This is a genomic window from Nostoc sp. CmiVER01, from assembly GCF_034531135.2.
Lineage (GTDB): Bacteria > Cyanobacteriota > Cyanobacteriia > Cyanobacteriales > Nostocaceae > Nostoc.
In genome coordinates, this window is sequence record NZ_JAVRBU020000029.1 from 1 (window position 1) to 57,671 (window position 57,671).

General features: G+C 40.2%; 40 protein-coding genes and 1 pseudogene (1 of these 41 running past the window's edge). 25 read left to right on the top strand and 16 right to left on the bottom strand.

The window, feature by feature from the left end:
* Nucleotides 1–271: 271 nt before the first annotated feature.
* Together RMZ43_RS33175 and RMZ43_RS33180 are read right to left on the bottom strand one after the other, a co-directional pair.
* Nucleotides 272–1,267, bottom strand: coding sequence for a glycoside hydrolase family 43 protein (locus RMZ43_RS33175; protein ID WP_322653993.1), 996 nt, complete (start codon nucleotides 1,265–1,267; stop codon nucleotides 272–274).
* 369 nt (nucleotides 1,268–1,636) lie between these two features.
* Entirely contained in the window at nucleotides 1,637–2,446 is an 810-nt protein-coding gene (locus tag RMZ43_RS33180) for a phytanoyl-CoA dioxygenase family protein (RefSeq protein WP_322653994.1), read from the bottom strand.
* 931 nt (nucleotides 2,447–3,377) lie between these two features.
* Between RMZ43_RS33180 and RMZ43_RS33185 the strand changes: the two genes are divergently transcribed.
* The 4 genes from RMZ43_RS33185 to galK all read left to right on the top strand — a co-directional run bounded on the left by RMZ43_RS33185 (nucleotide 3,378) and on the right by galK (nucleotide 9,099).
* The gene (locus tag RMZ43_RS33185; RefSeq protein ID WP_322653995.1) at nucleotides 3,378–5,237 is read left to right on the top strand and encodes a glycoside hydrolase family 2 protein; all 1,860 of its coding nucleotides are present in this window, start codon (nucleotides 3,378–3,380) and stop codon (nucleotides 5,235–5,237) included.
* Entirely contained in the window at nucleotides 5,216–6,316 is a 1,101-nt protein-coding gene (gene galT, locus RMZ43_RS33190) for a galactose-1-phosphate uridylyltransferase (RefSeq protein ID WP_322653996.1), read from the top strand. Before RMZ43_RS33185 ends, galT begins: the two co-directional genes overlap by 22 nt.
* A 606-nt stretch (nucleotides 6,317–6,922) precedes the next feature.
* Nucleotides 6,923–8,011, top strand: a complete 1,089-nt coding sequence (locus tag RMZ43_RS33195) for a M24 family metallopeptidase (RefSeq protein WP_322653997.1) — start codon at nucleotides 6,923–6,925, stop codon at nucleotides 8,009–8,011.
* Nucleotides 8,012–8,016: 5 nt separating this feature from the next.
* A complete protein-coding gene (galK, locus tag RMZ43_RS33200; RefSeq protein ID WP_322653998.1) occupies nucleotides 8,017–9,099 on the top strand; it encodes a galactokinase in 1,083 nt (360 codons plus the stop codon).
* On the opposite strand, the gene RMZ43_RS33205 is transcribed toward galK, so the two are convergent.
* The 6 genes from RMZ43_RS33205 to RMZ43_RS33230 form a co-directional block, all read right to left on the bottom strand.
* The gene (locus RMZ43_RS33205; RefSeq protein ID WP_322653999.1) at nucleotides 9,096–9,590 is read right to left on the bottom strand and encodes an ureidoglycolate lyase; all 495 of its coding nucleotides are present in this window, start codon (nucleotides 9,588–9,590) and stop codon (nucleotides 9,096–9,098) included. The two genes, galK and RMZ43_RS33205, sit on opposite strands and share 4 nt — an antisense overlap.
* A gap of 112 nt (nucleotides 9,591–9,702) precedes the next feature.
* Nucleotides 9,703–10,722: an RpoD/SigA family RNA polymerase sigma factor gene (locus RMZ43_RS33210; protein ID WP_322650852.1), complete on the bottom strand. Its 1,020-nt coding sequence runs from the start codon at nucleotides 10,720–10,722 to the stop codon at nucleotides 9,703–9,705.
* 735 nt (nucleotides 10,723–11,457) lie between these two features.
* Nucleotides 11,458–11,676 carry a hypothetical protein gene (locus RMZ43_RS33215; RefSeq protein WP_322654000.1) on the bottom strand — a complete coding sequence of 73 codons (219 nt, stop codon included), beginning with the start codon at nucleotides 11,674–11,676 and terminating at the stop codon, nucleotides 11,458–11,460.
* Between the two features lie 79 nt (nucleotides 11,677–11,755).
* Nucleotides 11,756–11,896, bottom strand: coding sequence for a DUF3172 domain-containing protein (locus RMZ43_RS33220; protein ID WP_416212114.1), 141 nt, complete (start codon nucleotides 11,894–11,896; stop codon nucleotides 11,756–11,758).
* A gap of 128 nt (nucleotides 11,897–12,024) precedes the next feature.
* A complete protein-coding gene (locus RMZ43_RS33225; protein ID WP_322650854.1) occupies nucleotides 12,025–12,453 on the bottom strand; it encodes a bifunctional diaminohydroxyphosphoribosylaminopyrimidine deaminase/5-amino-6-(5-phosphoribosylamino)uracil reductase RibD in 429 nt (142 codons plus the stop codon).
* Nucleotides 12,454–12,524: 71 nt separating this feature from the next.
* Nucleotides 12,525–12,908, bottom strand: coding sequence for a hypothetical protein (locus tag RMZ43_RS33230; protein WP_322650855.1), 384 nt, complete (start codon nucleotides 12,906–12,908; stop codon nucleotides 12,525–12,527).
* Nucleotides 12,909–14,360: 1,452 nt separating this feature from the next.
* Here RMZ43_RS33230 and RMZ43_RS33235 point away from each other — a divergent pair.
* From RMZ43_RS33235 to RMZ43_RS33280, 10 genes are all read left to right on the top strand, one after another.
* On the top strand, nucleotides 14,361–16,565 hold the full coding sequence (locus RMZ43_RS33235) for a GumC family protein (protein WP_322654001.1): 2,205 nt from the start codon (nucleotides 14,361–14,363) through the stop codon (nucleotides 16,563–16,565).
* 76 nt (nucleotides 16,566–16,641) lie between these two features.
* Nucleotides 16,642–17,592 (top strand): glycosyltransferase family 2 protein, encoded by a 951-nt coding sequence (locus RMZ43_RS33240; RefSeq protein ID WP_322654002.1) that lies wholly within the window; start codon nucleotides 16,642–16,644, stop codon nucleotides 17,590–17,592.
* Nucleotides 17,593–17,704: 112 nt separating this feature from the next.
* The gene (locus RMZ43_RS33245; RefSeq protein WP_322650858.1) at nucleotides 17,705–19,027 is read left to right on the top strand and encodes a flippase; all 1,323 of its coding nucleotides are present in this window, start codon (nucleotides 17,705–17,707) and stop codon (nucleotides 19,025–19,027) included.
* A 52-nt stretch (nucleotides 19,028–19,079) separates the two neighbouring features.
* A complete protein-coding gene (locus RMZ43_RS33250) occupies nucleotides 19,080–20,006 on the top strand; it encodes a glycosyltransferase family 2 protein (protein ID WP_322654003.1) in 927 nt (308 codons plus the stop codon).
* 32 nt (nucleotides 20,007–20,038) lie between these two features.
* Nucleotides 20,039–21,298 (top strand): O-antigen ligase family protein, encoded by a 1,260-nt coding sequence (locus RMZ43_RS33255; RefSeq protein ID WP_322654004.1) that lies wholly within the window; start codon nucleotides 20,039–20,041, stop codon nucleotides 21,296–21,298.
* 26 nt (nucleotides 21,299–21,324) lie between these two features.
* Nucleotides 21,325–22,596 (top strand): glycosyltransferase family 4 protein, encoded by a 1,272-nt coding sequence (locus tag RMZ43_RS33260; RefSeq protein ID WP_322654005.1) that lies wholly within the window; start codon nucleotides 21,325–21,327, stop codon nucleotides 22,594–22,596.
* Between the two features lie 24 nt (nucleotides 22,597–22,620).
* Nucleotides 22,621–23,637 (top strand): hypothetical protein, encoded by a 1,017-nt coding sequence (locus RMZ43_RS33265; RefSeq protein ID WP_322654006.1) that lies wholly within the window; start codon nucleotides 22,621–22,623, stop codon nucleotides 23,635–23,637.
* Nucleotides 23,638–23,759: 122 nt separating this feature from the next.
* Complete coding sequence (locus RMZ43_RS33270) at nucleotides 23,760–24,647, top strand: glycosyltransferase family 2 protein (RefSeq protein ID WP_322650863.1); 888 nt, start codon at nucleotides 23,760–23,762, stop codon at nucleotides 24,645–24,647.
* Between the two features lie 284 nt (nucleotides 24,648–24,931).
* Complete coding sequence (locus RMZ43_RS33275) at nucleotides 24,932–26,083, top strand: glycosyltransferase (protein ID WP_322650864.1); 1,152 nt, start codon at nucleotides 24,932–24,934, stop codon at nucleotides 26,081–26,083.
* A 130-nt stretch (nucleotides 26,084–26,213) separates the two neighbouring features.
* On the top strand, nucleotides 26,214–27,038 hold the full coding sequence (locus RMZ43_RS33280) for a WecB/TagA/CpsF family glycosyltransferase (RefSeq protein WP_322654007.1): 825 nt from the start codon (nucleotides 26,214–26,216) through the stop codon (nucleotides 27,036–27,038).
* 344 nt (nucleotides 27,039–27,382) lie between these two features.
* On the opposite strand, the gene RMZ43_RS33285 is transcribed toward RMZ43_RS33280, so the two are convergent.
* Nucleotides 27,383–28,471 carry an endo-1,4-beta-xylanase gene (locus tag RMZ43_RS33285; protein ID WP_322654008.1) on the bottom strand — a complete coding sequence of 363 codons (1,089 nt, stop codon included), beginning with the start codon at nucleotides 28,469–28,471 and terminating at the stop codon, nucleotides 27,383–27,385.
* Between the two features lie 245 nt (nucleotides 28,472–28,716).
* Here RMZ43_RS33285 and RMZ43_RS33290 point away from each other — a divergent pair, with 245 nt between their 5' ends.
* From RMZ43_RS33290 to RMZ43_RS33330, 9 genes and pseudogenes are all read left to right on the top strand, one after another.
* Nucleotides 28,717–29,304, top strand: coding sequence for a TetR/AcrR family transcriptional regulator (locus RMZ43_RS33290; protein ID WP_322650867.1), 588 nt, complete (start codon nucleotides 28,717–28,719; stop codon nucleotides 29,302–29,304).
* A gap of 148 nt (nucleotides 29,305–29,452) precedes the next feature.
* Nucleotides 29,453–30,742 (top strand): ABC exporter membrane fusion protein, encoded by a 1,290-nt coding sequence (locus tag RMZ43_RS33295; protein ID WP_322654009.1) that lies wholly within the window; start codon nucleotides 29,453–29,455, stop codon nucleotides 30,740–30,742.
* A 55-nt stretch (nucleotides 30,743–30,797) separates the two neighbouring features.
* A pseudogene (locus RMZ43_RS33300) lies at nucleotides 30,798–31,133 on the top strand (DUF2834 domain-containing protein).
* A 14-nt stretch (nucleotides 31,134–31,147) separates the two neighbouring features.
* Entirely contained in the window at nucleotides 31,148–32,314 is a 1,167-nt protein-coding gene (gene devC / locus RMZ43_RS33305; RefSeq protein WP_322654010.1) for an ABC transporter permease DevC, read from the top strand.
* A gap of 61 nt (nucleotides 32,315–32,375) precedes the next feature.
* The gene (locus tag RMZ43_RS33310) at nucleotides 32,376–33,128 is read left to right on the top strand and encodes a DevA family ABC transporter ATP-binding protein (RefSeq protein WP_322654011.1); all 753 of its coding nucleotides are present in this window, start codon (nucleotides 32,376–32,378) and stop codon (nucleotides 33,126–33,128) included.
* A gap of 26 nt (nucleotides 33,129–33,154) precedes the next feature.
* Entirely contained in the window at nucleotides 33,155–34,012 is an 858-nt protein-coding gene (locus tag RMZ43_RS33315; protein WP_322650872.1) for a nucleotidyltransferase domain-containing protein, read from the top strand.
* Between the two features lie 316 nt (nucleotides 34,013–34,328).
* Nucleotides 34,329–38,030 (top strand): pyruvate:ferredoxin (flavodoxin) oxidoreductase, encoded by a 3,702-nt coding sequence (gene nifJ, locus RMZ43_RS33320; protein ID WP_322654012.1) that lies wholly within the window; start codon nucleotides 34,329–34,331, stop codon nucleotides 38,028–38,030.
* Between the two features lie 756 nt (nucleotides 38,031–38,786).
* On the top strand, nucleotides 38,787–41,321 hold the full coding sequence (locus RMZ43_RS33325) for a beta strand repeat-containing protein (RefSeq protein WP_322654013.1): 2,535 nt from the start codon (nucleotides 38,787–38,789) through the stop codon (nucleotides 41,319–41,321).
* 383 nt (nucleotides 41,322–41,704) lie between these two features.
* On the top strand, nucleotides 41,705–44,263 hold the full coding sequence (locus RMZ43_RS33330; RefSeq protein WP_428850964.1) for a beta strand repeat-containing protein: 2,559 nt from the start codon (nucleotides 41,705–41,707) through the stop codon (nucleotides 44,261–44,263).
* Between the two features lie 111 nt (nucleotides 44,264–44,374).
* On the opposite strand, the gene RMZ43_RS33335 is transcribed toward RMZ43_RS33330, so the two are convergent.
* From RMZ43_RS33335 to RMZ43_RS33355, 5 genes are all read right to left on the bottom strand, one after another.
* On the bottom strand, nucleotides 44,375–45,601 hold the full coding sequence (locus RMZ43_RS33335; protein WP_322654015.1) for a M20 family metallopeptidase: 1,227 nt from the start codon (nucleotides 45,599–45,601) through the stop codon (nucleotides 44,375–44,377).
* Between the two features lie 270 nt (nucleotides 45,602–45,871).
* Nucleotides 45,872–46,564 (bottom strand): DUF4337 domain-containing protein, encoded by a 693-nt coding sequence (locus tag RMZ43_RS33340; protein ID WP_322654016.1) that lies wholly within the window; start codon nucleotides 46,562–46,564, stop codon nucleotides 45,872–45,874.
* A gap of 90 nt (nucleotides 46,565–46,654) precedes the next feature.
* Nucleotides 46,655–47,557, bottom strand: coding sequence for an undecaprenyl-diphosphate phosphatase (locus RMZ43_RS33345; protein ID WP_322654017.1), 903 nt, complete (start codon nucleotides 47,555–47,557; stop codon nucleotides 46,655–46,657).
* A gap of 97 nt (nucleotides 47,558–47,654) precedes the next feature.
* Nucleotides 47,655–48,335, bottom strand: a complete 681-nt coding sequence (gene bioD, locus RMZ43_RS33350; protein ID WP_322654018.1) for a dethiobiotin synthase — start codon at nucleotides 48,333–48,335, stop codon at nucleotides 47,655–47,657.
* A complete protein-coding gene (locus RMZ43_RS33355; RefSeq protein ID WP_322654019.1) occupies nucleotides 48,335–50,092 on the bottom strand; it encodes a serine/threonine-protein kinase in 1,758 nt (585 codons plus the stop codon). Before RMZ43_RS33355 ends, bioD begins: the two co-directional genes overlap by 1 nt.
* 846 nt (nucleotides 50,093–50,938) lie before the next feature.
* On the opposite strand from RMZ43_RS33355, the gene RMZ43_RS33360 reads away from it, so the two are divergent.
* Both RMZ43_RS33360 and RMZ43_RS33365 read left to right on the top strand, forming a co-directional pair.
* A complete protein-coding gene (locus RMZ43_RS33360) occupies nucleotides 50,939–51,955 on the top strand; it encodes a ribose-phosphate pyrophosphokinase (protein WP_322652047.1) in 1,017 nt (338 codons plus the stop codon).
* 233 nt (nucleotides 51,956–52,188) lie between these two features.
* Nucleotides 52,189–52,884 carry a Uma2 family endonuclease gene (locus RMZ43_RS33365; protein ID WP_322654020.1) on the top strand — a complete coding sequence of 232 codons (696 nt, stop codon included), beginning with the start codon at nucleotides 52,189–52,191 and terminating at the stop codon, nucleotides 52,882–52,884.
* Nucleotides 52,885–53,222: 338 nt separating this feature from the next.
* Here the strand turns inward: RMZ43_RS33365 and RMZ43_RS33370 are convergent, their stop codons facing one another.
* Together RMZ43_RS33370 and RMZ43_RS33375 are read right to left on the bottom strand one after the other, a co-directional pair.
* Nucleotides 53,223–56,867, bottom strand: coding sequence for a response regulator (locus RMZ43_RS33370; protein WP_322654021.1), 3,645 nt, complete (start codon nucleotides 56,865–56,867; stop codon nucleotides 53,223–53,225).
* Between the two features lie 633 nt (nucleotides 56,868–57,500).
* Nucleotides 57,501–57,671: the 3' end of a hypothetical protein gene (locus RMZ43_RS33375; protein ID WP_322654022.1), read on the bottom strand. The gene runs 756 nt beyond the window's last position; the window shows 171 of its 927 coding nt (coding positions 757–927); the start codon falls outside the window, past its right edge; the stop codon is at nucleotides 57,501–57,503.

The following is a 57,671-nucleotide window of genomic DNA, read 5'->3' on the forward strand; positions in this document are numbered from 1 at the left end:
GTTTACTCCTTTAACCTTTAACCTTTCCCCAATTCCTGCGCCCTCACAAGCGCATTTTTGGGTTGGCAGACTACTAGCCATATCCCGCAAGGAACTTTAGTTCCTTGCTAATAGCGAAAGTCATCCAAAGATGACTAAATAATTTGAAGAATCTTTAGTCTATTTAAGTAGACTTTAGCTAAAAGCCAAAGAACTTTAGTTCCAGGCGGGTGAGCCAGCCAACAGTGAAGCTATTTCAAGGTTTTTGTGAATTGGTATTAATCCTTGGAAATCAAATTGATTTGGAGGCGATCGCCTGTGGTGTCCAGGTGGGGCCTTCGCAATATGGCCCATCTGCCGACCAAATAAGTTTATCCAAGCACATTCGCCGCGCATCCATGTTTACATCCCAAGCATGGTAGACAATGTAATCAGTCTGACCGTCAGGGCTTACAACGATTGAGTTATGTCCAGGCCCTTTCACACGATCAGGAAGCGAACGTAGCACCCGTGGCCCCATTTCGTTACCCACATCAGAGTAAGGCCCCATCACACTATCGGCAACACCATAATCTACGCCGTAGTCCTCTGTTTCCCAGCGCCCACCACTATAAAAGCAATAATATCGGCCTCCATGTTTACGGACACAGGGGCCTTCTAAGGTATGCCAATCAAAATGTTCACCATACATCAATCGGTTGGCTAAAAATCGTTGCCAATTGGAACGCGCCCGTAAGACGACTTTACCGACACCACAAAGTTTCGTCATATCTTGGAGCCGATCTACAAAAAGGGCAGTACCAGCCCGCACGCCGCCCTGAGTGTCTAAAAAATCACGAGCATAAAATAAATACCACTGCCCATCGTTATCACGGAATGCGTGAGGGTCGATGGCGAAGGAGCAAAAATTTGGATCTACAAGTGGCTCACCAACATCTTTATAGGGGCCTAGAGGATTATCGCTCGTGGCAACACGCAACTGATGATTTTTATCCTCGTGTCCTACAGAGTAGTAGAGGTAAAATTTGCCATTGCAATAAGCAACTTCGGGGGCCCAAAAATTATCGCCAAGGGAGGGGTCTGGCCGCAACAGTGCGTTATCTACAAAATCCCAATTCACGAAATCAAAGGAGCGTAAAAGAGGGAAGACACGTAGTTTTGCGATTTCATCTACCATTCCTTCCGCTTCGGCTGCACCAGTACCGATCGCATAGTATACACCCTCAAATTCCCAAACGAAAGGATCGGCAAAATAGCCTTTGTAAACTGGATTGGTATAAGTTAACATCTCGGCACTCGCTATAGCGTGTTAACTCAATTCTTGAGGAAGTGCGATCGCAAAAACAACTATCTTTATGCTGGTTCGCACCCTTGAATTGTCCGACATTGCTGAATTTGAGTATGAATGATTCCAAACTCCTCTACAAAATACAAAAACTTTAAGACTACCCCTTTCAACGTAACTCGTAAAATTAAGATTATTTTTTCTCAGCGCTCTCTACCCCTCTACGGTTTAAAAGTAATTTATTTAACCGCAGAGTGGTAGAGAACACAGAGTAAAGAGGTTAAAGAGATGCGATAAATCGCCGTCTCTACTCTTAATTTATCCATCAATTATTTATTGACAGACTAATAGCTGTAAAATGGGAATAACTTATTAGTACTTAAAATTTACGTAAGTTTCAACCTTTTCCTTTGGCAACTGTTCCACCACCTGACAACGAATCATCTGCCTTAAATTGTCTGGTAGGCTCTCATAATAGTCTCGTTGGAGAGTCAAATCTACCTTCGGCGTGTGCAACCAGTGCATAGCATAGCCCATAACTACCATCGGTCTTGGCTGGTTAGTCCGATTTGGTGAACCCCGATGTAACGCCAAAGGTGTCCGAATCATGGCATCCCCTAGCTCCATATAAAAAGATTCCATCGGAATTTCACCAGTAGCAATTTTTCTTAGTCCCTCTTCACGCGGCAAAAGATGCGTACCACGCGCCATCTGGAACGGCCCGTTTTCTGCGGTTACTTCCACAAGTGGGAAGTTAACGGCAAGAGCGTAGAGTGGCGTTACTATTTGATCGGAGAACAAAGGGCGATAGTCCCGATGGATTTCCTGATAATCCGAACCCTGTACTGGAAGATCAACCCCCATCTGAACCATCACATATTCCTGATAAAATACTCGCTCCAGCACACCCATAATCACTGGATTAGCAAAAACTTCTACGTTAGCAAAGGGGGAAACCCAAGGCAATGTTAGATAGTAACGCGCAATTTCACGGGGAGCCAGTCCACCTGGTTGATTTTGACGTTCTTGGAATAAATTATCAAAAGCTTTTGCCCATTCGCTAATCAATTCTTTGTCAAAAAGACCGGGAATCACACAAATTCCGTCTCGATTTAGGTCTTCGGCAAATTGGTTTAGGTCAGTATCTGTATATTTATTTACTCTACCTATACTTTGAACCATTTTCTTATCCTCGCCAATTCCTCATGTTAAAGTCAAATTTAAATCGGACTCTCAATAGCAGTTTTTGCAATTGTTCGTCGATAATAGCGCACCATTTCTGGAATTGACTTATCAGTTTTTGTAGACTTAGGTTATCCAATTCTCTTTATAGATAAAGCTTTATGTTGGTTAGTTGCTAGGGTTTTTCGGTTGTAGGGAAGGTGCTGAATCAGAAATACAGTAATGCTTCTTAAGCTAGTTCACTGCCCAAATTGTGATATTATAAGTGTAGTAAGAGGTGATAAAACTACTGAAGGCAAAAACTGTTGCCTTTGCCGCCAAGATGGGAGTTTTCGCCGCAGATTCATAGGACGACTGTTGAAAATTAGCTACAACTCCGTAATGCAGAAATTAAAATAATTTGTAATACTTAATTAAGTTTTGTAACGAAGATTTAGCGCCAAACCGGAGCGGAAGTTCCCTGAATGTGAATTTTGTAAGACACACCTCTGCACTTGTGAGTTGATATTGACTTAAACCCCCAGAATTAGTTAAAAAATTCCAGTCTTATGGGGCAATAGGGTTAAGTTACAAAACCAAATTCAGCATAACTCTTATGGGGTGGGCGTTTTGCCGACCAGTAGATGCAATTTAAATATGGAACAGCTTACCTAATTATTTCCTGCCAACTTGGCAAATATTTACAATATGTGTGCCATAATGTCACGAGTTAATAGTCTATACCTAATTTTGTATCCCCCATACTAAGGCGCTTAATGTATTTTATGTTTACTATTAAGCGATAAATAGCATTATGTCAATATAGGTATAAAGTTATATAGATTACGGTAAAAGGAGCAAAAAACTCCTGTAATGTCTCAAAATAGCCTAGTTTAGTCTAAACCGAAGGCACAGAAAATTTGTTCTATTGTAGTTACATTAAGAGGTTTTAATGAAATTGTTGGATATACAAAAGCGCAAGACAGAGTTACCCTCTAGTACAGATAATCAAAGGGTTTCTAACTTTCCAGAAGCTGGGTATCCACGTCCACAGTTACAGCGATCGCACTGGCTAAATTTAAACGGTGAGTGGAAATTCGCTTTTGACGATGAAGGACGATGTGTTCAACCAGGCGATATCCAGGGGTGGACTCATCATATACAAGTTCCCTTCGCTCCCGAATCTACCAAAAGTGGTATTGGTGATACAGGTTTTCATCCAAATTGCTGGTATGAGCGAGAATTTGAAACGCCTGAAGGTGACGGCAGATTATTACTGCACTTTGGGGCTGTGGATTATCGCGCCCGTGTATGGGTGAATGGTCAATACATGATAGAGCATGAAGGGGGACATACTCCTTTCACGCTGGATATTACCGCAGTTTTGAATGACACTGGCATAACTAAAGTAACAGTCTGGGCCCAGGACGATCCTTGTGACCTTGCCAAGCCTAGAGGAAAGCAAGATTGGCAATTGGAACCGCACAGTATTTGGTATCCTCGCACCAGTGGTATTTGGCAAACAGTCTGGATTGAGCGGGTGGGTAGAACTTACATCGATAATATTCGGTGGAGTCCCGATTTTGAGCGGTGGGAAGTTGGTTGTTATGCTGCGATCGCAGGTGATGCCCCTGCTGGTATCCAAATCAAGGTAAAACTGAGCATTGGCAATAACGTGCTGGCAAACGATACTTATGAAGTGTTTAACGGAGAAATTGGCCGTCGCATTTCCCTTTCCGATCCAGGTATCGACGACTACCGCAACGAATTGCTATGGAGTCCAGAAAAGCCCACTTTAATGGATGCCCACGTTCAACTTTGGCATAACAATGAACTTTTGGATGAAGCAAAATCCTATACAGCAATGCGGACTGTGGGGATACAGCGCGATCGCTTTATGCTCAATGGTCGTCCTTATTATTTGCGCTTAGTTCTGGATCAAGGCTACTGGCCCGATTCGCTAATGACAGCACCGGACGATGGGGCATTGCGGCGCGATGTCGAACTTGCTAAAGCAATGGGTTTTAACGGAGTCCGTAAGCACCAGAAAATTGAAGACCCGCGATTTTTATATTGGGCAGATGTGCTGGGGTTGTTAGTATGGGAAGAGATGCCCAGTGCATATCGTTTCACACCGAAAGCAGTGGAACGCACAACGCGAGAGTGGGCTGAGGTAATCAGGCGGGATATCAGCCACCCCTGTATCGTAGCTTGGGTAACGTTTAATGAATCCTGGGGAGTTCCGAATTTGGTTGAGACTGCGGCTCACCGAAACTACGTTTTGGCAATGTATCACTTAACTAAAACTCTCGATCCGAGCCGTCCAGTGATTGGCAACGATGGCTGGGAAAGTACAGATACGGATATTCTGGCTATTCATGATTACGACACTCACCCACAACGATTAGGTCATCGCTATGGGCCAGAAGTGAAGCTATCAGATTTGTTTGACCGGAAGCGTCCTGGAGGGCGCATCCTGACACTGGATAACTTTCCGCATCAGGGACAACCAGTGATGCTGACTGAGTTCGGTGGTATTGCCTATGCTCCTGTTGATAACCCCGATGCAGATAAAGCTTGGGGGTATGAGCGTTGCTCCAATATTTCCGAGCTAGAAATTAAATACGCTACTCTGCTCGAAACGATTAATGATATCGAGTTGTTTAGCGGATTTTGCTACACCCAATTTACAGATACTTTCCAAGAAGCTAACGGTTTATTATACGCCGATCGCACACCTAAATTTCCCATTGAGGCGATCCGCGCTGCGACCCTTTCAGGACAAGGATTATGTACTCCCACAAGCTGTTAAAGCCGGATGGTCGTCCACTGACCTTATACAGTCGATACCCGATTGCCGATAATATCATCGCCACTAGCCCTAGTAATGAACCAGTGCAGGCAAATCCCCACCTGCGCTGGCATCCTTTACGCGGCGAATGGGTTGCTTACGCTTCTCACCGTCAAGGGCGGACTTTCATGCCGCCCCCAGAATATAACCCCCTTGCACCCACTATGAAACCGGAGTTTCCTACAGAACTCCCCCCAGGTAAGTATGATGTAGCGGTGTTTGATAATCGCTTTCCCTCAATGGCTCAAACGGCACACGATCCGCCAGAGTGCATTGTGGAAACATTGCCTGCTAATGGGGCGTGTGAAGTGGTGGTTTTTGCTCAAAATGCCCAAGCTTCCCTTAGTTCTCTGGAATTGGAACACCTTGATTTGCTCTTAGAAGTGTGGGGCGATCGCACCCGCGAACTAGGGCTAAATCCCCAAATTCAGTATGTGTTGCCCTTTGAAAATAAGGGTATAGAGGTGGGTGTAACATTGCACCATCCCCACGGGCAAATTTACGCCTATCCTTTTATACCACCTGTTCCGGCGCGAATGCTGGCAATGCAGCAGGAGTATTATAAAGAACATCAACGGGGTTTACTGCAAGACTTGATTCAGCAGGAAATTGCAGACAATCAACGGATTATTTATCAAGATGAGTATGCGATCGCATTTGTCCCGGTATGCGCTCGTTACCCCTATGAAGTTTGGATTGCTCCTAAAGAGCCAGTTGGCACTTTTATGGATCTTACCCCACAGCAACGTTGGGGAGTTGCTAAGGCGTTAAAAACTGTCACTCTCAAGTATGACGGTTTGTGGAATCGTCCATTTCCTTACTTGATGGCTTGGTTCCAAGCACCAACTGACGGTTTAGCTCATCCCGAAGCGCATTTACACGCTGAGTTTTTTCCACCATATCGGACAAGCGAAAGGCTGAAGTATCTAGCGGGAACTGAACTTGCAGCAGGGATGTTTGCCAATGATGCTTTGCCAGAAGAGAAAGCGAAAGAGCTACAAGCTGTGGTGGTAAATATTGAAGAACCGATTTCGGCGTAAAGAGAAAATAGGGAACTTAAAAAAGGTGCATTTGATAAAGAATGCACCTCATTTTGTTTTTATATATTTTCTTGAACTCTAACTAACGCTGATTTTTTAAAAACCCACAACAGATAAAGCATTGGCTGTAAATTTAAGTCTGGCATTTCTAGCAGCTATTATTTATCATCTAGTGTTTTTTTGGCAAATTGGTATTAGAATTGCTCACATTAACCTTTGATTAGCCATTACTCTCAATAGCTATTTGTTAGTCATTATTCTTAACATCTGGTAATTGATTACTACAATTAGTAGTTGTGGGTTGTGTATCCTCTGTCCCCATTACTTCGACTGGTAGGCTGTAGCTCCTACGCTTTCATAATTTCAAAGATTTACTAACTACTACATCGTTCTTGAGAACTACCTTGCCCCGATGTGCGATTCTCCTAGAAGGATTACCCAATGTCAATTTAATTTGTAATTACAAATACAATTTTATAAGTAAATATTGAATGCCAAACTCGATATGATACCGTAGCTACGTTTTTCTCAAACCATAGACATACACATATAAACACAGATGAACCTCATAATTAGTCTGTATTCATCTATGGTTACTAATTTTGTATGAACGAAGAAGTCTCCAAAAAACTAGAGTTAATCAGGCAAACCTTGCGTGAAACCGAAGTACAAGCCGTGCGTTTGCGGGGTACAGACTGGTTTGCCTGGGCGACAGCTGGCGCTTCTAACACCGTGCTGCTAACTGCTGAAACTGGCGTAGCAGAAGTATTAGTAACTGCTGAAGATGCTTGGGTATTGACAGATGAAATTGAAGCGCAGCGTCTTAAGGATGAAGAACTGCCTGCTAATTTTAAGGTATATGTGAACCCTTGGGCTGATTATGCTGCCCGTGAGTCTTTTGTTCGTGATGCAACTGGCAACGGAAAAGTAATTAGCGATCGCCCCACCTCCAATTTAGAACAGCCGTTACCCCTATCTCTGCAATTTCACAAACGGGTAATGATGTCAAGTGAATTAGAGCGATATCGCCAAGTTGGGCAAAAAGCTAGTCAGGCAATGACAGAAGTACTCAAAGCCGCCAAGCCAACTTGGACAGAATATCAGTTAGCGGGTGCAGGTGCAGAGGCTTTATGGGCGAAAGGCTTACATCCGGCGCTGACACTGGTAGCGGGTGAGAGACGTTTACCGCTATACCGTCATGCTACAGCCACAGCAGAACAAATTGGACGGCAAGCGATGCTGGTATTTTGCGCTAGAGGTTACGGTTTGTATGCAAATCTAACTCGATTTGTTTGTTTTGGTAAGCTCTCAGACGAACAGGCCGAATTACATTCCCATGTGCGCGAAATAGAAGCAGTAGTTTTAAATTTGTGCCAACCTGGAACCACTTTGGACAGAGTTTATCACGCGCTAGCTCAGGCTTATAAAGAGCATGGATTTCCCAATGCCATTCGGGAACATCACCAGGGAGGAACCACCGGATATTTAGCGCGAGAAATTGTAGCAAATCCAAGCACTACTGATACTTTGGCAGAAGGAATTGCTGTCGCTTGGAATCCCAGTTTACGAGGAGCAAAAATTGAAGATACTTTTGTGATTTTGAAAGATGGAAAGTTAGAAAATCTGACTTTTGATCCAAATTTCCCTAATGTTGAGGTAGAAGGAAGATTGCGCTCCGTACCTTTGTACAATTAAAAATTATGGATTTTCAAGAAGTATTTGGTAAACCACCTGAAACTCAAGCCAGTGCGCCAGGAAGAGTAAATTTACTGGGCGAACATACCGACTATAATGATGGCTTCGTTCTTCCAACTGCGATTCCTCAAGGTACAACGGTACAGCTAGGTTTTAGTAGCGATAGCCAGCATCACTTTTACTCGGAAAATCTCAACGAGCAAGTGAGCATTTCAGATATCAATCATCAGCCGTCTGGATTTGCCAGTTATATTTTTGGCTGTATTGAGCTTTTGCAAAAAGCAGGATATACAATTTCATGGCTTTGTGTGTACGTCAAATCGTCGGTTCCGATGGGTTCGGGTTTGTCTAGCAGCGCCGCTTTGGAAGTAGCAAGCCTTCGAGCATTACGCCAACTTCTAAACCTTCCCATTGATGATGTTGAAATCGCCCAATTCGCCCAGCAAGCAGAAATTCAATATGCTGGCGTACAATGCGGCATCATGGATCAGATGGCTTCTAGCTTGGCTGACACTGAACATATCTTATTTTTAGATACTCGAACTTTAGAACGTCGGGTGATGCCTTTGCCTGAGAAAGCGAAGATTTTGGTCATTGATAGCGGTGTACCCCGCACATTAGCAGGTAGCGGTTATAACCAGCGTCGGGCTGAGTGTGAAGAGGCGGCGCGATCGCTCGGTGTGAAAGCATTGCGAGATATTACTGATGTTAATGTAACAAAAACCTTACCTGAACCACTACAGCGTCGTGCCCGTCATGTAATTACAGAAAATAACCGCGTCTTGGAAGTATTGCAGGGAGTAACATCTGAACACTTTGGCAAATTGATGAACGCTTCCCACGCCAGCTTGCGAGATGATTACGAAGTTTCAGTACCAGCCCTAGATAAGTTGGTAGAGATTTTGCAGAAAACAGAAGGGGTATTTGGTGCAAGACTCACGGGTGCAGGCTTTGGGGGGGCAAGTGTAGCTTTGGTTAGATCGGGTGAGAGCAAAAGTATTGCAACTCATGTCCTTGAACAATACAACCAAGCAGGTTACAACGGACGCATTTTAGTTCCTTCTTTAGGATTGAGTGATGAAACCTAAACCATCTCAAACTCTAATTGATGACTCTTGAGAAAATCATGGGTGAAATGATCCACCATATTTGTATCAGCTAGTTCCAAATTATAAAAATCTACAGCTTCATGGTCAAAATAGGGGCCAGCATGCCAAGTACCCTCATGTAGCTTGATAAAACAATTCCCCGGAATGCGGAAAGCAGCAATTTCTTCTAATGCTGGTACATTTACATCATTATTAGGAGGGCAAACTGCAATTAACCAATCTTTCCCTGACAAAGAACCCAGACATTGAGTACATTGCACATGACGAGTAATTTTGTGAAATTTTCGCCCTCTTTTCTCTAACCGCATAATATAAAACCGTGGAATCCCGTTTTGCAGGTTTAACTGGGCATCTTCCCCATCGCAAGCTTTACCATCAAGACTTGCAAAAATAACCTGTCCATAACGCCGAAAGTTTTCAGAAGTCACAGATTGTGCTTGCAATTGTTGCACTGTCTTTGATGTACTCATATCAAACCTTTGAGATGCTTAGGTTTATTTTTTCCCAAAATGACTGAGTTTTATCCAATCATAATGGTAACTTCCTGAGTTTAAATGTTCTACATTATTATAAAAAATAATCTCAGCTTGCTAAATAACTACGTACTTGTTCTTTTTGCCGTCGGAGAAGACTGAGAGCTTTTTGCTCTATCTGACGTACCCGTTCTCGACTAATACCCATGCGATCGCCAATCTGTGCTAAAGAAAGTTCATATCCATCAGTCAGACCAAAGCGCAAGGTTAATATTTCTCGCTGCTGGGGGGACAGCTTTGCCAACAAGTCTTGTAAATCTTGGTGCAAAGATTCTTCAACAGCATAGTCTTCCGGAGAAGGGCCATCATCCTCCAGTATGTCCTGCAATTCTGTATCTTGTTGTTCACCAACTCGCGCCTCTAAGGAAAAGGGTTGACGTGCCAAGTACAAACATTCTCTAACTTGGCTAGGTGTCAAAGATAAGGCGGTAGCAATTTCAGCAGTAGTAGGAACGCGACCTAACTGTTGAGATAATTCTCGTTGCACCCGTTTAATTTTGTTCAGTTTCTCAAAGACGTGGATAGGTAAACGAATTGTTCGTCCTTGTTGAGCGATCGCTCTTGTGATTCCTTGACGAATCCACCAGTAAGCGTAGGTAGAAAACTTATAACCAAGAGCAGGATCAAATTTATCCACTCCTCGCTCTAAACCTAAAGTACCTTCTTGAATTAAATCCATAAATTCCAGGTTGCGGTGCTGGTATTTCTTCGCCACTGCTACCACTAACCTGAGATTAGCCTGAATCATTTTCTGCTTGGCTTGATGTCCTAAATTTAGCTGTTGCTCTACCAGATCAACACTTAACTCCACCCGATCTGCCCATTCTTGCAGTGTGGGTTCGTGATTTAATTTCATAGCCAATTCTTCTTTAGCAGCGAGTAAATTCATCATCTGCTGCACTTGTTCGGCAAAAATAACCTCTTGTTCACGAGTCAACAAATCTACACGCCCGATTTCTTGCAGATAACTACGCACAATATCATCTGTAGATCGAGGTTTTTTATCTGCGGCTAAAGTTTTTTTCTTCGTTTTTTGAACTTCGGTAGGTGGAGATGTTAAGTTGCTCATGGTTATTTGCTCCTCTGTAACGTCATCAATTTATTGGTATCAAGTCTACATATTCAGACCCATAGCCATTTCACACTGCTAATCAATCAATTGACAATACTGATGAATTTTGGTCTATGATACATTACAAGTCAATTCTTGGAGATAATAAACCCAAAATCAACCTACTCCCTAATAATAACATCATCAGTAGTAACAAATCAATTACCTCAAGTATTATTAGCATATCTTCTGAACCTATTACACTACTTTATTCTTAATATTTGCATATCTGTGAAACATAATTATTATTTATTTATCTAATATACTTTATGAGTAAATTAAACATTGACTCGATAATAATTTTATTACAAAGAATAGAGCAATAACACAAAAACTTTACACTAGTCGGAATTTAAAATTATTAAACCACAAATTAATAATTTATTTCTATTACTACTATTTAGGTTATATTTTGATTTCATTGAATATCAACTTATTAAACCTACAATGCCCATTTATGACCCCTGATTTTTTACTAAATAATCTAATAATATCAAGTTCTCTACGTAGAACGCTATAGGACTAATGTTTGATTTATGAAAAAGCTTGGTACAAATTAAAAAGCCTAATTCCCTATTCCTTACTCCCTACTCCCCACTCCCCGCCCACGGAGATCATTTCAAAAATCAAATACGATTCCTATAGCTATCAAAAGAGCACTTATCCAGCTTCTTCTATTTAAGAACAGCTTTCTTAGGAGCGGTTCAACGAACTTTGGGGGTTTAAGTCCCCAGCAAGACAGGCAGCCCGTTTTGGGTCGAGGTCTAAATCCCCGGACGCTCGCAGACTCGCTAACGCAAAACGTAATTGCTCTCTTCGTAGCGGGGCGTTCGCTTTTAGCGTCTCCAAGAGTTGCCCATTGCGAATTGTTTTAACTGGTGGTGCGCCAACCGCTACAAAGAAAATAAACAAGCTAAATTCTTTTCCCTTCTACTTCCACCAAAACAGCATAGCTGCCTTGCTTCTTGAAAATCCAGTTAAATATTTGTAATTAGGGATTTAGGACGGCAAAAACGCAGGTATATATGATAATTGCGCTTGTGTCATACTGAACGCAGACATCTGTATTAAGTGCAGTATTATCAATGTAATTACTCTTGGCGACATTTTTTTTGACTAAAAGTAGTAATATTCGCTACATTAACACCAAGAATTATACTTGGCAAGACAGCAAGACCCGCGATCGCAGGTAGTTATCCTATAGAAGCGAAAAGACTTATGTTTCAGAGTGGTTAATTATTATACAGCATAATTTTAATATCACTTTATTAGATATTGGTTAAGAAAAGCACTTACCTCATTAGCGCATAGCCCAACATTAACTATCTTTCCTGCATTCTTAAGAATGTCCAATCCTTGACCATTATTACGGGAGTCTGGATCAATTATAGATACATATATTTCATGTATACGACGATCTTTGGCGATCGCTAAAGCACATGCGGGTGTGCGTCCATGAAAAGAACAAGGTTCAAGAGTTACATACATTTTCAAGAAGTTGAAAGCTTTACCTTGAATTTGCTTAAGTGCGTCAGCCTCAGCATGGTGTTTTCCAGGCGCTTGCGTGTATCCTTTGGCTACTATCTCTTGGGCATCTATGATTACACAGCCAACTGGTGGATTCGGCAAACATTCCGGCAAAGCTTTTCGGCTTTGAGCTAAAGCAGCCAACATAAATATTTCATCCATGTTTTAACGTAAATTATCTAGATAAATTACACTACCAATAATTAATTATCTCTTGCTAAAAAGGTTTTATATCAAAATTTAGTAACTGTCACACTAATACCAGAATCCAGTTTAGGAACCTTGAGATACTCAATTGGCTCAGTACTCTGAGAAGTTTGGGTATTTCTTGGCTTTTGACATTGCTTAAAAAAAGCACCTGGGTTATTGATAAACTCAAGCGGGTTAATCTTTTGGCATTCTTGCTCCTGTACTAGCAAAATTGATTCAGGAGTTTCTTTGGGATTATTGGTCTGTCGAGTAAAATTACTCCATGTACTGTTAATCGTGGCTGGTTCCGTCAATAAAACTTCAGCCTGATTGTAATCGCCTGTTATCATAGGAGCATTTTCTTGGTTAGCATAGACACTCTGGGGGAGAGCGAGTACACTAATCACAATCATTGAAGATAATTTCATAATTCAATACTCTTTACAGTTAATGTTAGTTTAATAATTAAAATTGCCTAAATACAGAAAGCAAAAAATAGCAGCCGAGTTTTAATACTTCAGGTTAACACAAATAGCAAGAACTTTAGCTAAACTTCATGAAAAACATAGTAAAGTTTATTTAGTCTGATGTAGATTTTTGTCTAAAAGGAGGCAATTGAGCAATCCATGCTCTAACCATGTCGGAATTTGAGCCTCGTCTTTTCTGTGCTTTCTGCTGCAACTCTACTAACTTATATTCTTTTAGCCGTATTAATAAGTAAGTCAGCGTAAAACTTTGTTCTTGGCATAAAGCATCAATGAAAACGATTGTACCGGAGTTTATCTTTCTTCATATAGTTCGGTTTTATTCTGCAAACCTTAGTTACTAGCCATTTATCTCTTACGCGTGTTACTATATAGTTACAGAGGTAAGACAATATATTATTAAATAAACCTTGGAAGGAGTATTTTGTGTCTATTGCAGAATACAAACAAGGCGATCGCAAGTTTTGACTAAACCTAAAATACGGGATATAAACTTAAGAGCGGACAATGTGCTGTCATTTCCACATATTAAGAAGTATTTCACCAGTGTAGGCAAATTAAATTGGTTGTGAGTCTTTACAAGTTTAATACTCAAATCACACAATTTTATTATGTCAGTCCTGTATCGTTCTCAAGATTGACCATTATTCTAAGCAAAAACTAATTATTGTTCAGAACTTTTAAGCAGCAGATCAGGTAAATATCCATCTAGTCTTTCTAGGCATCTCTTATCACTATCTGAAGCCTACCTTTAAAACAGTGAACAATTAATACTAAACAGTTAATAGGCGTATGGTTGAGGATTTAAACCCTTCGATTAAAACTGGTAACTGATAATTGATAAAGTCGTTCCATTGCTTGTAGGTTGGCACAGTTATTTTATTTTTTACTCTGAAGCAATTATTTTTTTGTCTTTTCAGAATCAGCAAAAAGGTAGCTAATATACTAGCATTTGTATGAAAATTTTGTAAAGTTCTCCAAACCAGTGTTTTTACAGAATATGATGTTGATTACTAGATGATTAATACTTTCATCAGCAGTAACACAATGTTAAGTTAAATCGGTAATTAGTTTTTTTACTCTAGGTTTCTCAATCAACTTGATACTTGCATATTTCTGGAAAGGAGTTCGAATTGTAATGAAAGTGAGTTCGTAATTACAAATAATCAAAATTATGTACTATTTACCCTTTTGTGCAGAAGTGGAAACCACTTACTGCTAGTCAAAGATGTTTACTAATTTACTTCAGCTCTTAAGCAACCTCAATAAAAAGGTATTAGCTGATAATTAACGCAGATATTACCATACCAAAGTAGACTCCAGTACTAGTATCGGTAAAAGACTGAGAAATATCTCCTACAAGTAATCAACTTATTTATAAAATTTGTATATATTATGACAATGCAATCTTTACCACAGGTTGAAGAAGTAAATATTCAGAAATACTTAGAAGTTATTCAAAGGCGTTGGCTACCTCTAATTGGTATTTTCGGCATAGCTGTTACCCTTGGATGCTTGTATGCATTTTCACTAAAACCTTCATACAAAGCAGAAGGAAGTTTGATGATTAAGACCAATCGCTCTTCCTCACTCACAGGGTTATCAGAAGACATAGGACGCTTGGAAGCGTTGAATGTCAACGACAATCCTCTGGAAACTCAGGTGAGAGTTATTGGCTCAAATCCAGTGATTGAGAAAACAATTAATTCCCTCAACCTCAAAGATAGCAAAGGCAAACTGCTCTCAATTCCCGACCTAGCAAAACAACTAAAGATAGAAGGAATCAAAGGCACTGATGTTGTACAAATCTCTTATAAAGGTGGCAATCCTGAACTAGCTGCCAAAATCGTCAATAAAGTTATCGACAGTTATATCGAGCTAAATATCAAAGCTAATCAGAATGAAGCACTGATAGCCAAAGAAGTTCTCGTAACGGAAGTACCAAAAGCTGAAGAAATTGTCAGAAGAGCCGAATCAAAACTCCGGTTATTTAAAGAAAAGAATAAAGTTGTTGTCTTAGGACAAGAAGCAAACGCAGCAGTTGATACGATTTCCAAATTAGGAAACCAAATTTCTCAAGCTTTAGCTCAATTAGATGATGTTAAAGGTCGTTTAGAACAGTTACGCAGTGAAGCTAAGATAGACCCACAGCAAGGTGTAATCGCATCTGAATTAACTCAAGCACCTGGAGTTCAGAAAGTGCTTGCTCAACTCCAAGAAACAGAAAGTCAATTAGCGCTAGAACGTACACGTTTTTCACCTGAACACCCTATAATTATTAACTTACAAGAAAAAGTCGTAGCTCTTCAAAGCTTGCTAAAAGAGCGAATAGGACAATTCGCTGGTACAGCGCAGATAACACAGGGAAGTTTACAGGTTGGACAACTGCGCCAAAGCCTAATAGCAGATATTACTCGTGCTCAGGCAGAACGTGTCGGTCTAGAAAGACAAATTGCCACACTTGTGCGACAGCAAGAGGCTTATATCAAACGAGCAAATAATTTGCCAAAGCTAGAACAGACTCAACGAGAGCTAGAACGGAAGCTACAAGCAGCTCAAACGACTTACGAAACACTCTTAAAGAAACGCCAAGAAATTGATATTGCACAGAACCAAAAGATTCCTAATGCTCGTGTGATTTCCTATGCTTTAATCCCCGAGAAAGCAGAAGGGCCTCGCAAAATGCTGTTTATAGTTGGTGGAGGAGGAATTGGTCTTTTCTTAGGTATCATTGTTGCCTTTGGTTTAGACTTAGTAGACCGCTCGGTGAAGACTGTCAAAGAAGCCAAAGAAGTAATGAAATACAGTGTTTTGGGAGTAATTCCGACACAAAGTAGAAATGGTAAAGATAATCCTTCTATAGCAGGACTCGATAGAGCTATTCCTAAAATCATTGGCAGAGATATTCCTTACTTCCCTCTTGGTAATGCATACCAAGTACTACAAGTGAACTTGAAGTTTCTCTGTTCTGATAAACCGCTAAAAAGCATTGTAATCACAAGTTCCGTTGCCAAAGAAGGAAAGTCTGACGTATCTGCAAATTTAGCTGTGACAATGGCTCAGGCAGGGCGGCGAGTCTTGTTGGTGGATGCAGATATGCGTAATCCCATGCAGCATCATATCTGGGGGCTAACAAATGTAACAGGGCTAAGTAATGCTATAGCTGGTCAAGTTTCTTTAGATGTAGCAATACAAGAAGTAATGCCTAATCTTGAGGTTCTTACTTCTGGCATTTTGCCTCCTAATCCAGTAGCTATGCTAGATTCTCAACGCATGGCAGCATTAATTAGTAACTTTGACCTAGATTATGATTTTGTAATTTTTGATACTCCTCCTTTATCAGGAATAGCAGATGCTGCTGTTTTAAGTACCCTCACTGACGGAATCTTATTAGTCGTTCGTCCTGGAGTAGTTGACTTGAACAGTGCGAATTCAGCTAAAGAGTTTTTAACTCAGTCAGGTCAGAAGGTGTTAGGGATAGTCATCAATGGTGTGAATACCAAAAATGAACCTAATAATTATTTTTATGACAACAAAAAACAACAAATTCAACAAGATTTAGTATCTAGCAGCTTAACAAAATTTTCCAAAGAGCGTTAATCGAACAAATTGCAAAACTGAAAGTTGCTGCAAGTAAATTAACCTATCTTATTCATGATGATGGAGGTATTTTTACATGGATAAAATTAGAACATCTTGTTTAATTAATAACTACAATTATGCTGAATTCGTTTCAGAGGCAATTGATAGTGCTTTAAACCAAACGGTAAAATTTGATGAAATTATTATTGTTGATGACGCATCTACAGATAATTCTGTGGAAGTCATCGCTAAATTTGCTCAATTAGACAATATTAAATGTATCTTTAAAAAAATAAATCAAGGGCAATTATCATCCTTTAATGAAGGTTTTTTAGCTGCTACCGGAGAGATTCTATTTTTTTTAGATGCTGATGATATTTATGAACCTCAATATTTAGAAAACGCACTAAAATTTTATAGTAGACGTACTGAATGTGATTTTATATTTTGTGCATACAAGAAGTTTGGAGCAGTGGAAGGAATATTTCAAACTGATACAGTTGATTTAGATTTGGGTTATTCAGTAATCAGAACTTTATGCAATGGTGAATGGATTGGCTCTATAACTTCAACATTATCAATACGTAGAGAAATAATCAGAAAAATTTTACCTATCCCGAATATAGAAGATTGGCGTGTGAGGTCTGATGACTGTCTGGTATGGGGAGCATCCTTGGTAGGGGCTAAAAAGTTTTATATGTCTAAACCTTTAGTGATGTATAGAATACATCAGAATAATCAATATCACAACAATAAATTTTTACATATAGATAAGAACTATGAATATAAAAGATTTTGGAAACGCAATTCCTTATTTAATTACATTCTTAAAAAAAATAACTTAAGTTTACCTTTATTATTAGCTTTCACGTCTATCAATGAGCTAAAAACAATCCCATGTCCAAAATTTCAAGATTTTATTTCATATCTAAAAATAATTTTTTTGTTTGAACATAACTTGTATTGGAAAATCAAGGGTATTGTTTTGTTATTCAACTACTTTATCAGAATTTTAATGTCTGGTAAATTAAAAATTAGCAACTAGTAATTATATAAAACAATGGCTTGACTTAAGCTATTTTGAATAATTTAAGAAGCTAACAAAGTTTGTATTATGAAAATTGATAAAGAGTCTCACATAGTTAAATTAAAAGGCAATGTTAAGTAAATTTAGGCTTCAAAGCTTATCACAATTTAAATCTAGTTCTAGTTTGCGTGCAATTATTACCAATACAGGTTGGTTGTTTGCTGACCGCATTCTCCGTATGGGTGCAAGCTTGGTTGTAGGAGTATGGATAGCACGCTATTTAGGAGTACAACAGTATGGTCTATTTAACTATGTTTTAGCCTTTGTTAGTTTATTTAGTCCGGTTTTTACTCTAGGACTAGACGATGTAGTGGTTCGTCATATTGTTCGCCAATCATCAAACAAAGAAGAAATTTTAGGAACCACTTTCTGGCTAAAATTACTGGGTGGAATTGCTTCTGTTTTATTGGCAGTTGGCGGCATGTTTTTCTTAGGTGAGCATGAAGCGCTGAAGATATGGCTAGTTGCAATTTTAGCAATGGCAGGAATTTTTAGAGCAGCTGATACTATTGAACTATGGTTTCAATCACAGGTTCAGTCGAAATACACCGTGATTGCAAAGAATATAGCCTTTCTGCTAAATAGTCTCATTAAAATAGCACTGATTTTAACAAAAGCCCCATTGTTAGCTTTTGCTTGGGTAACATTAGCAGAATTTGTAATGAGTGCAATTGGTTTGCTGATTGTTTACCAAGTCAAAGTATCTTCACTATTGTTATGGCGTTGGAGTTTTTCTACTGCCAAAACTCTATTAAGAGAAAGCTTACCTCTGATTTTTTCGGGGTTCGCTATCATGATTTTTATGAAAATAGATCAGGTAATGTTAGGTCAAATGACCGGAAATAATGAGGTTGGAATTTATTCTGCTGCTGTACGTATTTCGGAAATTTGGTATTTTATTCCGGCGGCTATTGTTTCTTCGGTTGCTCCTTCGATTTATGCGGCTAAAGAAAAATCAGAAAGACTTTATTATCAGCGAATAGGACAATTACTTCGCCTCCTTACCTGTATATCTATTACAATTGCTCTGCCAATGACATTCCTATCCGACAAGATAATTATGGTGATGTTTGGAAGTGGATATGCGGAAGCAGGGCCAATACTAGCAATCCATATTTGGACTTCTTTATTTGTATTTATGGGTCTTGCAACATCACCCTGGTTTATTGCTGAAGGTTTAAATCACGTTTCTTTAGGTAAGACTTTATTTGGAGCCATACTTAATATCATTCTTAATTTATTACTTATTCCTAAATATGCAGGTTTTGGAGCTGCGATCGCAACAATAATATCTCAAGCTGCTGCTGCTTTTCTATGCAATGCGTTTGACAAAAGAACAGAAAAAATATTCAAGATTCAGATGCGATCGCTTATTCTTTTTTATAAAAACTAATCATTATTATCTAACTTTCATCTTTCTCAAATATTAGCTAAATCAATCAAAAATGCAAACACCAGTAACTTTTATTATTTTTAAACGACCACAAACAACAGAGAAAGTTTTTGAAGCTATTCGCCAAGCCAAACCAACAAAACTTTTTGTAATTGCAGATGGTGCCCGCACAGATCGTGAAGGTGAGGCAGAAAAGTGTGAAGCAACTCGGGCAATTATTGATAGGGTTGATTGGGACTGTGAAGTTATCAAAAATTATTCTGATATCAACTTAGGTTGTGCAAAACGAGTATCTAGTGGTTTAGATTGGGTATTTAATAATGTTGAAGAGACAATTATTTTAGAAGATGATTGTATTCCTCACCCAACTTTTTTCAGATATAGCGAAGAACTGCTAGAAAAATATAGAAACGATACCAGAGTTGCCACAATCTCTGCTCAAAATCTTCAATTTGGACGAAAACGCACAAACTACAGTTACTATTTTTCTCGTTACAGTCACTGCTGGGGTTGGGCAAGTTGGAGACGTGCTTGGCAACATTATGATTTAACCATCAAACTCTGGAAAGAGGTACAAGCAGAAAATATTTTACATGACATTCTTGCAGATCAGAAAGCAATAAATTATTGGCGACGAATATTTCAATCTGTTTATAACAATCCTACAGATATAACGTGGGATTATCAATGGACGTTTGCTTGCTGGATGCAGGGCAGCTTAAGTATTATTCCGAATGTTAATTTAGTTTCTAATATTGGTACTGGTGCAGATGCAACTCATTTCACTTCCAACCAAGAATTTTCATTCATCAATATGTCGATGCAAGCAATGGAATTTCCTTTAAAGCATCCACCATTTATCGTGAGAAATGTAGAGGCAGATAATTTTACCCAAAAAACAGTTTATAGAGCCACTGTACTGGATATTTTTAAAGAAGAATTTAAAAAGAAAATAAATTACTCAATTTTAAAGACATAGAGGTAAATTTAGCAACCTTATAAACAAAACAAATGTTAGAAATTAAAGTAAAACCAACAGAAAGAATATTAACTATTTTCTTATTACTCATTGTTGTAGGGGCATTAACAATACACCCTGCACAAGAAATTTCTATATCTACCCTTGGTGGTGACAAGCTAGATACTATTTTCAATATAGTTTCATATTTAATTCTATTTTATTTCCTACTTTTATACTGGAAAGGTTTTTTGTATGTAGCTACTAAAAGCCCATTACAGTTTTTTTTACTTGCAATAATTATATTTTCTCTTTTGTGGTCAGAAGACTTAAGTTCTAGTCTTACTTATATGAGAGGTTTAATCCGAATATATTTTCTTGCAGTCTATTTAGCAATGCGTTATTCCCTAAGGGAACAAATGAGGTTAATAGCTTGGGCACTTGGTACAGCTGCACTATTATCTATGCTGTTTTCTGCATTCTTACCAGAATATAGTCACAAATCACCTGAGTTACTAAATATGTGGAGCGGAATTTATGGTCATAAAAATGAATTAGGATACATGATGGCTTGGAGTGCAGGAGTTTTTTTACACCTTGCTCTTAGTAGCCATCGATATCGCTGGTTGATGTGGTCATTATGTGGGATATCTATATGTCTAATTATCCTCTCACGTTCAACAACATCTTTAGCCATCTTATTAACAATGATATTGCTTTTACCTTTTTACAAATTTTTTAAAAAAACTAATTATAAATTACAAGTTATTATGATTACTTCTGCTTTAATGTTATTGATTATCTTTTCGACATTGCTTGTCAATAACGCCGAAACTCTAGTTGGTACTTCTGGTAAAGACCTTACCTTCAATGGACGCTCTGATCTCTGGGAGCTAGTGATATCTAAAATTTTGGAAAGACCTTGGCTAGGTTATGGATACTCTGCATTTTGGACTAGTAATGCTGCATCTAATCTGAGAGCTACTTATGAATGGGCAAGTAATGCTCACAACGGCTTTTTAGAACTCTTATTAGAATTAGGATTATTAGGTTTTTTGACTTTTATCGCCGGGTTTATCCGCTTTTTTGTGATGGCTATGACTCGAATTATTTATGTAGCTAAAAAACCGGAAGATTATTGGCCAATGCAGATGCTAATTCTCATAGTCATCATTAATTTTTCTGAAGCAAGATTATTAACTCCCAGTTGGAATTGGTTGATGTATATTACAACTTCGTTCTCTTTGACTCTTGATTATCAGCGAAATTATTATCAGAGCTATATGGATAGCTTTTATAGCAGTCAGAAATAATTTTAGTAATTACGAAGCTAATAAAAATGAAAGTTTTACATCTTAGTACCCATGATATCGATGGGGGTGCAGCAAGAGCTGCATATCGTCTGCACACAGGTTTGCAAGATATAGGACTACAATCACAAATGCTAGTTCAGGAAAAATCTAGTAATGATAAAACAGTAATTGCACCTAAAAACAGATTATTTCAAGGCATTGCTAAAGCAAAGTTGACATTTGAAAGTCTACCGTTAAAGGTTTATCGTCAAAAGAAAAATACTCCATTTTTCATTCAATGGTTGCCAGATAGAATTATTCCTAAAATTGCTCAGATTAATCCAGACATAATAAATTTACATTGGATTAGCGCAGCTTTTATGCAAATAGAGACATTCCCTAAACTGAAGCGTCCTCTAGTTTGGACTCTCCATGATATGTGGGGGTTTACTGGAGGGTGTCACGTTACTGGAGAATGCGATCGCTACAAAGTATCCTGTGGAGCTTGTCCTCAACTCAACAGTGGTAATGAATGGGATTTATCCCGTTGGGCATGGCAGCGCAAAGTAAAAGCCTGGAAAAATCTTAATTTAACTCTGGTTTCACCAAGCTCTTGGTTAGCACAGTGCGCTCATTCCAGTTCTTTATTCCAAGATGTGCGAATCGAGGTAATTCCCCACGGGCTAGATATTCAAAAATATCGACCTATTAATAAACATTTTGCACGAGAAATACTTAGGTTACCTCAAGATAAGAAGCTAATTCTCTTTGGAGCGATAGAAGCAACAAGTGATAGAAATAAAGGATTTCATTTATTACAGCCAGCTCTACAAGAATTGAGTAAATCTGGCTGGAAGGATAACGTAGAAGTAGTAGTTTTTGGCGCATCTCAACCTCAAAATCCACCTGATTTAGGCTGCAAAACACACTATTTAGGACACTTACATGATGATATATCTTTAGCAACTGTTTACTCAGCTGCTGATGTGATGCTTGTACCGTCTCTTCAAGAATCTTTTGGGCAGGCAGCTTCTGAATCATTCAGTTGTGGCACTCCAGTTGTGGCATTTAATTCTACTGGTTTAAAAGATATTGTTGATCATCAGCAAAACGGCTATTTAGCTAAACCTTATGAAGTTGAAGATTTTGCCAAAGGAATTACCTGGGTGCTTGAAGATGAACAGAGGCTACAAAAGCTGTCATTTTATGCTCGTGAAAAAGCGCGACAAGAATTCACTCTGGAACTTCAAGCACTTCGTTATTCAGCTTTGTTTCAAGAAATATTAATGAGTGCAAATAAATCTTCATTCAGAAATTAACTTAGTAAACAAATACTTCATAGTATGCCAATACCTATAGCTTTTATAATTTGTACAGAGCCTGGTCGTTTAGAAGCTCAATCTTTGATGCTTGCAGAAAGTATCCGTAACTTCTGCGGCGAATTAAAAAGTACACCTATATATAGTTTTCATCCTAGAGTAGGTGAACCTATATCAAAGCAAACCCAACAGGCCTTTGAAAGGTTGCAGGTGATTCATCAACAGTTTCCTATAAATCAAGAGTTTCATGAATATTATTTAGCTAATAAACCTTTAGTTTGTGCCTATGCAGAACAAAATATTGATGCAGAAATATTAGTTTTTTTAGACAGTGATAAATGCTTTTTCTGTGAACCAAAAAAATTTTTATTGCCAGAAAATTGTAACGTAAGAATGCGCCCTGAGTATGGTCAAGGGATTGGTTCTACAGGACTACAAGATCCTCAAGAATGGTACTGGCAAAAACTATATGAAATTCTAGAGGTAAAGCGTGAGGTATTTGTTGAGACACCAATTGGTAATAAAAGAATCAGAGCCTATTGGAATTCTGGTTTAATTGTTGTTAGAAGAAGTGCAGGTATATTTACAGCTTGGAAAAAGAATTTTGAAAAAGTAATGCGGCTGGATATTACTCCTCCTCAGGGTATTTACTTTGTTGAGCAGTCTGTTTTGTCTGTAACTTTATGTGCTTTAGAAGAAACAGTCGAACATCTTCCTCCTAATTATAGTTATCCATTACCTTTACATAACCGTTTGTCAAAAGAACTACAAATTAAAGATTGGGATGATATTACATCGATCCATTATTTCAACTTATTCTTTTACAGCGATTGGAATGCACAAATCAAAAAATTGAAAAAGCTTAATAACAATTCAAATAAATATCAATGGTTGTGTCAACAGGTTATTAGGCTTAATATGCCTCGTGTATCAGTTTTGCATCGATATATGTTGGTAGTCAGAAGAATGGAACAAAAATTACAAAGCTTTAATTTAGATATTAATCTGAGTGGCTGGATAGAAAAGATGGCCAAACTTTAAAGCTAATGGGAAAAACTGAAAATAAGCTTTTTTGCTTAGAAGATAAATAAAACTATCTGAAACTTACGCATAAGTTTACGATTCGCGTTAAATATTTTCATAAAATTGGATGAGGTAATGACATGAAAAAAGCAAAATTAGCTGTAGTTATGACCTGCCACAACAGGCGTAATACAACTCTTGCCTGTCTACGTGCTTTATATGAGCAAACAAATGATTGTGATGTTTATTTAACTGATGATGGTAGCTCTGATGGCACTGCACAAGCTATTAAAGCAAAATATCCAGAGGTACACATTCTTCAGGGTAATGGCAATTTATTCTGGGTAGGAGGAATGCATCTTGCCTTTAGTGAGGCGATAAAAAATCAATATGATTATTATCTGTGGTTGAATGATGACACATTTCTGGAAGCTAATGCTGTTAATAGATTATTACAGACTCATCAAAATTTGACTGAACAAGGTTATTTAGACTCAATTGTAGTTGGTTCAACTAAAGACCCAATAACAGGAAGAGCGACGTATGGAGGAGCAGTAAAATCTAAAAAATGGTATTCTAATAAGTTTGAATTTTTAAAACCAAGTTCAGTTATCCAAAAATGCGATGCTATGTATGGTAACTGTGTGTTAATCCCTAAAACTGTTGTCGCAAAAGTTGGTAATGTTGATACAGCTTTTGTTCACACCTTTGGAGATTTAGATTATGCTCTCAGAGCAGGTAAATTGGGTTGTCAAATATGGATAGCTCCTGGATATTTTGGTACTTGTACTAAAAATTCTATCCGAAATAGTTGGGTAGATACCAACTTAACTATATTAGAGCGCTTGAAAAAGGTGTTACAAATTAAAGCATTTCCATTGAAATCTTGGACTATATTTTGTAGCAGACATTGTGGATCATTCTGGGTATTTTACTGGTTTTTACCCTATATCAGAGCAATTATTGGTTACAAGAGTTTGGCAACTTCTCCCACATTTTCTGAGGATATTAACCAAACTAACTCATAAGCTTCATACTTGCACTCAAGTTCTTCTGCAAGAAGATTTGCATAGTTCATAATCATCTCAATGAATTGACGAATTTCGCTTCAAAGATAAAGTTATTAAACCAATTCGCAATGGGCTTTGCCCACCAGCAACGCTTTTGCAACTACGTTTTTTAATGGGAATTTAATACCGACGGTTCCTCAGCCTAACGTTCCGCAGATAAGGACATAAAACCTGCTGCCTATCTTGCTGTGAAATGAAACTCCCACCACTTATTAAATATTAGAATAATCAGCAATATCATTATGGGTAAACGCTTACTAATTGTCTCAACACTCGATTCGGGTCAACCATTTGGTGCTTTTACTAGACCTTTTTATCTAGGACAATATTTGACGAAATATTTTGATGTTTTTCAAATAGGATTAGACTGTTCATCTGTTAAATATGCACCTTCTATTTCAATTGGGTCAAGAAATCTGAAGTCATATATTCAAGCTATAGAAAAGTGCATTGATGAGTTTTGTCCAGATATTATTTATGCTCAAGAAACATTACCTGGATTAGCTGCTTTAATTTCGCTGAAACTTAAAAAAGGCTATAAGCCTTGTCTTGTATTAGATTTTCATACATTCTCAGCATACGAGTACTGGATGCGTTTGTTTTCAGTTGCCAATCCTTTCAAAGAATTTGTACAATGTATCAAGACATACATTGCTCAGGGAATTTTGATATTCTCTAGTATTCCAATTATTGCCGCAGGTGATGCAATCCCTAAATTAATTTCTCAGTGGTATGGGAGAACTCCACAGCAGATTTATAGTATTGGGAACGGTGTAACTGAAGACTTATTGAATACTGAATTATTTTTGGATGCAGACCCCTATCAAGCATTCAGACCAGCAAAAATAGTGCTTCTTATTGCTCCTAAGACATTTCAATTTCCAAGCAATGATATGTCTGTATTAATGACTGTTGAGGTTGCTAAATATCTTGAAGACCATCAACAAAAACTACACTTTGTTGTTATTGGTAGAGATAGCAATGATATTTCAAAACCAATACCTTCTAATATTAGTTTTTTAGGTTTTTTACCTAAAAGGGAGGCCTTTGTTAATCATGTTAAATATGCAGATATTGCTTTATTGCCATTCTCAAAACAAGCAGTAGCAGGTGGCGCTCGCAATAAAGCATTAGATTATTTCGCAAGTAGAAAGTTAGTTGTATCAACACCAGAAGGCTTGCGAGGCTTAGAAGAATTTCGCCACTTAGAACATCTTTTAGTAACAGGATATTCTACTGAAGAGGTTGCTAATACAGTGCTGGATGCAGCTTTAAATATTGATATATATCAATCACTTGTAGATAGTGCATATACCTTAATTACAGAAAAATATTCTTGGAGTGCAAGAGCGCAGAATATCGCACAAATTCTCCTTAATTACAGTCCTTCTTAGCTTTCTTGATCAAACATATTTAGCTAAGAATCATTAGTATATTTATTTTGTAAATCTACTAAAAACTAGTTTTTAAATCTCACCTTGGTTGTGAGCTAACCTTTCATACCTCCAAAATAAAAATTAAATCATGAAAAATCGATTTTCTTATAAACTTCTTGGTGTTCAAGTAGATGCACTCTCTATCCCAGAGTTAAATTTGTTGATTGAAGAATCTATTGAGAATAACAAAAAATGGATTATTGCTAATCACAATATGCATAGTCTTTATCTCTTCCATAATGATCCAAAAATGCAAGCTTTTTATGCTAAGGCAAAATATACGCATATTGATGGTATGCCTTTATTGTTTATTGGAAAGCTATTAGGTTTTCCTATGAAACGAGAACAAAGAGTAACCTATGCTGACTGGGTATGGCCTTTGATGGCGGAAGCAGCTGAGAAAGGTTGGCGTGTATTTTATTTAGGTTCAAAGCCGGGAGTCGCTGAAAAAGGAGCAAGTATTTTGTGCCGCAGATTTCCTGGGTTACAGATTGCTTGCGCTCATGGCTATATTGACATGAATAAAGATAGTCAAGAAAATCTTGCTACTCTGGCTGCAATTAATGCTTACAAACCTCATGTATTGATGGTGGGGATGGGTATGCCACGCCAAGAACGTTGGATTTATGAAAATCTTGAACATATTCATACTAATACTATTTTGACTAGTGGAGCCTGTATTGACTATGTAGCAGGAGCAATACCTACTCCTCCTCGCTGGATGGGAAAGATGGGCTTGGAATGGTTGTATCGCTTATTGTCTGAACCTAAAAGACTTTGGAGACGTTATTTACTTGAGCCTTGGTTTCTAGCCACATTATTTTTACAAGAAATTTTGAGTATGCCTAGTCAACAAAAAAAGAATAGAATCCTGGTATTTCTCAGTACAAAATTTCCTAAGTTCCTAGCATGATTGATCCATTAATTAGTGAGTACGACTGATTCAAATCTCGTGTTAGTAAATAGCGAAGTATCTCGCCAGATACTTCGCTTGAAATAATAGTTAAATGCACTAGACATCTCTAGAAATTATTATGCGTTACCTGAATCCCTTGTAGAGACCTTGCATGGCAATGTCTCTACATTCATTTTCACTCCTATAGGAATCGTATTTGATTTTTGAAATTATCTCCGTGGGCGGGGAGTGGGGAGTAGGGAGTAGGGAATAGGGAATTAGGCTTTTAATTTGTACTGAGCTTTTTCAGAAATCAAACATTAGTCCTATATGTCTACTATTTACGTCTGGGTGGAGTAAGCCTAAGTTGCTTGCTCAAAAGCTTGGGCAATAGCATTGCGTGCAGATTTAGGTTGCAAGTTTTCATCGAAGGGAAGCGGACGCAGAAATTTCCAGAGATTTGGATTGTCCCTAAAAGTTCTTCTTGGCATCCAATCGGGATTACGTATCCAGCTATGACGGTCGGTAAGCCCCCATGTAATTACAGTATCAACTTTAGCCGCAAAGCAGAGGTCAAGATATCGTTTGTAACTGTCAGCTACCATCTGGTCTAGCTTTTTGATACTATCGGGTAGTGGGGCATCAATAATAATATCTAATTCTGTAATTATTGGTTTAACTTCAAGATCATTAAGCCGTTTTAAAACGGACTTAAATCCTTTTTCGTCAAAACTATATGCAGTAGAAAACCATAGATGCGATTGGATACCTGCCCCGTCAATTTTAACGCCACTATTCTTTAAATATTCGACCATTTTTAAGAAGCGGTCTGATTTCCATGTAGCACCTTCGATGCCGAAATCGTTTAGGTAAAATTTTTTGCTGTTATCAACTGATGCAGCAATTAAAAATAAGTCTCTAATTAATTCTGGTTTTACTCCTTTACGCAAACCGTAGGTGGGGTTATCAGTATCCTGCTCATTATCAGCGATAATTTCATTGGCAATATCCCAAGACTTTAAAACCTTGCTATTGCGATAATGCCCCATGACTCCCTTAACATGTCGTTCGATCATTTTAAGAGTGGGGGGGTATGTTGCCCAGTCTGGTTTTCCCATGTGCCAGAAAAGGGTATGCCCATGCATGTCTATATTATGTTTTTGGCAGAAATCAGCGATCGCATCTGCTGATTCAAAGGTAAATTGTCCTGGCTGTGGTTCAGTGGCGTCCCATTTTAATTCACCATTCGGTGTCACAATCGAACATTCACGAGCAATCAGGTTAGCGTAATCCTTATCTTTTAGCAAAATATCACTAGAAATTGCTGCGCCATAACGTTTTCCTTTTGCAGCAGCTAATTCCCGAAGGGGGTAGCTTTTAGCTGTATAATTGAGTACTAGTTCTTTTGCACTATATTCTTCTTTTTGCTTATCTTTTTGTAAAAACCCCATAGTTAATAGCGCAGAAAGAGTAGTATATCCTGCTCTTGTTAAAAACTTTCTCCGATAAGGCATATATTGTACTTAGCTAAAAACACATAGATTATTCTATTATAAAATAAGTTTTTATACTTTTGTTTGTTTAGTTATGACTCCCACACTCATCTATTTAATTGAAATCAACTATGCTTTTATATATCAGCAATAAAGATGTTACATTAATATATAACGAGCATTCGATATAAATAAGCTGAATCATGCCTAAGATTGTTGACCATGAGCAATACCGTAAAGAACTGCTCGACAAGTGCTTTGATTTATTTGCCCAAAAAGGCTATGGTTCCATCACTATGCGCCAAATTGCCGAGGGATTAGGGGTTTCTACTGGTACGTTGTACCACTATTTTCCTAGCAAGCAAGCTCTATTTGAGCAATTGGCCGAGGAGATTTGTGAGCAAGACTTAAGTACAGCATTAGCTGAACTAGAAGGAGCGCAAACGCTACAAGAATCAATGGAAGCATTAGGAAGATATTTAGTGAAAAACGAAGATTACTTCATTAAATGGACTTACATTTGGATTGATTTTTGCCAACATAAAGATTCTAAAGAAATGTTAAAAAATAGCATTTTTAAGCGGACTAATCAACGTTATCAAGAGGCGATTTGCGATTTATTGGGTATTCAAGATTCAGTATTGGCTTCTTTTGTTTTGAGCTTTTTAGATGGTTTAATTCTAGAGAAGTTATGGGGTAATGAAACAATTGATTTTATTGAACAATGTGCGTTGTTAAGCAAAATGCTAATAGCATATTTGCCACAACATCCAGCAGAAATAAAAGTTTAAACGGACGTTGTATGACGTTTTGAGAGTTAGGCTATGTATCTTATGATTGTTGTAATCTGCTATATAGATAATAAATTGATATTGATTTTTTGAAAATAAATCAACTCATTTGATATAGATAAAATAAATTCTTAGGAGAGTAAAAAACATGGTTCAAAAGCTGTCGGAAAAAGCTTCTAAAAAAGGGTTAATTACATTAGTAATTGCAGCTACTGCTATTACAGGTGGAATTGTTGCTTATGGGATTTCTCAGTTTGGATCAGTTGGTCAAACCGAGAAATCTGAGCCTGTTGAAACCACGCCCAACATTCAAAAAGTAGCTGCATTAGGACGGCTAGAACCGGAAGCAGAGGTAATTAGCTTGTTTGCACCTTTAGCATTGGATGGCGATCGCATTGCCAAAATTCTAGTCAACGAAGGCGATCGCGTTAAAGCTGGACAAGTGGTAGCAATTTTAGATGCTCGCGATCGCTTGCAAACTGCTGTACTACAAGCCCAACAACAAGTCAGAGTTGCTCAAGCTAAACTCGCTCAAGTGCAAGCAGGAGCAAAAGCAGGAGAAATTCAGGCCCAGCAGGCAAGCGTTGAACGTCTCCAGGCCCAATCCCAAGGAGACAGAACAGCGCAACAAGAAGCCATATTCCGCATAGAGGCACAGTGGGAAGGCGACAGAATAGCGCAAGAGGCAACCATTAAGAAGCTAGAGGCAGAACTCAAAAATGCCGAAGCCGAATATCAACGTTATCAGCAGCTCTATTCTCAAGGTGCAGTTTCTAATTCTTTGTACGATAGCAAAGGTTTGACTGTAGAAACCGCCAAACAGCAAGTAGACGAAGCCAAAGCAGTTCTCAACCGGATTAACACCACTGCTAGCAAACAACTTGCCGAAGCAAAAGCAGCACTCGCCCGTACTAACGCCACTGGTAGTAAGCAAGTTAATGAAGCCAAAGCCACACTTAACAGTATTGCAGAAGTCCGACCTGTAGATGTTGCCGCAGCCAAGACAGAAGTTGAAAATGCGATCGCCACACTCAAACATGCCCAAACCGAATTGGCGGGTGCTTACATCAAAGCACCGATGGCAGGACAAATCATCAAAATTCATACGCGAGTCGGAGAAAAAATTAGTGATTCTGGGATTGCAGACTTAGCGCAAACAAACCAGATGATGGCAGTGGCAGAAGTTTATCAAACCGACATCGGTAAACTGAAACTAGGGCAACAGGCAGTAATTAGCAGTCAGGCATTTGTCGGTGAACTGCGAGGAACCGTTGCCCAAATTGGTTTGCAGGTGAATAGACAAAACGTTTTCAGCAACCAGCCAGGGGAAAACCTTGATAGCCGAGTAGTTGAGGTGAAAATTCGCCTCAATCCTGAAGACAGCAAACGAGTTGCAGGTTTCACGAACTTACAGGTACAGACAGCAATTGAAATATAGAGTTGTTGTTGGCTATCTCGTGTATTTCATCATTTTTTATAACGTGAATTCAATCATGGTTAAAGTCATATATCTTCTGCTTTGTGTACTTGGCTTCGTTCTACCTTACTCCCAGTTTGTTCCATTTATCTTAGAGCATGGTCTTGATATAAAGCTCTTTTTTTAACAACTCTTTGCTAACAAAATTTCTGGTTTCTTTGGCATGGATGTTATTGTTTCATCGCTAGTCTTGTGGACATTGGTATTTTGGGAAGGAACACGTTTGAAAATGCAAAATCTCTGGGTTTACGTTATCTGTAATCTTTTAGTTGGTGTTTCTTTAGGTCTTCCCTTATTTCTTTTGATGCGAGAGCGCCAACTTGAACAGCAAGCTGAAACACTGGGTTATTAAAGGTTTTTTTTTATATGTTTTCTAAACTATTTCGCAAAACGCCGCTAGCATGGCGGCAGTTAATGAAAGAAAAAACTCGTCTGGCTGTTGCAGTCGCAGGTATTACCTTTGCCGATATGCTGATGTTTATCCAGTTGGGATTTGAAAGTGCGCTTTTTGATGCTGCTGTGAAACCTCATCGCAATTTACAGGCAGATTTGGTTTTAATTAGTCCCCAATTTCAAACTTTGTTTTCTGTAAAAAACTTTTCCAGAGAGCGACTATATCAAACATTAGGTTATGAAGGTGTTCAGTCAGTTAATTCTGTCTACATCAGTACTGGACAGTGGCGAAATCCTGAAACACGTCTTGAGCGTGCCATTTTGGTTTGGGGTGTCGATCCGGCACAATCACCCTTCAAATCACCTGAAATTAAACAAAATCAGCATCACCTTAAACAGTTGTATCAAGTTCTGTTCGATCAGGCAGGTCGTCCAGAATACGGGGCAGTTGGCGATATTTTTAAGAAAACAGGCAAATTTGACACGGAACTGAATAGTAAAGCGGTTTTTGTTAAGGGCTTGTTTACTGATGGTGCTTCCTTTGCTGCCGATGGTAATGTGATCACTAGTGATTCGACCTTTCTTCAGCTATTTCCACAGCGTCAACCCGATCGCATCGAAGTTGGATTGATTACGCTTAAACCAGATGCCGATACAGAAAAAGTGCGATCGCAACTTGTCAATGGACTACCTAAAGATGTCAGAGTCCTGACTCCAGAAGAGTTTGCCAAAGTGGAGAGAACTTACTGGGAACAAGGTACTGGCATTGGTTTTATTTTCGGTTTAGGTACTGGAGTTGGGTTTATTGTTGGCATCGTGATTGTCTACCAAATCCTTTACTCTGATGTTTCTGACCACTTGCCAGAATATGCCACCCTCAAAGCAATGGGATATACCGATAATTATCTCTTAGGAGTTCTAATTCAAGAAGCATTGTTATTGGCTATCTTAGGTTTTCTGCCTGGATTCATCCTTTCTTTTGGATTGTATCAAGTCACTTACGCTGCGACGATGCTTCCTATTTTTATGAAAATGGAACGGGCGATCCAGGTTTGGATTTTGACCGTGATTATGTGTAGTGTTTCTGGAGCGATCGCAATGCGGAAGTTACGAGCTGCTGACCCTGCCGATGTTTTTTAGATGTGATGAATCGCGTCTCTACAAGAGTTATTTCCTTATACCCGATGCCCGATAAAATCTTATGTTGCAAAAATCTTTACCAGAAAATTCCAACTCAACACTTTCTGTTTTAAAATCTGTGATTTCTATCAGTAATCTTAACCACTATTTTGGTGAAGGTGCGCTTCGCAAACAAGTATTATTCGATATTAATTTGGAGATTAAGGCAGGGGAAATTGTTATTATGACTGGCCCCTCTGGTTCGGGAAAAACCACCTTGTTAACCTTAATGGGTGGATTGCGTTCTGCTCAAGAAGGTAGTCTCAAAATCTTAGGGGAGGAAATTCGTGGCGCTAAAAAGCTGCAATTAACTAAACTTCGTCGCCAGATTGGCTATATTTTCCAAGCTCATAACCTGATGACTTTTTTGACAGCAAGAGAAAACGTGCGGATGTCTTTAGAGTTGCATGAGGATTTTTTAAATCAGGATATTGATGCTAAAGCGATCGCTATTTTGGAAACTGTCGGTTTAGGAGATCGTATAGATTATTACCCAGAGAAACTATCTGGAGGGCAAAAGCAACGGGTTGCGATCGCTCGTGCTTTAGTTAGCCATCCTAAGATTGTTTTAGCAGATGAACCTACTGCTGCACTCGACAAAAAATCTGGACGCGATGTCGTAGAAATAATGCAGAAGCTAGCTAAAGAACAAGGATGTACAATTTTGCTAGTTACCCACGATAACCGCATCCTCGATATTGCTGATCGCATCATTTATATGGAAGATGGTCAGTTGAAGACAGATGGCGTAGATTCTATCACAACAAGCAAGTAATACTAATTCCTAATTTGCAAAAATCTATGAATAAAGAATCACCTCAATTCATCAACTATATTGTTTCAAATTTGCAGTCAATTGAGGGAATTATAGCCGTCTCATTGGGTGGTTCACGGGCACGAGGCAACCATACCCTAAAGTCAGATGTGGATTTGGGGATTTATTACAATCCAGAAAAACCGCCTGATTTAATTGCTCTAAATCGCCTCGCCTGTGAGCTTGATGATAACCATCGCGTAAATTTGATTACTGCGATCGGCGAATGGGGAAAGTGGATTAACGGTGGTGGTTGGCTACAGGTTCAAGGTGTAGGTGTAGATTTTCTCTATCGTGATTTGGTGAAGGTAAATCGTGTCATTGATGATTGCCATGCTGGACAAATTACTATTGATTATCAACCAGGACATCCTCATGGTTTTGTATCCTCGATTTATATGGGAGAAATTGCTTTTTGTCACGCACTTTACGACCATAATGGTGTTTTAGAAGCTTTGAAGCTTAAAACAAAGCCTTATCCAGTTGGGCTGAAACAGGCAACTATTGATACTTTCGCCTGGGAGATAAGTTTCTCGCTGTTGGTCGCAAAAAAGGCAATCGCCCGCAATGATATTGTTTATGCAGCAGGTTGTTGTTTCCGTAGTGTGGCGTGTATGAATCAAGTTTTATTTGCGCTCAATGAAGATTACCTGTTGAATGAAAAAGGGGCACTCGCAATTGCTAATAAGTTCGCTATTTGCCCACAGGACTATCAACAACGGGTTGAGCGAGCGTTTGCACTTTTAACTGCCGATGCAAAATCAATAACTGAGGCGATCGCAATTCTTGAGGCGATTGAGGATGATTTGAGTCAATGGTATGGAAATCGGCGATTAGTAATGTAATGTTCCCGTCCCTGTACCCCACAAAAAAGAATATATTATCTAAAAGTCTTTTAAATCAAAGACTTTAGTCATTGAGTACATTATTAATACATATTAATAGATGCAGTATTGCGGATGAGATATTAATAGATGCAGTATTGATTGAAAGTTAATTTAAGAGCCTAAAGGTATCAACATATCCTTTAAACACGGAGTAAATCCTACCGTGAAATTTTTAATGCAGATAATACGTTTACTTTCTAGTACTGGCTATTTCTGATTCTTATATTCACATGTTCTGATAATGCAGCTTAGAGGCGGGGACAAAAATCATATTATGAACAAAACCTTTGCAACCATTGACGGGAATGAGGCTGTTGCCCGTGTTGCTTACAAATTAAATGAAGTGATTGCTATTTATCCCATCACCCCCTCTTCAGCAATGGGTGAATGGGCAGATGCTTGGTCAGCAGAAGGTCGTCCCAACCTCTGGGGTACTATTCCTAGCGTTGTGCAGATGCAAAGCGAGGGGGGAGCGGCTGGTGCTGTACATGGAGCATTGCAAACAGGTTCCCTGAGTACCACCTTCACGGCATCTCAGGGTTTATTGTTGATGATACCCAACTTCTATAAAATTGCTGGTGAACTGACTAGCGCCGTGGTTCACGTTGCCGCCCGTTCTTTGGCTACTCATGCCTTATCAATTTTTGGCGACCATAGTGACGTTATGGCAGCTCGTGCGACTGGTTTTGCCCTGCTGTGTTCCGCTTCGGTGCAGGAAAGCCAAGATTTTGCTCTCATTGCCCATGCTGCTACCTTAGAGACGCGAGTCTCGTTTATGCATTTCTTTGACGGTTTCCGTACTTCCCATGAAGTGCAGAAAGTCAAATTGCTTTCAGATGATGATTTGCGATCGCTCATCCACGATAACCTAATACTTGCCCACCGCAGCCGTGCCCTCACCCCAGATCGTCCAGTATTGCGTGGTACTGCCCAAAACCCCGATGTCTACTTCCAAGGACGGGAAGGAGCTAACCCTTACTACAACGCTTGTCCAGATATTGTCCAGCGCATCATGGATGAATTTGGAGAACGCACGGGAAGGCATTACCAAATCTATGAATATTACGGCGCTAAGGATGCCTCGCGCGTTATCGTTCTTATGGGTTCAGGTTGTGAAACCGTCCATGAAACAGTAGATTATCTTAACGCCCGTGGTGAAAAACTTGGTGTAGTGAAAGTGCGACTTTATCGCCCCTTTGATGTCCAAAGGTTTGTTGCAGTATTACCAGCTAGTGTACAAGCGATCGCAGTTCTCGACCGCACCAAAGAAGCAGGTAGCGCCGGTGAGCCTTTGTATTTAGATGTTGTGGCTGCTATCCATGAAGCGTGGGGGGATGAGAGCAGGGGAGCAGGGGAGCAGGGGAGCAGAGGGGAAGTTTTAGTAAGTCTTTCCCCTCTGCCCCTCCGCCCCTCTGCCCCTCTGCCTAAAATCATTGGTGGTCGTTATGGTCTTTCTTCTAAGGAATTTACGCCGGCGATGGTGAAGGGCATTTTTGATAATCTTGCCCAAGCTAAACCAAAAAATCACTTTACGATTGGGATTAATGACGACGTTAGTCATACTTCCTTGAGCTATGACCCTAATTTCTCTACAGAATCGGATAATGTTGTTCGGGCAATGTTCTATGGGTTAGGTGCTGATGGTACTGTTGGGGCTAATAAAAATTCTATTAAGATTATTGGTGAAGAAACCGACAATTACGCCCAAGGCTACTTTGTCTTTGATTCTAAGAAATCTGGCTCAATGACCGTTTCTCACCTCCGCTTCGGTAAAGAGCCAATTCGCTCTACCTACTTGATTGACCAAGCTAACTTTATTGGTTGTCATCACTGGGGATTTCTGGAACGCATAGACATTTTAAAGGCTGCTATTCCTGGGGCGACTTTGCTGCTTAACAGTCCACACAATGCAGATACAGTCTGGGAATATCTGCCGCTAAAGGTGCAGCAGCAAATTATTGACAAGCATTTGAAGTTATACGTAATAAATGCTAGCCAAGTTGCCCGCGAAAGTGGCATGGGTGGAAGAATTAACACTATTATGCAAGTATGCTTCTTTGCTCTAGCAGGTGTCTTGCCGCAAGAAGAAGCGATCGCTAAAATCAAACAAGCAATTGAAAAAACCTATGGTAAAAAAGGCGTAGAAGTTGTCCGCATGAACTTGCAAGCTGTAGACAACACCTTAGACAACTTGCATAAAGTAGATATTCCCCAAACAATCCCCACAGACGCGATTAATCGCGTCTCTACTCCAAACTCTTGTACAGAAGCGATTAATCGAGTCTCTACTCCCGAATTTGTGCAAGAAGTTCTGGGCAAAATCATGATTTGGGAAGGTGATGACTTACCTGTTAGCACACTACCTGTTGATGGCACCTTTCCCGTAGGTACTGCCAAATGGGAAAAACGTAATGTTGCCGAAGAAATACCTGTGTGGGAGCCGGATGTCTGCGTTCAATGTGGTAAGTGCGTCATGGTTTGTCCTCACAGTGCCATCCGTGCAAAGGCTTATCAAGCCAATGAGTTAGTTAATGCACCAGAAACCTTCAAGTCAACTGGCGCAAAAGATAAAGACTTTGCCAATCAAAAATTTACCATTCAAGTTGCTCCAGAAGATTGTACAGGATGCACTATTTGTGTAAATATTTGCCCTGCTAAAGATAAATCTGAGCCATCGCGGAAAGCGATTAACATGGCACAGCAGTTGCCATTGCGAGAACAAGAACGGAAAAACTGGGATTTCTTTTTGAGTTTACCTAATCCTGACAGGCGATCGCTAAAATTAAACCAGATTCGCCAACAACAACTGCAAGAACCTTTATTTGAATTCTCTGGTGCTTGTGCAGGTTGTGGTGAAACACCTTATCTAAAATTATTAACACAATTGTTTGGCGATCGCGCCGTCATCGCCAATGCTACAGGTTGTTCTTCAATATATGGTGGCAATCTCCCCACAACACCTTGGACAACCAACGCCGAAGGACGCGGCCCCGCGTGGTCTAATAATCTATTTGAAGATAACGCCGAATTCGGTTTTGGCTTCCGCCTCTCCCTTGACAAACAAGCTGAGTTTGCGGCGGAACTTTTGCAAAAATTGGGGAGTGGGGAATGGGGAGTCGGGAATGGGGAAATTCACCAATCAGTAATTCCTGATGATTTAATTGAGTCAATCCTGAAAGCTGAACAAAAATCTGAGGCTGACATTTGGGAACAGCGCGAAAGGATAGAACTGTTGCAGCAGAAGTTAGATGAAATCGTAACTTTCGATTCTAATCTAAAATCTAAAATCCAAAATCTAAAATCTCTTGCAGACTACTTGGTGAGAAAAAGCGTCTGGATTGTTGGCGGTGATGGTTGGGCTTATGATATTGACTTTGGTGGTATCGATCATGTAATTGCTAGTGGTCGAAATGTGAACATCTTAATAATGGATACAGAAGTGTATTCTAATACAGGCGGTCAATCTTCCAAAGCTACGCCACGAGCCGCAGTTGCTAAATATGCCGCCAGTGGTAAGCCTGCACCGAAGAAAGATTTAGGGATGATTGCCATGACCTACGGAAATGTTTACGTAGCAAGTGTAGCCCTTGGTGCTAGAGATGAACATACCCTGAAAGCATTTCTGGAAGCAGAAGCTTATGATGGCCCATCAATAATTATTGCTTACAGCCACTGCATCGCCCACGGCATTAATATGACCACAGGGATGAATCATCAGAAAACTTTGGTAGAATCAGGTCGTTGGTTGCTGTATCGGCATAATCCAGAATTGCTCAAACAAGGTAAAAATCCATTGCAATTGGATATGCGATCGCCTACGCAATCTGTAGAACATTCGATGTATCAAGAAAATCGCTTCAAAATGCTCACTAAGAGTAAACCAGACGTAGCCAAGCACTTGTTAGAACAAGCGCAAGCTGAGGTAGATACACGTTGGCAGATGTACCAATATCTGGCAAAGCGCGATATTCTCTGAAGATTAGCCCTAGTTTTAGTTATAAACATTGCGACTTGAGTAACTCAAGTCGCAATTTTCGTTACAAACTGACCTTTTTAGTTGATAAAATCGTTATTTTCGTTACAAACACCAGATTTTTCGTTACAAATTGACCTTTTTAGTTGATAAAATCGTTATTTTCGTTACAAACACCAGATTTTTCGTCACAAAATCATCATTTTGGTTACTAAGGTCGTGATTTTCGTTACTAACGCTGTGGTTTAAGTTGTGTTAAACCCAAATTTTAGCTAACAAACGCGTAAACTTTGGGTTTCCTTCCTTAACACAACCTGTAAAAGGATTGCGATGTCTACGATCGCCTGTCATCCTCGAACACAAGAGCATGTTTTACTAACGCAACTCTTGAAGACGCGTAATGCCTACTATGAGGTTCCGCCTCGCCCAAAAGCATTTCCGGATTTTACCTAGAAACGAGATTTCAAGAAACAACTTTAGCGTAGGCGTAGCCCGCCGTTAGGCATCGCACCAACCGATCAAACCACCAAAGATCAACTCTGTGTTACAAAAATTATGGAGTATTGGTATTGGGTCGTTAATCGAGTTCTTCAGTAGGGATGGATGATATCGGGAGAAAGGTTTAGGGCGTACCTACTTTTGAAATGCTTTATAAAAAAGTGGTATGTTTTGTATAAACCTTTGATTTATCTTTTTGCAAGTTTATATATTAACTACGCAGTCAATAACTATATTAATAACTACATCTGAGAGGTGATTATGGCTAATTCATTATTCAATTTCCTTAAGCTCTCTGATTTGAATGGCACTAATGGCTTTATCTTTAACGGCATTTCACAAAATAATCGCACCACCTCAGTCAGCAATGGGGGGGACATCAACGGTGATGGCATTGACGACCTGATTATTGGGTTTGAGGGTGCCGACCCCAACGGCAACTCTTATGCTGGACGAAGCTATGTAGTGTTTGGGGTGAAGAATTTGGGCAGTGGCGGCAGCCTCAACCCCTCTGATTTGAATGGTACTAATGGCTTTATCATTAACGGCATTGCAAAAGATGATCGCTTAGGTTTCTCAGTTAGCAATGCAGGGGACATCAACGGTGATGGCATTGACGACCTGATTATTGGGGCACCTGGTGCCGACCGCAACGGCAAAAAACATGTTGGGCAAAGCTATGTAGTGTTTGGGGGGAGGAATCTGGGCAGTAGCGGCAGCCTCAACCCCTCTGATTTGAATGGCACTAATGGCTTTATCATTAACGGCATTAATGGCTTTTCAGGCCGCTCAGTCAGCAATGGGGGGGACATCAACGGTGATGGCGTTGACGACCTGATTATTGGGGCACCAAATGCCTCCCCCAACGGCAAAAAACTTGCTGGGCAAAGCTATGTAGTGTTTGGGGGGAGGAATCTGGGCAGTGGCGGCACCCTCAACCCCTCTGATTTGAATGGCACTAATGGCTTTATCATTAACGGCATTACAGGAGGTGACTACTCAGGTGACTCTTCAGGTTTCTCAGTTAGCAATGGGGGGGACATCAACGGTGATGGCATTGACGACCTGATTATTGGGGCACCAAATGCCTCCCCCAACAACAAAGAATTTGTTGGGCAAAGCTATGTAGTGTTTGGGGGAAGGAATCTGGGCAGTGGCGGCACCCTCAACCCCTCTGATTTGAATGGCACTAATGGCTTTATCATTAACGGCATTACAGGACATGACTACTCAGGTGAGTCAGTTAGCAATGGGGGGGACATCAACGGTGATGGCATTGACGACCTGATTATTGGGGCACCTGGTGGCAACCCCAACAATGAGGCTGGGCAAAGCTATGTAGTGTTTGGGGGGAGGAATCTGGGCAGTGGCGGCACCCTCAACCCCTCTGATTTGAATGGCACTAATGGCTTTATAATTAACGGCATTGCAACAGCTGAAGATTCAGGCGCCTCAGTCACCAATGCGGGGGACATCAACGGTGATGGCATTGACGACCTGATTATTGGGGCACCTGGTGTCAGTAGAGGGGGAAATTCGGTTGGGAAAAGCTATGTAGTGTTTGGGGGGAGGAATCTGGGCAGTGGCGGCACTCTCAACCTCGCTGATTTGAATGGCACTAATGGCTTTATCATTAACGGCATTACAGGAGGTGACTACTCAGGTATCTCAGTTAGCAATGGAGGGGATATCAACGGTGATGGCATTGATGACCTGATTATTGGGGCATCTCGTGGGCAAAGCTATGTAGTATTTGGGGGGAAGAACATCGGCAGTGGCGGCACCCCTGGTAAGCTGACTGGAACTCCTGGTGCAGATACCCTCTTTGGCAAACCTAGCAACAACATTGATGGGTTAAATGCTAAAGATACCCTAACAGGCAACGGTGGTCAAGATAAGTTTGTCTTTCACTCTAGCGATCGCAATGACATTATCACCGATTTTGGTGGCGTTGGTCAGGGCTACAACCCATCATCAGCAGTAATTGCCAATGTTGATACACTGCAATTTATCGGTTCGGGCTTAACTGCCCAAAATCTGCAACTCACTCAAAAAAGCAACAACTTAGAAGTTACCTTTGAAAATGTCGCATCCACCAAAGTAACTCTGCAAAACTTCCTCTTAGAAAACCTGGATAACCTGCCAGCAATTTCTTCAAGACCAGCGACTGGCAATATTTTGTTTGATGGGCAAACTAGTATCACCGACAGCTTTGATGTGATTGATGCCAATTCCACTCAAACTAGCATTTTCAACAAAAATACTATCACTTTCCTCAATGACTTAAACAATAACATCACAGGTTTTGAGAACTCCAATGATGTGATTAACGGTCAAGGGGGTGACGACAAAATCAATGGCTTGAGTGGCAATGACTTGCTACGAGGTGGCGCTGGCAATGATATTCTCATCGGCGGTGCTGGTAATGATACCCTTGTCGGTGATGCGGGTGCTGATAAGTTCTTTTACAATACCAATGCTCCCTTTGTTAGTTCTGCTGTTGGTGTAGATACCATTAGTGACTTTAACCACTCCCAAGGTGACAAGATTATCTTAGATAAGACTACCTTTAATGCAATTACTTCTGCTACGGGAACAGGTTTTAGTAACGCCAATGATTTTAAAATAACTTCTTCTGTGGCGACTAGTACGGCAAAAATTGTCTACGATTCTGTGAGTGGGCAATTGTTCTACAACCCTAATGGCTGCACGCCTGGTTTTGGCAGTGGTGGTCTATTTGCAACTCTAACTGGTGCGCCAACTCTTACAGCATCAGATTTTGTCCTGCAAGCATAGTTCGTTCAAAACATCAAGTTCCAAGCTTGGAATCTTTAAACTGAATCGTTTATTACCATGACTACCGTGATGAATCATCAGAAAACTTTGGTAGAATCAGGTCGTTGGTTGCTGTATTGACATAATCCAGAGTTGCTTAACCATAGATGTGCATCTCAATTTTATAGGAATTACGGAAAATATTTCTCAAACTCTCATTTCTCCGTGCCCTCTGCGGTTCGTTATTCCATAACTCGTGCGTAAGTCCTATTTTAAAGGAGAGCAGGAGCGCTTGATCTACAAGGCAATAACAAAACAAGCATATTTGTAGATGATTGCTCACAAAAAATTTCATAAAAGCGCTTAAGGCAGAAATAACTTATAAAACTAACACTGGAGAAATGATAGCAAATTCAACTTTTAACCTTTTGGCTCTCAACGGCACTAACGGCTTTACCATTAACGGCATTGCACAAGGTGACATCTCAGGCATCTCAGTCAGCAATGCAGGGGACATCAACAACGATGGCATTGACGACCTGATTATTGGGGCAGATGGTGCTTCCCCCAACGGTATCTATGGTGCTGGGCAAAGCTATGTAGTATTTGGGAGAAGGAATCTGGGCAGTAGCGGCATCCTCAACCTCTCTGATTTGAATGGCACTAATGGCTTTTTAATTAACGGCATTGCAGCAGATGACTTCTTAGGCAACTCAGTCAGCAATGCAGGGGACATCAACAACGATGGCATTGACGACCTGATTATTGGGGCAGAACTTGCCTCTCCCAACGGCAACTCTCTTGCTGGGCAAAGCTATGTAGTATTTGGGGGGGGGAATCTGGGCAGTAGCGGTATCCTCAACCTCTCTGATTTGAATGGCACTAATGGCTTTTTAATTAACGGCATTGCAAAATATGACACCTCAGGCAACTCAGTCAGCAATGCAGGGGACATCAACAACGATGGCATTGACGACCTGATTATTGGGGCAAGAGGTGCTTCCCCCAACGGCAACTCTCTTGCTGGGCAAAGCTATATAGTATTTGGGGGGGGGAATCTGGGCAGTAGCGGCATTCTCAACCTCTCTAATTTGAATGGCACTAATGGCTTTTTAATTAACGGCATTGCAGAACGTGACCATTCAGGCACCTCAGTCAGCAATGCAGGGGACATCAACAACGATGGCATTGACGACCTGATTATTGGGACAGATAGTGCTTCCCCCAACGGCAAAGCTGGTGCTGGGCAAAGCTATATAGTATTTGGGGGGAGGAATCTGGGCAGTAGCGGCATCCTCAACCTCTCTGATTTGAATGGCACTAATGGCTTTTTAATTAACGGCATTGCAGCATTTGACTATTCAGGCATCTCAGTCAGCAATGCAGGGGACATCAACAACGATGGCATTGACGATCTGATTATTGGGGGATACAATGCCTCTCCCAACGGCAAAGCTCGTGCTGGGCAAAGCTATATAGTATTTGGGGGGAGGAATCTGGGCAGTGGCGGCAGCCTCAACCTGTCTGAATTGAATGGCACTAATGGCTTTTTAATTAATGGCATTGCAGAACGTGATAACTCAGGCTACCCAGTTAGCAATGCAGGGGACATCAACAACGATGGCATTGATGACCTGATTATTGGGGCAGGTACTGCCTCCCCCAACGGTATTAATAAAGCTGGGCAAAGTTATATAGTCTTTGGGGGGAGGAATCTGGGCAGTGGCGGCAGCCTCAATCTCTCTGATTTGAATGGCACTAATGGCTTTTTAATTAACGGTATTGCAGCAGGTAACTTGTTAGGCAACTCAGTCAGCAATGCAGGGGACATCAACAACGATGGCATTGACGACGTGATTATTGGCGCACCAACTGCCTCCCCCAACGGCAACTCTTATGCTGGGCAAAGCTATGTAGTATTTGGGGGGAGGAACATCGGCAGTGGCGGTACCCCTAGTAAGCTGACTGGAACTCCTGGTGCAGATACCTTCTTTGGCACACCTAGCAACAACATCAATGGGTTAGCTGCTAACGATACCCTCACAGGCAACGGTGGTCAAGATAAGTTTGTGTTTCGCATTGGCGATCGCAATGACATTATCACCGATTTTAGTGGCGTTGGTCAGGGCTACAACCCATCATCATCTGTAATTGCTAATGTTGACACACTGCAATTTATCGGTTCGGGCTTAACTGCCCAAAATCTGCAACTCACTCAAAATGGCAACAACTTAGAAGTCACTTTTGAAAATGTAGCTAATACCAAAGTCACTTTGCAAAACTTCCTCTTAGAAAACCTGGATAACCTGCCAGTAATTTCTTCAAAACCAGCGACTGGCAATATTTTATTTGATGGGCAAACTAGGATTACTGATAGCTTTGATGTGATTAATGCAAACTCCACTCAAACTAGCATTTTCAACAGAAACACTGTCACCTTCCTTAATGACTTAAGCAACAACATCACGGGTTTTGACAACTCCAATGATGTCATTAATGGTCAAGGGGGTGACGACATTATCAATGGCTTGAGTGGCGATGACCTGTTGCGGGGTGGCACTGGCAATGATGTTCTCATCGGTGGTGCTGGTAATGATACCCTCATCGGCGGTGCAGGTGCTGACAAGTTCTTTTACAATACCAATGCTCCCTTTGTTAGTTCTGCTGTTGGTGTAGATACCATTAGTGACTTTAACCACTCCCAAGGTGACAAAATTATCCTGGATAAGACTACCTTTAATGCAATTACTTCTGCCACGGGAACAGGTTTTAGTAACACCAATGATTTTAAAATAACTTCTTCTGTGGCGACTAGCACGGCAAAAATTATCTACGATTCTGTGAGTGGGCAGTTGTTCTACAATCAAAATGGTTGCACGCCTGGTTTTGGCAGTGGTGGTCTATTTGCAACTCTAACTGATGCGCCAACTCTCACCGCATCAGATTTTGTGTTGCAAGCATAGTTCGTCCAAAACTGGGTGATGGTTTCAATGTTCTCCTCTGCTATTAGCCTCAGAATAAATTCTGAGGCGGGCTGGATGAGAATGAAATAGCCAACATAAATTGTATTTTATTTAATTCTTATTCCTAAAAAACTTCTCAACGCATCTAACAAATATCTCCACACCCATTCCCAACGCCGTTTCATCAAAATCAAACCGGGGATGATGATGGGGATACGCTAAATCTTTCTCTGGATTCGCAGAACCTAAAAAGAAATAGCAACCAGGAACCTCTTTCAAGAAAAATGACATATCTTCAGCAGCCATAGTTTGGCATTCTGGCACAATACCCAACGGGGTTTCTACCACTTCTTCTGCTACAGTTCGCACCAATTCTGCCATCTTCATATCATTAATGACTGGTGGATAAAGTGACCAGTACTCTAAGTCATAACTAGCACCATGACTTTGACAAATTCCAGCAATAATCTGCTCCACACGCTGTTTAAAAAAGCCTTTCAAACTAGGATTAAAATACCTGACAGTGGCACTCATTCTCGCTGTATCAGCAATCACATTTCCCTTAGTTCCAGCATGAAGTTCGCCCACTGTCACCACAGCTGAATCAAGGGGATTGACATTCCGGGCGACAATGGTTTGCAAGGCATTTACGATTTGGGCAGCAACTACAAGAGAATCCACCGTTTGATGGGGTAGTGCGCCGTGTCCACCTTTGCCCAAAATTGTGCAATTAAAAGACTCTACAGCTGCCATCAACGCTCCAGCCCGTACACCCACTGTTCCCAAGGGCAAATTATTCCATAAGTGCAAACCAATAATCGCGTCAACATCAGGATTTTTTAGCACTCCAGCTTCAATCATCGGCTTTGCGCCTCCTGGTGATTCTTCGGCTGGTTGGAAGATAATTTTTACTGTACCGGAGAAGTCTTGGCGATGCTGCTGGAGATAATAAGCTGTACCTAATGCGATCGCAGTATGTCCATCATGTCCACAAGCGTGCATCACTCCATCATGCTGCGATTTGTACGGCACTTCGTTGAGTTCTTGAATTGGCAAAGCATCCATATCTGCCCGAATCGCTAAAACTTGGGGAGTGGGGGGTTGATTACCTTTGATGGTGGCAACAATGCCAGTTTGGGCAATGCCAGTTTGATGCTCAATTCCCCATTCTTGGAGTTTTTGTGAAACAAACTCAGCCGTCAGTTTTTCTTGAAAACCCAACTCTGGTTGTTGATGCAATCGCCGCCGCCACTCTACCAATTGTGGTTGCAATGAACGGATCGCTAGTCGGATGCGAGATAAATCAACAGAAGAAGAATTGGGAAAGGTAGAAACCATTATGACAAACTAGTTTAAGTAGAGCTAAGGCAAGCTTATTTTCTCAGTTTATCGTAGGGAATGGGAAGAATAGACATCTCCAAAAAATAATGTAGAAATGTAGCAGTGCTTCGTTTCTACAAGGATTCTGGGTAATGCCTATTTAATTTCTACCAGATGTCTAATCACCATTAAAATCTTCTTAATCAGTAAACCAAAAAGTTTTTCTTTGTAAAGCGATGCTGAGGTTGGGCTACGCCTAGGCTAATAATCAGTTTCGTAGACTACAAGTTAAAACACTTTGGGATTTGAAAAAGTGCAAGTGGAAAGCACTATTTTGTTTTTGGCTGGTTTTTCTAAGAAATTTTCGGATAGTAATTTGGTCAAAGCATCGGGGTGTAGTTGCCAGTTCAATAATCCTGATAACCCCATAATCAAGCCAAATATAGTTGGAACTAAGGCCGCGTAGAACAACCATCTTTTCTGAGATAGAGATGTAATGGCAAATAAAGAGACAGAAAGCGATAAGGAGGCATCAGCTAAATCAAACTGGTCATCATGGTAATTAAGCTGGTCATAGGTTGTTTGATCTTTTTCGGCGACTAGCTTCTGTTCCTGCTTTTTCTGCTCTTCTTTATCAGCAATCAGTTGATAAGCGGCAATCTGTTTTTCATAGTCAGCCCTCACAGCAGAAGGTTGAGAAACAGATTGCAATTTCAGTTGCACCACATTTGATTTGGCTATTTCTTCACGAATATTACGAGCCTGATATAACGCCCAATCGTCAATTTTATTTGCTTGAGCTTGCTGCATTGCCTGAACTAGATTATCGTCTTTGACTTTGCAGATGCCTATAAAAGTCGCGAGCAATGCAACTGTAATTGCAACAGCACTATTTAGACGACTTTTCCGTTTTTCGCGGTTAGCTGAGGTTTCGGGTTCATCGTTTTCATCTTCAACCAGGTCGATTGGGTTTATATCCATATCGTTATACTAATTTCATTTAAAGATAAAACAGAATTCAGAAAACTCTACCCTTTTATAGGTAGAGTTTTAACCATATATTAGTTGAAGTCAATTCTGCAACCAACCAGCCATCACCGCAACTATCAAAAATACACCCATCGCCAAGCGGTAGAAAATAAAAATCAAGGTACTGTGTTTTTCTAGGTAGCGTAGAAGTCCCCAAATTGCAAGAAAGGCGGAAATACTGGCAGAGATTAAGCCTACCAATAAAGTCAACCAACCAGCTGCACTTAGTCCTGCTTTGCTAAGAGTGTGCAGTTCTACAGCACCCGCCAAAATCACAGCTGGTAAGCCCAACAAAAAAGAAAATCGGGCTGATGTCTCCCGTTCCATACCCAAAAATAACCCAGCAGTGAGGGTGGAACCAGAGCGAGAAACGCCAGGTATCAGGGCAAAAGCTTGAGCAACTCCTACCCAAATGCCATCCCAGAGGGTGAGTTTATCGAAAGTGCGATCGCGTCCTTTGCGTTTTTCTGCGATCGCCAGCAATCCTGACATAATAATTGAAGCCACACCAATAACTACTAACCCTCGCATCGGTGAGTTGCAGGCGTTAAGAATTGGTTTGAGTAGCACACCAGCCACAGCAATAGGCAAGGTTCCTACCAATAAACCTAACATCAGTTGCAAAGAACTAGATTGATAATCTTGTCCGCTAATTGCTCTAACTGTCTCTCCGGTTAATTTTTTTAAGTCTTGCCAAAAATAGACTAAAACAGCAGTCAAGCTAGCTAATTGCATGGCTGCTGAAAAAGCAGACCCCGGATCTTTGAGTCCTAGTAGAGTTGGCACTATCCGCAAATGAGCAGTACTGCTAATTGGTAATAGTTCTGTAATTCCCTGAACGATGCCTAAAATAATCACGTCAATCCAGCTAAGGTTAGCAAAGTCTAGATTCACTTCACTACCTTTGTCACAGATTGCACTCGCCACTGCAAAAGAAAGCATCATGATGTCAGGCGTAAATAATTTACTTTTAATCAAACACCGACAAATTAACTTATGCTAATGACGTTTCTATGACTAAGATATGCCACTTGAATGACACTTAAAATTTCAGCATTTCTAAATTTAAATTTGATGCTACTTGAGCAAGTTTATCTAAATTAGTCAGGCTATCTAAATAAGGTAAGCAGCCTAAAACTGGTATGTTAGTGAGTGATTGAATCAATTGGGGTGGTGTCCACTCGGCTATTTCTGCATCAGTTCGTCTTTGTACGCAGTTCAGCACAATGCCTTTGAGATTAATCCGCGCTTGTCTAGCTAATGCTACGTTCGCCACTGCTTGAGAGATAGCACCTAATTTCACTGGCACTACCAATACCGTTGGTAAACGCCATTCTCCGGCTAAATCGGCTACGGTTAATTCCTCAGTTACAGGCGAACCTAATCCACCCAAGGCTTCTATAAGCACAAAATCACGTTGCGATCGCAATTTAGATAAAGCTTGCCAAACTACTGCTAAATCTATTTGGCGATTTTCTCGTGCTGCTGCGATGGGGGGAGCCAGAGGTGCTTGAAAGTACAAAGGTGTAATTTCTTCTGAAGATTGTTCTAGTGTAAATAGCTTTTGATACCACTCGCGATCGCCAATCCCAGATTGAATCGGTTTCATGATTCCCCAGCTACGCTGCGGATAATATTTTTGCCGATAGGCTGCTAATGCTGTTGTTAAAACAGTTTTACCAGCTTCGGTATCAGTTCCAGTAATTAGTAGTGTGTTTAACATTAATTTCTTTGGCCAGAAAATGGTTGTGTTCCATCAACTGGCGGAATTGGTGTTTCACCAGTGGTCGGAATTGGCGTAGGTGTCTCTGTCGGAATTGGGAAGGGTGTTTGTGTAAAAATTGGCGTGGGTATCTCTGTTGGAACTGGGTTAGGTGTTTGTGTAGGTATTGGGAAGGGTGTCTCTGTCGGAATTGGGGTAGGTGTTTCTGTAAAAATGGGGGTAGGTATCTCTGTTGGAATTGGGGTAGGTGTTTGTATCGGTGTTGGTTTGGCTAATGTTTCTAATGCAACAGTCAGGCTGTAATTGCTTTCGGCAACTCCTGGAACTAGTGTTAACTCAATAGTATATCTACCAGTAACCAGCAACGTGCCTTTATATGATGTTACTCGTTGAACATTTTGATCAATTGGTTGTTGATTAGGACTGAAGACTGTTAGCAAAACGCTGCTTCCTGGGTCAATAAATGCAGTTAAATTGTCACCTTCCTTTCCAAAGAAAGTATATCGGATGATTTGATTTGTTTTGAGAGTATCTGTAACTGTGGTTGGGTTAGATGCTTTAGGATTGAGCCGCCTACTAGATATAATAGGTTGCTCAGGGGTGGGTGTGGATGTGAATGTAGTACCGCCAGAAATAACAGGTGAAGGAAAATTTTGTGGAAGCGTCTCGGTTGATGATTTTGACTGACTGCGGATGGAACTTACTAAAGCCCAAGAACCAAATCCGGCTATGATTACTACAGCAATGCCAATCGCTGCGATCGCTAAGGGATTATCTAAGACTGAGCTAGTGGAACTTGGTGGAATTATAGGATCGGGTTGTTTCTTAGGCGAAGCTGCTGGTGGTACTGAATCAGGACGGCGACCAACAGCGATTGTTTGCAAGTTAGACGTATTCAAGGAAGGAAGGCTGACTTGCTGCTCTAAAGATTCCAGTGCTTGAGATACACTAGCAGCACTTTGATAGCGATCGCTCGGTATATGATTCAACATTCGATTCAACACCATAGCAAATCGCGGATTAACTGTTACCCATCGCTGCCAATTCCAAGTTACTTGGTTTTCGTCAAATAGCTCCCTTGGTTCTTTACCAGTCAGCAAAACAATCGCTGTCACTGCTAATGCATACAAATCACTACTAGGATAAGCTCCCCCTGTTTGCATTTGTTCACTAGGAGAGTAGCCTAATTTTCCCACAGTGGTTTGTGGCATTGCACTAAGAGGCGATCGTAAACGAGTTGCTAGTTCTTTTACCACCCCAAAGTCAATTAACACAGGTTTAGCGTCACTATCTCGCAAAATAATATTTTCTGGCGAGATATCTCGGTGAATAATCCCTCGACTGTGAATATGCTCTAAAACAGGCAGCAACAACTTTATCAACTGCAATACTTCAGCCTCTGTGAAGGTTTGACCCACAGCTTGACGTTCAGCCAGCAGAGCTTGGTAAGTTTGACCTGCAACGTAGTCCTCCACCAAAAATAAACGTTGGTCTTGCTCAAACCTTTCCCGAAATTTCGGGACTTGTGGGTGTTCAATTTGATATAAAATGGCAGCTTCTCGGTGAAAAAGCTCTTGTGCCTTTTCCCAAGCCAAAGCCTCCGTTGCTATTGAAATCAATTCCTTGATCGCGCAAAGCTCGTTAAAGCGCCTCTGGTCTTCTGCCAGATAGGTTCTACCAAATCCTCCTTGTCCGAGAATTTGAATTATGCGATAACGGTTTTGCAAGACAGTGCCAACTGTAAGGGGTGGTTGCATGATCGAATGATTGAGTGTAGTAGCAACTGAGGAGGAAGTCACCCACAAAGATTTAAGTCCAAGAGGCGACAGACAGTTACCTGCGGCAATATTCTACTATACCCAATAGGGAAACCCCACCAGAGCTAGGTTATTTTGTAGTCTATTTAACAGCCTTCAATTCTCAATTCAATTTACTTCTTGTGAAAACGAGAGATTTTGAAATATGCAAAATTAACTTGAGAATCCAGGTTATACAAATTGCTCATCTCTTTTTCAATCAATCCTTTGGGAAATAGATGTTCACGATTAACTACTATCAAAACCGTATCCGCACGATTTGTTAAATTTTCAATTTTCCTGCAAAATTTTTATCAGTAGTTTCCTTCCTTAATTCATTACCAAAATCACATCCATTCAGGCTTAGAAAGCACCGTAGTATCTAAATAATCTAAGATGGACAAATAAAATTACTGACTAATGTAAGTGCTGTTTTTGTCAATGCGTAAGATAAGAACAATAAGCTACACTTGTAGTACTTAGACGGAGGTGCTATACTGTATGAGAACAAGCTTCAATATCACTTAAGTTGTAATACTTTAGTGTTAGCTATTAATGAGGTAGTTAGAAAAATCTACTACACCAATGTTTACCTCAACCCAAAAATTTGAACTATAGACCTAGTGGATGGACAAAATGTCCGTTAAGCTATCAATAGTTTGCTTGCCAAAAAAATTAGACAGTTAGCGAATGATAATTTTATGGAAAAATGTTTAAATTTTGTATGGAAGATTCAATAAAACTTACAAATGTTTTTTTAGGCGATTTCTCGGTTAAACCTATTAAATCTTTAATGATAATATTGCTATGAATGCACATAGAGGATCTGCTGTGCTCAGTTCTGCAACTTTCAAAGTGCAACCATCTGCAACAGGACTGACTGATAATCATCGCCTGCGGCTGTTTTCTGGCTCTGCCAATATACAACTGTCTCAAGAAGTTGCTCGTTATGTAGGCATGGACTTGGGGCCAATGATTCGCAAAAGATTTGCGGATGGAGAACTTTACATTCAAATCCAAGAATCGATTCGGGGTTGTGATGTCTATTTAATCCAGCCATGTTGTCAACCCGTGAACGATCATTTAATGGAATTATTGATTATGGTTGATGCCTGTCGTCGAGCTTCTGCGCGACAAGTAACGGCAGTAATTCCTTATTATGGCTATGCCCGTGCCGATCGCAAAACGGCAGGAAGAGAGTCAATAACTGCCAAGCTAGTTGCTAACTTAATCACCGAAGCAGGTGCTAACCGTGTTCTAGCAATGGATTTGCACTCGGCTCAAATTCAAGGCTATTTTGATATTCCCTTTGATCATGTTTACGGTTCGCCAGTATTGCTGGATTATCTAGCAAGCAAAGAACTGCCCGACCTTGTGGTTGTTTCCCCTGATGTTGGCGGTGTAGCGCGAGCCAGAGCATTTGCCAAAAAACTCAATGATGCCCCACTAGCAATTATTGACAAACGTCGTCAGGCACATAATGTTGCCGAAGTGTTAAATATCATCGGCGATGTTAAAGGCAAAACGGCAGTGTTGGTGGATGACATGATCGACACTGGAGGGACGATCGCAGAAGGAGCGCGATTACTACGTGAAGAAGGAGCGCGTCAAGTATACGCCTGTGCAACTCATGCAGTGTTCTCTCCACCAGCGATGGAGCGGTTATCCAGTGGTTTGTTTGAGGAAGTGATTGTCACCAATACAATTCCCATACCAGAAAACAATCGTTTTCCACAGCTAGTAGTACTGTCAGTAGCTAATCTATTAGGAGAAACTATCTGGCGGATTCATGAAGATACTTCAGTCAGTAGTATGTTCCGCTAGCCAGATACACAGACTATCATTCGTATTACAGGCATAAATTACCCACACTGTTCTCTTGATCGGATGCAGTGTGGGCTTTTAGTTATTACTGTCTTTCTATAAGAACTTGAATCTTGAAAACTAAATAATCCAACAAAAATGGCTCGCTATATGCAGTAGTAAAATGGATGCAGCACTGCCAAATTAGAATAGTTTGATTCAGTTTGGACAATTTAGCTAAACAGGATAAAAGGATGGTTACAACTCCTAAAAAAGTAATTTCAGTTTTACCTCTGGAAAATGGCGATCGCTTATCTCGCTACGAATTTGAGCGTCGCTATCAGGCAATGCCGCATTTAAGAAAAGCTGAACTAGTTGAAGGAGTTGTGTATATCATGGCATCGCCATTAAGAATTAAAAGTCATGGCGAACCACATGCAGACCTGATTGGGTGGTTGTGGAACTATAAAACGGCAACACCTGGCGTTGTTATGGGAATTGAACCCACAGTGCGTTTAGATGCTGATAATGAACCACAGCCTGACGCGGTACTATTTATTCCAGGTAGACAAGCATTGATTAGTGAGGATGATTATATCCAAGGCCCACCCGAACTGGTGATTGAAGTGGCAGCAAGCAGTGCAGCCATCGATTTACATGATAAAAAACGCTCCTATCGACGAAATGGAGTACAGGAGTATATTATCTGGCGAACATTAGATAATCAGTTGGATTGGTTTAGGTTGCAAGCAGACGAGTATGTTTTGCTACCAACTGATGAGCAGGGAATTATTCGCAGTCAGGTGTTTCCAGGGTTGTGGTTGTCGGTAGTTGCCTTACTCTCAGGAGAAGTGGCAACAGTGTTATCTGTGTTACAAGCAGGTTTAGCTACCACTGAACATCAAGAATTTATGCAAAAGTTAAATGAGAATATAGAAAATAGGAAATAGGAAATAGGAAATAGATGTGTACTGATACCATTACTTTGTGAGGCTGCGGCAAATTTTCTTTCTTTGTGTCCTACCCTGCGGGAAGCCACTTCGTGTCTATGCGCCCTTTGCGGTTCGTTCCTTATATAATTTGGCGCATTTTTATACAGAATTGGTATGAGTTTTTTCAAAAAAATATGTAATTAATTCTGTCCAAGTACTTATATAAAATCTGTAGGTTGGGTTGAGGAACGAAACCCAACATTTGATCCTTGTTCATGTTGGGTTTCACTGCGGTTCAACCCAACCTACATCAATAGATTTTATTATAAGTAATCACTCGAACTTGATATGACTATTTAACGATACAGCCAAACGCGGAGTAGTGAAAGCAGTTGCTCTGTATCTACAGGTTTGGTAATGTAGTCAGAGGCTCCAGCCTCTATGCACTTTTCACGATCGCCTGGCATGGCTTTAGCAGTTAAAGCAATTATTGGTAATGAGCGAAACTGTTGCTGCTGGCGGATGGCGCGGGTGGTTTCGTAACCATCCATTTCCGGCATCATGATGTCCATCAAAACTATATTAATCTCAGGATTAGTTTGCAATTTCTCTATGCCATCTCTACCGTTTTCGGCAAACAGCACTTGCATTTGATAGCTTTCTAAAAAACTGGTGAGGGCAAAAATATTTCTTAGGTCATCATCTACAATCAAAATTGTCCGATTCGCCAGTACCGGATCATTTTGGTGTAGTTGCTCTAGTATTTGCCGCTTTGGTGGAGGTAAATTAGCTTGCACCCGATGCAAAAATAGGGCAGTTTCATCTAACAACCGCTCTGGCGATCGCACATTTTTAATAATAATTGTCTCTGCTAGTCCCCGCAGTTGCGTTTCTTCTTGTCGGCTGAGTTCTTTGCCGGTGTAAACAATGATCGGCAGTTTTAAAAGCCTGGATTCTTGCTTTATTTCCTCAATTAGTGTAAAGCCGCTCATATCGGGCAGACCGAGATCGAGTACCATACAATCAAAGTGATGCGATCGCAAAATCGAGAGGGCTTCTGCACCCGTACCCACTGCTGTACTATGAACATCGCCATTACCAATCAGTTCAATAATACTTTGGGCTTGTACGGGGTCATCTTCTACAATTAAGAGATTTTTTACCTGACGCTCAATAAAGCCTTTAATCTCAGTTAAGACCTGAGTTAACGCTTCTGGAGAAACGGGTTTTTGTAGATAGGTAATCGCTCCTAACTGTAATCCCCGTTGCTGTCTTTCATCAACAGAAAGTATATGTACTGGTATGTGTCTCGTGTCTGGCTTATGTTTCAGACGATCTAGTACCGTCCACCCATCCATTTCTGGCATGTGGATATCTAGCATAATTGCATCGGGCTTAAACTGTTGCGCTAGTGCTAGACCTTGTTTGCTCTGTAATGCAACAATAGTTTTAAAGCCTTGCTCACGGGCCATATCTAATAAGATGCGGGCAAATTTATCATCATCTTCGATAATTAGCAAAATGCGATCGCCCGGTTGAATGATTTCGCGGTCATCTGGGATATCGTTGGGTAAGCTGACAAGAACTTTTGACGATGGAGAGATATCTACAGTTGTGAGTTTGTTTTCGACCATTGGCACTTCTTTGATGAGCGATGCCGCACGCATAGAACTGATTGGCCCAGAAGGTGATGGAGCGAGGGTATTTTTACCCTTCCCTTCATGTCGCCTTGGCAAGTAGAGGGTGAAGGTGCTTCCCTGACCTGGTTGGCTGAGTATTTCAATTCTTCCGCCCAACAGTTGAGACAGTTCGCGGCTAATGGACAAGCCCAAGCCTGTTCCCCCGTACTTGCGGCTGGTTGTGCCATCTGCCTGCTGAAATGCCTCAAAAATAATCTTTTGCTTTTCCTCTGGAATGCCTATACCCGTGTCGCTAACTGCAAAAGCAATCATGGGATTATCAACTTCGTCTGCTTTAGTTGCTGTGCCAATTTGTAACTTCACGCCTCCTTGTTCTGTAAACTTAAAGGCATTAGCAAGGAGATTTTTCAGCACTTGTTGCAGACGTTTGGAGTCGTTATAAATTGTCGATGGTAACTTGTCATCTCGTTCAATAGTAAAGCTGAGTTCTTTATTGTGGGCAACTTGCCGGAAAGTCTGCTCTAAAGATGTCTCCAAATCTGCAAGAGCAATTTGCTCAATATCGAGCGACATAGTACCCGACTCAATTTTTGCCAAATCTAGAATGTCATTGATTAATTCCAGCAAATCAGTTCCAGCTGAGTAAATAGTCCGGCTGTATTCTACCTGTTTGTCGGTCAAGTTGTTAAGAGAGTTATCTGCTAGTAGTCTTGCTAAAATTAACAGGCTATTTAGCGGTGTCCGTAACTCGTGGGACATATTCGCCAAAAATTCCGACTTGTATTTAGAAGACAATGCCAGTTGTTCAGCTTTTTCTTCAAAAGACTGCCTCGCCTGCTCAACTTCCTGGTTTTTGCGGGCAACTTCTCGATTTTGAACTTCTAACAATTCTGCCTTTTCTTCTAACTCCTCATTTAGTTGCTGTAATTCTTCGTTAGACTGTTTGACAAGAAATTGCGATTCCTCCAACTCCTGCGCCTGTTCTTCCAAGCGTTGATTGCTCTGCTGTAGTTCTTCTTGCTGGTTTTGCAGTTCTTCTGTTAAGGCAACAGACTCTTCAAGTAGTCGCTGAGTTTGCAATTGTGAGGCGATGTTATTTAAAAATACACCCAGAATTTCAGTCAATTGCTCTAAAAATGTCAGATGCAGATCGCTGAAAGACCCAAAGGATGCTAGTTCAATTACAGCACTCACCTGCCTCTCAAACAGTATAGGCAAAACAATAATATTTAGCGGTGAAGCTTCTCCCAAACCGGAACTGATACGGATATAGTCATTAGGAACTTCTGTTAGCAGGATTCTTTGTTTTTCTAAGGCGCACTGTCCCACTAATCCCTCACCCAAACGAAACTGATTTGCTAGATTTTTTCGCTCTTTGTAAGCATAACTACTCAATAGCTTCAGTACAGGCTCTTTGTCTATTGAATCCATGAAATAAAAAACGCCCTGCGATGCGCCAACCAGTGGTGCTAAATTTGACAAAATCAGGCGAGAGGCAGTTTCTAAATTTCGATGCCCTTGGAGCATTTGGGTAAATTCAGCTAAATTAGACTTTAGCCAATTTTGCTCGTCATTTTTTTGATTTGTGTTTCGCAGATTAACGATCATCTGGTTGAAGGTACGTGTCAATACACCAATTTCATCCTGGCGATCGCTATCTGGTAAACTCACCAATAAATCCCCATCTGCCATTTTTTCTGCTAAATCAGAAATTTGCTTTAGCGGTGCTGAGATATTTCTGGTCAGGATAAATCCGATCAAAGCTAAGATTAAAGAAAATAAGGGAATACTATATACAATACTGACGATCGTTTGCCGAGCAGCTACTTTTGCTTTTTCAGAGCGCTGTTTCAGCAGTGCATTCTCCTCATTTTTCATCGCCTGAATAAGTTTCTGAATATTATCCATCAGTTGCTTACCCTGGTCTGTCAAGATAGCTTTCTGGGAAGCTTCTAAGCCTTGGCTTTGCCGTAGCTCAATGACATCTTTCATTACAGCCATTCTCTCAGTTAGTAATGGCTGCAAAGTATCAAGCCGATTTTGTTGGTTAGGGTTATCTGCTGTTAATCTTTGAAGCTCCTTGACTTTTTGATTCAGTACTTCAATAGCAGCGTTATAAGGTTCTAAATAGCGTCGTTCTCCAGTAATAATGTAACCGCGTTGCCCAGTCTCAGCATTTGTCAGTTGCAAATTGAGGTCTTCAAGCTGACTCAACACCTGGTAAGTATGGCTTTCTTTTGCCGAAGTTTCAATTAGCTCATTGGTGCTTTGATAGGAGATTAAACCAATAGTGGTCAGAGTTGCCAAACTCAGGGCAAAACTAATTCCAATTTTGGTTCCAATCTTCAAACTTTTTAACATTCTTCCAGGCAGATATTCTAATAATTTATATTTTTGGCATTATTCTGATTATGTTTTAGCTATATAAATTTAATAAATTTACTTTGTATATGTCTAATTTGCAAACAAATTATATTAACTACGTTTTATTTATCTACATATTAATATATTTTGTCACCTATTATCTTACCCCAAGATGAGACTGTTGCAGCTTAAATTTTAGTTTAAGATAATCTTTTTTAGTAAAAATTGATTTGATGATATCTAAGTAACTTAATGTTCGCTGAAAATTTTTTGATAATGCTTAATACAGCTTTTAACGCTGATAAAATTTATGGTAATGCTACTCAAACCTCGTAATTAATCATCCCTTATAGTTAGAGACAAACCTAAACAGTGGCATGACATTTATAATGGTCAAATTCAATATAAACATTACCCTGCTTCCGGCTTCCCTCTCCTTAATAAGGAGATAAATTGAGGATGAGGTTTTATAGTTGTATTTATTTTGCTCGAACTTTGCTTAAACAAAGTTGTAGAAGGCAACTTACATTTAAGTGATTATGTAATTTATAGTAAAAGCAGTATACTCTTGACGTTTAAGGGACGTTTATCGAGAAAGTCCTTTTAAAACAATCAGACATTAACACAAGCCTATTGACTAATAACCTGGCGATCGCTTCTAGTTGCATTAACTACAGATGGGGTATAGATGCAAAATTTTTCAATTTTGTGATTTTCCAAAATAGCTCTTGCACCTGCCATGTAGATATCAGTACTATTTATCATTAATAAATAATTGCCAAGGGTCACTTGACGTTCATA

Coding starts and splice junctions, on each gene's coding strand:
- RMZ43_RS33175 (WP_322653993.1), bottom strand. CDS start 1,267: ATGTTAACTTATACCAATCCAGTTTACAAAGGCTATTTTGCCGATCCT.
- RMZ43_RS33180 (WP_322653994.1), bottom strand. CDS start 2,446: ATGGTTCAAAGTATAGGTAGAGTAAATAAATATACAGATACTGACCTA.
- RMZ43_RS33185 (WP_322653995.1), top strand. CDS start 3,378: ATGAAATTGTTGGATATACAAAAGCGCAAGACAGAGTTACCCTCTAGT.
- galT (WP_322653996.1), top strand. CDS start 5,216: ATGTACTCCCACAAGCTGTTAAAGCCGGATGGTCGTCCACTGACCTTA.
- RMZ43_RS33195 (WP_322653997.1), top strand. CDS start 6,923: ATGAACGAAGAAGTCTCCAAAAAACTAGAGTTAATCAGGCAAACCTTG.
- galK (WP_322653998.1), top strand. CDS start 8,017: ATGGATTTTCAAGAAGTATTTGGTAAACCACCTGAAACTCAAGCCAGT.
- RMZ43_RS33205 (WP_322653999.1), bottom strand. CDS start 9,590: ATGAGTACATCAAAGACAGTGCAACAATTGCAAGCACAATCTGTGACT.
- RMZ43_RS33210 (WP_322650852.1), bottom strand. CDS start 10,722: ATGAGCAACTTAACATCTCCACCTACCGAAGTTCAAAAAACGAAGAAA.
- RMZ43_RS33225 (WP_322650854.1), bottom strand. CDS start 12,453: ATGGATGAAATATTTATGTTGGCTGCTTTAGCTCAAAGCCGAAAAGCT.
- RMZ43_RS33230 (WP_322650855.1), bottom strand. CDS start 12,908: ATGAAATTATCTTCAATGATTGTGATTAGTGTACTCGCTCTCCCCCAG.
- RMZ43_RS33235 (WP_322654001.1), top strand. CDS start 14,361: ATGACAATGCAATCTTTACCACAGGTTGAAGAAGTAAATATTCAGAAA.
- RMZ43_RS33240 (WP_322654002.1), top strand. CDS start 16,642: ATGGATAAAATTAGAACATCTTGTTTAATTAATAACTACAATTATGCT.
- RMZ43_RS33245 (WP_322650858.1), top strand. CDS start 17,705: ATGTTAAGTAAATTTAGGCTTCAAAGCTTATCACAATTTAAATCTAGT.
- RMZ43_RS33250 (WP_322654003.1), top strand. CDS start 19,080: ATGCAAACACCAGTAACTTTTATTATTTTTAAACGACCACAAACAACA.
- RMZ43_RS33255 (WP_322654004.1), top strand. CDS start 20,039: ATGTTAGAAATTAAAGTAAAACCAACAGAAAGAATATTAACTATTTTC.
- RMZ43_RS33260 (WP_322654005.1), top strand. CDS start 21,325: ATGAAAGTTTTACATCTTAGTACCCATGATATCGATGGGGGTGCAGCA.
- RMZ43_RS33265 (WP_322654006.1), top strand. CDS start 22,621: ATGCCAATACCTATAGCTTTTATAATTTGTACAGAGCCTGGTCGTTTA.
- RMZ43_RS33270 (WP_322650863.1), top strand. CDS start 23,760: ATGAAAAAAGCAAAATTAGCTGTAGTTATGACCTGCCACAACAGGCGT.
- RMZ43_RS33275 (WP_322650864.1), top strand. CDS start 24,932: ATGGGTAAACGCTTACTAATTGTCTCAACACTCGATTCGGGTCAACCA.
- RMZ43_RS33280 (WP_322654007.1), top strand. CDS start 26,214: ATGAAAAATCGATTTTCTTATAAACTTCTTGGTGTTCAAGTAGATGCA.
- RMZ43_RS33285 (WP_322654008.1), bottom strand. CDS start 28,471: ATGGGGTTTTTACAAAAAGATAAGCAAAAAGAAGAATATAGTGCAAAA.
- RMZ43_RS33290 (WP_322650867.1), top strand. CDS start 28,717: ATGCCTAAGATTGTTGACCATGAGCAATACCGTAAAGAACTGCTCGAC.
- RMZ43_RS33295 (WP_322654009.1), top strand. CDS start 29,453: ATGGTTCAAAAGCTGTCGGAAAAAGCTTCTAAAAAAGGGTTAATTACA.
- devC (WP_322654010.1), top strand. CDS start 31,148: ATGTTTTCTAAACTATTTCGCAAAACGCCGCTAGCATGGCGGCAGTTA.
- RMZ43_RS33310 (WP_322654011.1), top strand. CDS start 32,376: ATGTTGCAAAAATCTTTACCAGAAAATTCCAACTCAACACTTTCTGTT.
- RMZ43_RS33315 (WP_322650872.1), top strand. CDS start 33,155: ATGAATAAAGAATCACCTCAATTCATCAACTATATTGTTTCAAATTTG.
- nifJ (WP_322654012.1), top strand. CDS start 34,329: ATGAACAAAACCTTTGCAACCATTGACGGGAATGAGGCTGTTGCCCGT.
- RMZ43_RS33325 (WP_322654013.1), top strand. CDS start 38,787: ATGGCTAATTCATTATTCAATTTCCTTAAGCTCTCTGATTTGAATGGC.
- RMZ43_RS33335 (WP_322654015.1), bottom strand. CDS start 45,601: ATGGTTTCTACCTTTCCCAATTCTTCTTCTGTTGATTTATCTCGCATC.
- RMZ43_RS33340 (WP_322654016.1), bottom strand. CDS start 46,564: ATGGATATAAACCCAATCGACCTGGTTGAAGATGAAAACGATGAACCC.
- RMZ43_RS33345 (WP_322654017.1), bottom strand. CDS start 47,557: ATGATGCTTTCTTTTGCAGTGGCGAGTGCAATCTGTGACAAAGGTAGT.
- bioD (WP_322654018.1), bottom strand. CDS start 48,335: ATGTTAAACACACTACTAATTACTGGAACTGATACCGAAGCTGGTAAA.
- RMZ43_RS33355 (WP_322654019.1), bottom strand. CDS start 50,092: ATGCAACCACCCCTTACAGTTGGCACTGTCTTGCAAAACCGTTATCGC.
- RMZ43_RS33360 (WP_322652047.1), top strand. CDS start 50,939: ATGAATGCACATAGAGGATCTGCTGTGCTCAGTTCTGCAACTTTCAAA.
- RMZ43_RS33365 (WP_322654020.1), top strand. CDS start 52,189: ATGGTTACAACTCCTAAAAAAGTAATTTCAGTTTTACCTCTGGAAAAT.
- RMZ43_RS33370 (WP_322654021.1), bottom strand. CDS start 56,867: ATGTTAAAAAGTTTGAAGATTGGAACCAAAATTGGAATTAGTTTTGCC.